General features: G+C 75.2%; 60 protein-coding genes (1 of these 60 running past the window's edge). 19 read left to right on the top strand and 41 right to left on the bottom strand.

Features of this window, described 5'->3' with window-relative positions:
* Positions 1–506: the 3' portion of a maleylpyruvate isomerase N-terminal domain-containing protein gene (locus tag ACI796_RS19075; protein WP_456942796.1), read on the top strand. The gene continues 154 nt to the left of window position 1, outside the view; the window shows 506 of its 660 coding nt (coding positions 155–660); the start codon falls outside the window, past its left edge; the stop codon is at positions 504–506.
* A gap of 31 nt (positions 507–537) precedes the next feature.
* Positions 538–1,788, top strand: coding sequence for a geranylgeranyl reductase family protein (locus ACI796_RS19070; protein ID WP_456942795.1), 1,251 nt, complete (start codon positions 538–540; stop codon positions 1,786–1,788).
* Between the two features lie 89 nt (positions 1,789–1,877).
* Here the strand turns inward: ACI796_RS19070 and trhA are convergent, their stop codons facing one another.
* Positions 1,878–2,690: a PAQR family membrane homeostasis protein TrhA gene (trhA, locus tag ACI796_RS19065; protein WP_456942794.1), complete on the bottom strand. Its 813-nt coding sequence runs from the start codon at positions 2,688–2,690 to the stop codon at positions 1,878–1,880.
* A 138-nt stretch (positions 2,691–2,828) separates the two neighbouring features.
* Between trhA and ACI796_RS19060 the strand changes: the two genes are divergently transcribed.
* The 4 genes from ACI796_RS19060 to ACI796_RS19045 all read left to right on the top strand — a co-directional run bounded on the left by ACI796_RS19060 (position 2,829) and on the right by ACI796_RS19045 (position 6,692).
* Entirely contained in the window at positions 2,829–3,608 is a 780-nt protein-coding gene (locus ACI796_RS19060; protein ID WP_387987873.1) for an isoprenyl transferase, read from the top strand.
* A gap of 13 nt (positions 3,609–3,621) precedes the next feature.
* On the top strand, positions 3,622–4,839 hold the full coding sequence (locus ACI796_RS19055) for a DUF885 domain-containing protein (RefSeq protein ID WP_456942793.1): 1,218 nt from the start codon (positions 3,622–3,624) through the stop codon (positions 4,837–4,839).
* Positions 4,840–4,842: 3 nt separating this feature from the next.
* Positions 4,843–5,130, top strand: a complete 288-nt coding sequence (locus ACI796_RS19050) for a hypothetical protein (protein ID WP_456942792.1) — start codon at positions 4,843–4,845, stop codon at positions 5,128–5,130.
* 266 nt (positions 5,131–5,396) lie between these two features.
* On the top strand, positions 5,397–6,692 hold the full coding sequence (locus tag ACI796_RS19045; RefSeq protein WP_456942791.1) for a PhoH family protein: 1,296 nt from the start codon (positions 5,397–5,399) through the stop codon (positions 6,690–6,692).
* 80 nt (positions 6,693–6,772) lie between these two features.
* On the opposite strand, the gene ACI796_RS19040 is transcribed toward ACI796_RS19045, so the two are convergent.
* From ACI796_RS19040 to ACI796_RS18885, 32 genes are all read right to left on the bottom strand, one after another.
* Positions 6,773–7,693, bottom strand: coding sequence for a hypothetical protein (locus tag ACI796_RS19040; protein WP_456942790.1), 921 nt, complete (start codon positions 7,691–7,693; stop codon positions 6,773–6,775).
* Positions 7,694–7,852: 159 nt separating this feature from the next.
* A complete protein-coding gene (locus tag ACI796_RS19035) occupies positions 7,853–8,098 on the bottom strand; it encodes a hypothetical protein (RefSeq protein ID WP_456942789.1) in 246 nt (81 codons plus the stop codon).
* Positions 8,095–10,899: a hypothetical protein gene (locus ACI796_RS19030; RefSeq protein WP_456942788.1), complete on the bottom strand. Its 2,805-nt coding sequence runs from the start codon at positions 10,897–10,899 to the stop codon at positions 8,095–8,097. The genes ACI796_RS19035 and ACI796_RS19030 overlap by 4 nt, the downstream gene beginning before the upstream one ends.
* Positions 10,886–12,916: a flagellar biosynthesis protein FlhA gene (gene flhA, locus ACI796_RS19025; RefSeq protein ID WP_456942787.1), complete on the bottom strand. Its 2,031-nt coding sequence runs from the start codon at positions 12,914–12,916 to the stop codon at positions 10,886–10,888. The genes ACI796_RS19030 and flhA overlap by 14 nt, the downstream gene beginning before the upstream one ends.
* 84 nt (positions 12,917–13,000) lie before the next feature.
* Positions 13,001–14,149, bottom strand: a complete 1,149-nt coding sequence (locus tag ACI796_RS19020; protein WP_456942786.1) for an EscU/YscU/HrcU family type III secretion system export apparatus switch protein — start codon at positions 14,147–14,149, stop codon at positions 13,001–13,003.
* Positions 14,150–14,155: 6 nt separating this feature from the next.
* Positions 14,156–14,920, bottom strand: coding sequence for a flagellar biosynthetic protein FliR (gene fliR / locus ACI796_RS19015; protein WP_456942785.1), 765 nt, complete (start codon positions 14,918–14,920; stop codon positions 14,156–14,158).
* Positions 14,921–14,925: 5 nt separating this feature from the next.
* Positions 14,926–15,201, bottom strand: coding sequence for a flagellar biosynthesis protein FliQ (gene fliQ / locus ACI796_RS19010; protein WP_387987863.1), 276 nt, complete (start codon positions 15,199–15,201; stop codon positions 14,926–14,928).
* A complete protein-coding gene (gene fliP, locus ACI796_RS19005) occupies positions 15,198–16,016 on the bottom strand; it encodes a flagellar type III secretion system pore protein FliP (RefSeq protein WP_456942784.1) in 819 nt (272 codons plus the stop codon). Before fliP ends, fliQ begins: the two co-directional genes overlap by 4 nt.
* A complete protein-coding gene (locus ACI796_RS19000; protein ID WP_456942783.1) occupies positions 16,016–16,423 on the bottom strand; it encodes a FliO/MopB family protein in 408 nt (135 codons plus the stop codon). The genes fliP and ACI796_RS19000 overlap by 1 nt, the downstream gene beginning before the upstream one ends.
* Positions 16,420–17,196 (bottom strand): flagellar motor switch protein FliN, encoded by a 777-nt coding sequence (fliN, locus tag ACI796_RS18995; protein ID WP_456942782.1) that lies wholly within the window; start codon positions 17,194–17,196, stop codon positions 16,420–16,422. The genes ACI796_RS19000 and fliN overlap by 4 nt, the downstream gene beginning before the upstream one ends.
* Positions 17,193–18,161 (bottom strand): flagellar motor switch protein FliM, encoded by a 969-nt coding sequence (locus tag ACI796_RS18990; RefSeq protein WP_456942781.1) that lies wholly within the window; start codon positions 18,159–18,161, stop codon positions 17,193–17,195. Before ACI796_RS18990 ends, fliN begins: the two co-directional genes overlap by 4 nt.
* A 94-nt stretch (positions 18,162–18,255) precedes the next feature.
* Positions 18,256–18,729, bottom strand: a complete 474-nt coding sequence (locus tag ACI796_RS18985; protein ID WP_456942780.1) for a flagellar basal body-associated FliL family protein — start codon at positions 18,727–18,729, stop codon at positions 18,256–18,258.
* Positions 18,726–19,646 (bottom strand): flagellar motor protein MotB, encoded by a 921-nt coding sequence (locus tag ACI796_RS18980; protein ID WP_456942779.1) that lies wholly within the window; start codon positions 19,644–19,646, stop codon positions 18,726–18,728. The genes ACI796_RS18985 and ACI796_RS18980 overlap by 4 nt, the downstream gene beginning before the upstream one ends.
* On the bottom strand, positions 19,643–20,413 hold the full coding sequence (locus ACI796_RS18975) for a motility protein A (RefSeq protein WP_456942778.1): 771 nt from the start codon (positions 20,411–20,413) through the stop codon (positions 19,643–19,645). Before ACI796_RS18975 ends, ACI796_RS18980 begins: the two co-directional genes overlap by 4 nt.
* A 3-nt stretch (positions 20,414–20,416) precedes the next feature.
* A complete protein-coding gene (locus tag ACI796_RS18970) occupies positions 20,417–20,707 on the bottom strand; it encodes a flagellar FlbD family protein (RefSeq protein ID WP_456942777.1) in 291 nt (96 codons plus the stop codon).
* A gap of 304 nt (positions 20,708–21,011) precedes the next feature.
* A complete protein-coding gene (locus tag ACI796_RS18965; protein ID WP_456942776.1) occupies positions 21,012–22,253 on the bottom strand; it encodes a flagellar hook protein FlgE in 1,242 nt (413 codons plus the stop codon).
* A gap of 31 nt (positions 22,254–22,284) precedes the next feature.
* On the bottom strand, positions 22,285–22,704 hold the full coding sequence (locus ACI796_RS18960) for a flagellar hook capping FlgD N-terminal domain-containing protein (RefSeq protein ID WP_456942775.1): 420 nt from the start codon (positions 22,702–22,704) through the stop codon (positions 22,285–22,287).
* A 12-nt stretch (positions 22,705–22,716) separates the two neighbouring features.
* Positions 22,717–24,051: a flagellar hook-length control protein FliK gene (locus ACI796_RS18955; protein WP_456942774.1), complete on the bottom strand. Its 1,335-nt coding sequence runs from the start codon at positions 24,049–24,051 to the stop codon at positions 22,717–22,719.
* Positions 24,048–25,031, bottom strand: a complete 984-nt coding sequence (locus ACI796_RS18950) for a transglycosylase SLT domain-containing protein (protein WP_456942773.1) — start codon at positions 25,029–25,031, stop codon at positions 24,048–24,050. The genes ACI796_RS18955 and ACI796_RS18950 overlap by 4 nt, the downstream gene beginning before the upstream one ends.
* On the bottom strand, positions 25,019–25,480 hold the full coding sequence (locus ACI796_RS18945; RefSeq protein WP_456942772.1) for a flagellar export protein FliJ: 462 nt from the start codon (positions 25,478–25,480) through the stop codon (positions 25,019–25,021). Before ACI796_RS18945 ends, ACI796_RS18950 begins: the two co-directional genes overlap by 13 nt.
* A 1-nt stretch (position 25,481) precedes the next feature.
* Complete coding sequence (locus tag ACI796_RS18940) at positions 25,482–26,789, bottom strand: FliI/YscN family ATPase (RefSeq protein ID WP_456942771.1); 1,308 nt, start codon at positions 26,787–26,789, stop codon at positions 25,482–25,484.
* Positions 26,786–27,655, bottom strand: coding sequence for a FliH/SctL family protein (locus ACI796_RS18935; protein ID WP_456942770.1), 870 nt, complete (start codon positions 27,653–27,655; stop codon positions 26,786–26,788). The genes ACI796_RS18940 and ACI796_RS18935 overlap by 4 nt, the downstream gene beginning before the upstream one ends.
* A gap of 82 nt (positions 27,656–27,737) precedes the next feature.
* Positions 27,738–28,817 (bottom strand): flagellar motor switch protein FliG, encoded by a 1,080-nt coding sequence (gene fliG, locus ACI796_RS18930; protein ID WP_456942769.1) that lies wholly within the window; start codon positions 28,815–28,817, stop codon positions 27,738–27,740.
* A 73-nt stretch (positions 28,818–28,890) separates the two neighbouring features.
* On the bottom strand, positions 28,891–30,489 hold the full coding sequence (fliF, locus tag ACI796_RS18925; RefSeq protein ID WP_456942768.1) for a flagellar basal-body MS-ring/collar protein FliF: 1,599 nt from the start codon (positions 30,487–30,489) through the stop codon (positions 28,891–28,893).
* The gene (gene fliE / locus ACI796_RS18920) at positions 30,489–30,815 is read right to left on the bottom strand and encodes a flagellar hook-basal body complex protein FliE (RefSeq protein WP_456942767.1); all 327 of its coding nucleotides are present in this window, start codon (positions 30,813–30,815) and stop codon (positions 30,489–30,491) included. The genes fliF and fliE overlap by 1 nt, the downstream gene beginning before the upstream one ends.
* Positions 30,816–30,817: 2 nt before the next feature.
* On the bottom strand, positions 30,818–31,216 hold the full coding sequence (gene flgC / locus ACI796_RS18915) for a flagellar basal body rod protein FlgC (RefSeq protein ID WP_456942766.1): 399 nt from the start codon (positions 31,214–31,216) through the stop codon (positions 30,818–30,820).
* Position 31,217: 1 nt separating this feature from the next.
* Positions 31,218–31,568 carry a flagellar basal body rod protein FlgB gene (locus tag ACI796_RS18910; RefSeq protein WP_456926415.1) on the bottom strand — a complete coding sequence of 117 codons (351 nt, stop codon included), beginning with the start codon at positions 31,566–31,568 and terminating at the stop codon, positions 31,218–31,220.
* Positions 31,569–31,920: 352 nt separating this feature from the next.
* Complete coding sequence (locus tag ACI796_RS18905) at positions 31,921–32,265, bottom strand: hypothetical protein (protein ID WP_456942765.1); 345 nt, start codon at positions 32,263–32,265, stop codon at positions 31,921–31,923.
* Complete coding sequence (gene fliS / locus ACI796_RS18900; protein WP_456942764.1) at positions 32,262–32,645, bottom strand: flagellar export chaperone FliS; 384 nt, start codon at positions 32,643–32,645, stop codon at positions 32,262–32,264. The genes ACI796_RS18905 and fliS overlap by 4 nt, the downstream gene beginning before the upstream one ends.
* Positions 32,646–32,697: 52 nt before the next feature.
* A complete protein-coding gene (gene fliD, locus ACI796_RS18895; RefSeq protein ID WP_456942763.1) occupies positions 32,698–34,008 on the bottom strand; it encodes a flagellar filament capping protein FliD in 1,311 nt (436 codons plus the stop codon).
* 134 nt (positions 34,009–34,142) lie between these two features.
* A complete protein-coding gene (locus ACI796_RS18890; protein WP_456942762.1) occupies positions 34,143–34,940 on the bottom strand; it encodes a flagellin N-terminal helical domain-containing protein in 798 nt (265 codons plus the stop codon).
* Between the two features lie 129 nt (positions 34,941–35,069).
* Complete coding sequence (locus ACI796_RS18885; RefSeq protein WP_456942761.1) at positions 35,070–35,999, bottom strand: sigma-70 family RNA polymerase sigma factor; 930 nt, start codon at positions 35,997–35,999, stop codon at positions 35,070–35,072.
* Between the two features lie 160 nt (positions 36,000–36,159).
* Between ACI796_RS18885 and ACI796_RS18880 the strand changes: the two genes are divergently transcribed.
* From ACI796_RS18880 to ACI796_RS18840, 9 genes are all read left to right on the top strand, one after another.
* Positions 36,160–36,654 carry a flagellar protein FlgN gene (locus tag ACI796_RS18880; RefSeq protein WP_456936949.1) on the top strand — a complete coding sequence of 165 codons (495 nt, stop codon included), beginning with the start codon at positions 36,160–36,162 and terminating at the stop codon, positions 36,652–36,654.
* Complete coding sequence (gene flgK, locus ACI796_RS18875) at positions 36,651–38,069, top strand: flagellar hook-associated protein FlgK (RefSeq protein ID WP_456942760.1); 1,419 nt, start codon at positions 36,651–36,653, stop codon at positions 38,067–38,069. The genes ACI796_RS18880 and flgK overlap by 4 nt, the downstream gene beginning before the upstream one ends.
* Positions 38,070–38,074: 5 nt before the next feature.
* A complete protein-coding gene (gene flgL / locus ACI796_RS18870; protein ID WP_456942759.1) occupies positions 38,075–38,968 on the top strand; it encodes a flagellar hook-associated protein FlgL in 894 nt (297 codons plus the stop codon).
* Positions 38,965–39,369 (top strand): flagellar assembly protein FliW, encoded by a 405-nt coding sequence (gene fliW / locus ACI796_RS18865; protein ID WP_456942758.1) that lies wholly within the window; start codon positions 38,965–38,967, stop codon positions 39,367–39,369. Before flgL ends, fliW begins: the two co-directional genes overlap by 4 nt.
* Positions 39,370–39,455: 86 nt before the next feature.
* On the top strand, positions 39,456–39,764 hold the full coding sequence (gene csrA / locus ACI796_RS18860; protein ID WP_456942757.1) for a carbon storage regulator CsrA: 309 nt from the start codon (positions 39,456–39,458) through the stop codon (positions 39,762–39,764).
* Between the two features lie 215 nt (positions 39,765–39,979).
* Positions 39,980–40,384, top strand: coding sequence for a hypothetical protein (locus tag ACI796_RS18855; RefSeq protein WP_456942756.1), 405 nt, complete (start codon positions 39,980–39,982; stop codon positions 40,382–40,384).
* Positions 40,385–40,433: 49 nt separating this feature from the next.
* Positions 40,434–41,540, top strand: coding sequence for a flagellar biosynthesis protein FliA (locus ACI796_RS18850; RefSeq protein WP_456942755.1), 1,107 nt, complete (start codon positions 40,434–40,436; stop codon positions 41,538–41,540).
* A gap of 139 nt (positions 41,541–41,679) precedes the next feature.
* On the top strand, positions 41,680–42,021 hold the full coding sequence (locus ACI796_RS18845; protein WP_456942754.1) for a hypothetical protein: 342 nt from the start codon (positions 41,680–41,682) through the stop codon (positions 42,019–42,021).
* Positions 42,018–42,782: a hypothetical protein gene (locus ACI796_RS18840; protein ID WP_456942753.1), complete on the top strand. Its 765-nt coding sequence runs from the start codon at positions 42,018–42,020 to the stop codon at positions 42,780–42,782. Before ACI796_RS18845 ends, ACI796_RS18840 begins: the two co-directional genes overlap by 4 nt.
* A 93-nt stretch (positions 42,783–42,875) precedes the next feature.
* Here the strand turns inward: ACI796_RS18840 and ACI796_RS18835 are convergent, their stop codons facing one another.
* From ACI796_RS18835 to ACI796_RS18820, 4 genes are all read right to left on the bottom strand, one after another.
* Positions 42,876–44,774 (bottom strand): NlpC/P60 family protein, encoded by a 1,899-nt coding sequence (locus ACI796_RS18835; protein WP_456942752.1) that lies wholly within the window; start codon positions 44,772–44,774, stop codon positions 42,876–42,878.
* Positions 44,775–44,964: 190 nt separating this feature from the next.
* Positions 44,965–45,162, bottom strand: coding sequence for a hypothetical protein (locus tag ACI796_RS18830; protein ID WP_387993914.1), 198 nt, complete (start codon positions 45,160–45,162; stop codon positions 44,965–44,967).
* 11 nt (positions 45,163–45,173) lie between these two features.
* The gene (locus ACI796_RS18825) at positions 45,174–46,475 is read right to left on the bottom strand and encodes a citrate synthase (RefSeq protein ID WP_456942751.1); all 1,302 of its coding nucleotides are present in this window, start codon (positions 46,473–46,475) and stop codon (positions 45,174–45,176) included.
* Positions 46,476–46,566: 91 nt separating this feature from the next.
* Positions 46,567–47,961 carry a class II fumarate hydratase gene (locus ACI796_RS18820; RefSeq protein WP_456942750.1) on the bottom strand — a complete coding sequence of 465 codons (1,395 nt, stop codon included), beginning with the start codon at positions 47,959–47,961 and terminating at the stop codon, positions 46,567–46,569.
* 155 nt (positions 47,962–48,116) lie between these two features.
* On the opposite strand from ACI796_RS18820, the gene ACI796_RS18815 reads away from it, so the two are divergent.
* Together ACI796_RS18815 and ACI796_RS18810 are read left to right on the top strand one after the other, a co-directional pair.
* Entirely contained in the window at positions 48,117–48,668 is a 552-nt protein-coding gene (locus ACI796_RS18815; protein ID WP_456942749.1) for a hypothetical protein, read from the top strand.
* An 88-nt stretch (positions 48,669–48,756) separates the two neighbouring features.
* Entirely contained in the window at positions 48,757–49,899 is a 1,143-nt protein-coding gene (locus ACI796_RS18810; RefSeq protein ID WP_456942748.1) for a hypothetical protein, read from the top strand.
* A 58-nt stretch (positions 49,900–49,957) separates the two neighbouring features.
* Here the strand turns inward: ACI796_RS18810 and glpX are convergent, their stop codons facing one another.
* Positions 49,958–50,992 (bottom strand): class II fructose-bisphosphatase, encoded by a 1,035-nt coding sequence (gene glpX, locus ACI796_RS18805; protein ID WP_456942747.1) that lies wholly within the window; start codon positions 50,990–50,992, stop codon positions 49,958–49,960.
* A 156-nt stretch (positions 50,993–51,148) separates the two neighbouring features.
* Between glpX and ACI796_RS18800 the strand changes: the two genes are divergently transcribed.
* Positions 51,149–51,760, top strand: coding sequence for a DUF4245 domain-containing protein (locus ACI796_RS18800; RefSeq protein ID WP_456942746.1), 612 nt, complete (start codon positions 51,149–51,151; stop codon positions 51,758–51,760).
* Between the two features lie 3 nt (positions 51,761–51,763).
* On the opposite strand, the gene ACI796_RS18795 is transcribed toward ACI796_RS18800, so the two are convergent.
* The 3 genes from ACI796_RS18795 to ACI796_RS18785 are packed head-to-tail and all read right to left on the bottom strand — an operon-like array spanning position 51,764 to position 54,681.
* A complete protein-coding gene (locus ACI796_RS18795; protein ID WP_456942745.1) occupies positions 51,764–51,982 on the bottom strand; it encodes an exodeoxyribonuclease VII small subunit in 219 nt (72 codons plus the stop codon).
* The gene (xseA, locus tag ACI796_RS18790; protein ID WP_456942744.1) at positions 51,979–53,202 is read right to left on the bottom strand and encodes an exodeoxyribonuclease VII large subunit; all 1,224 of its coding nucleotides are present in this window, start codon (positions 53,200–53,202) and stop codon (positions 51,979–51,981) included. The genes ACI796_RS18795 and xseA overlap by 4 nt, the downstream gene beginning before the upstream one ends.
* Before the next feature lie 51 nt (positions 53,203–53,253).
* Positions 53,254–54,681: a hypothetical protein gene (locus tag ACI796_RS18785; protein ID WP_456942743.1), complete on the bottom strand. Its 1,428-nt coding sequence runs from the start codon at positions 54,679–54,681 to the stop codon at positions 53,254–53,256.
* Between the two features lie 133 nt (positions 54,682–54,814).
* Between ACI796_RS18785 and ACI796_RS18780 the strand changes: the two genes are divergently transcribed.
* Positions 54,815–55,786, top strand: coding sequence for a 4-hydroxy-3-methylbut-2-enyl diphosphate reductase (locus tag ACI796_RS18780; protein ID WP_456942742.1), 972 nt, complete (start codon positions 54,815–54,817; stop codon positions 55,784–55,786).
* Positions 55,787–55,829 lie beyond the last annotated feature (43 nt).

The raw sequence follows: 55,829 nt of genomic DNA, 5'->3' as shown, positions 1-55,829 counted from the left end.
TGGTCGCGCTGGCCACCCCGGCGGGCGGCCCGGCGGACACGAGCGCGGTGGACTACTGGCGCTCGTGGCGCCCGCCGGCGCCCGACGACGAGGACGGCCTGTGGGCCACCCGCGCCGCGGCCAGCCTGCACGGCGGGTTCGCGGCGGTGCAGCGCAGCCACGCCGAGGCCGCGGCGGCCGTGCTCGTGGCCGCCGGGCGGGTGGCCGACGGCGACCTGGTGCGCACCCAGGGCGCCGTCATGACCGTGGCCGACCTGCTGTCCACGCTCACCGTCGAGGCCGCCGTCCACCACCTGGACCTGGTGGCCGCCCTCGACCGTCCCGGACCCGGGCCCGCGGCGCTGGCCGAGGTGCGCCGGGTGCTGGAGGGCCTGCTCGGCGGCCCGCTGCCGCCGGGGTGGGACGACGCCACCGCCGTCCGCCGGGGCACCGGCCGGGAGCCGCTGACCGACGCCGACCGCGCCGCGCTGGGAGGCGCGGCCGCCCGGTTCCCCCTGTTCGGCTAGCCCCCCGCGCAGGTCGGGGACACTGGAGGGCGTGCCAGCAGCTGCCGCCGTCCCCGCCGCGACCGACGTCCTCGTGGTGGGGGCCGGGCCGGCGGGCTCGGCCGCGGCCGCGTGGGCCGCGCGCACCGGCCGTGACGTGCTGCTCGCCGACGCCGCCGTCTTCCCGCGCGACAAGACCTGCGGCGACGGGCTGACCCCCCGCGCGGTCGCGGAGCTCGACCACCTCGGCCTCGGCGACTGGGCCCGCTCCCGCGCCCGCAACCGCGGCCTGCGCGCCGCCGGGTTCGGGCGGGTGTGGGAGCTGCCCTGGCCGGGCGGCGCCTTCCCGGACCACGGGAGCGCGGTGCCGCGCACCGAGCTCGACGCGCGCGTCCGCGACGTCGCGCTGGCCGGCGGCGCCACGCCGCTGGAGGGCGCGCGGGCGGTCGACGTCGAGCGCGAGGGCGACCGGGTGACCGGCGTGGTCCTCGACGTCGCCGGGGAGCGGACGGCGGTGCGCTGCGAGCGGCTGGTCGTCGCCGACGGCGCCCGCTCGCCGCTGGGCCGGGTGCTGGGCCGCCAGTGGCACCGCGACACCGCCTACGGCGTCGCCGCCCGCGGCTACGTCGCCTCCGGGCGCAGCGACGACGAGTGGATCTCCTCGCACCTGGAGCTGCGCGACGCCGACGGGGCGCTGCTGTCCGGCTACGGCTGGGTGTTCCCCCTGGGGGCGGCGTCCGGGCAGGTGAACATCGGCGTCGGCACGCTGGCCACCGCGCGCCGACCGGCCGGCGTGCAGCTCCGGGCGCTGCTCGACACGTACGCCACCGCCCGCCGCGAGGACTGGCAGCTGGACGGCCCGGTGCACGCGCCGGCCTCGGCGCTGCTGCCGATGGGCGGGGCGGTGTCCGGCGTCGCGGGGCGGAACTGGGCGCTGGTCGGCGACGCCGCCGGCTGCGTCAACCCGCTCAACGGCGAGGGCATCGACTACGGCCTGGAGACCGGGCGCACGCTGGCCGGCCTGCTGGAGGAGAAGGACTGGTCGGAGGCCTGGCCGGCCACCCTGCGCCGGCACTACGGCGAGGCGTTCTCCGTCGCCCGCCGCCTGGCCGGGCTGCTGACGCTGCCGCGGCTGCTGCCCGCGGCGGGGCCGGTCGGCATGCGCTCGCGGGCGCTGATGACCGTGGCGCTGCGGGTGATGGGCAACCTGGTCACCGACGCCGACCGCGACGTCGTCGCCCGGGCCTGGCGCGCGGCCGGCCGGGTCTCACGCCGCTTCGACGACCGCCCCCTGTTCGCCTGAGCGGGGGCCCGGAGGGGTCCCCGACGTCGGACGGGGAGGGGCTCAGCGCGACAGGGGCACGGCACCTGGCCGCGGTGTCTGACCGGAGGTCAGACGAACGGGGAGTTGTACATCGCGAAGTAGACGGCGATGTAGTGGCAGATGGCGGCCACGACGGTCATCGCGTGGAAGACCTCGTGGTACCCGAAGACGCCCGGCCACGGGTTCGGCTTCTTGATCGCGTAGGCCACGCCGCCGACGGTGTAGAGCACGCCGCCCACCGCCAGCAGCACCAGCGAGGTCACGCCCGCGATGTGCAGGATGTCGGTGAGGATGAAGACGGCCACCCAGCCCAGGCCCACGTAGAGCGGCACGCCCACCCAGCGCGGCGCCGTCGGCCAGGTGAGCTTGAGGCAGACGCCGGCCAGCGCACCTGCCCAGACGCCGCCGAGGACCCAGTAGCCCAGCGGCTGGTCGACGGCGAGCAGCGAGAACGGCGTGTACGTGCCCGCGATGAACAGGAAGATCATCGAGTGGTCGAGCCGCTTCATGACCTTCCAGCCGCGCGGTGACCAGCGGCGCCGGTGGTAGAGCGCGCTGATGCCGAACAGGCCGCAGATGGTCAGGCAGTAGACGGCGACCGAGAAGCCGGCGCGGGCGCCGAGCACCGAGCCCAGCGGCACGAGGACGGCGCCGGCGGCGATCGCGCCGAAGAAGGCGAACAGGTGCAGCCAGCCGCGCAGCCGCGGCCGGGTGTCGGGATGCTCCCAGTCCCCGTCGGCGAAGTCCGCGGCGGTCCAGGTGTGCTCGACCCGCTCGCCCTCCTCGAGGACGGTGGCGAGGGCAGGGCCGTGCGGGGCCTCGATCTCGGCTCCGTCGGCCTCTACCCGGACCGGCTCCAGTTCGTCGGCAGCAGAGGTCACGCACCGAGGTTACGGAGGCGTAGGTGCGCCTGCACCGCCAGAGACCCGTGAGTTCCCCGGGCAGCCTCCCGGAGGGGCGGCGCGCTGCCCGGGAGCCAGCGGAACGACGGTGTCCCGGGGCGCCTAGGGTGTGGCTCCGTGGGGGCGCGTCAGTGGGTCCGCGACGTCCTGACGCAGATGTACGAGCGTCGCCTGGCCCGGCAGCTGGTGGGCGCCGACGTCCCCCGGCACGTGGGCGCGATCATCGACGGCAACCGCCGCTGGGCGCGGGCCACCGGGCTGCTCGACCCGAACGCCGGGCACCGCCGCGGCGCCGACCGCATCGCCTCCTTCCTCGCCTGGTGCGACGAGGCCGGCGTCGAGGTGGTCACCCTCTTCCTGCTCTCCACCGACAACCTGTCCCGGCCCGAGCCGGAGCTGACGCCGCTGCTGCGGATCATCGAGGGCGTCGTCGAGGACCTGTCGGCGCCGGACCGCCGGTGGCAGCTGCACCCGGTCGGCGCCCTGGGCCTGCTGCCGCCCGAGACGGTCACCGTGCTCAAGGAGGCCGAGGAGACCACCCGCGACCGGCCGGGCGCGACGGTGAACCTCGCCGTCGGCTACGGCGGCCGCCGGGAGATCGCCGACGCCGTCCGCTCGCTGCTGGCCGAGCACGCGAGCCGCGGGACGTCGCTGGACGAGCTGGTCGAGGTGCTCGACGTCGAGCACATCGCCGAGCACCTCTACACCCGCGGCCAGCCCGACCCGGACCTGGTCATCCGCACCAGCGGCGAGCAGCGCCTGTCGGGTTTCCTGCTCTGGCAGACGGCGCACTCGGAGTTCTACTTCACCGACGTCTACTGGCCCGACTTCCGCCGGGTGGACTTCCTGCGCGCGCTGCGGGCCTACGCGGCGCGGCACCGCCGTTTCGGTGGGTGACAGACTCGGGCCCATGGCAGCCGGTGCGGTCGACGTCCCCCTCGAGTACGTGCGGCTGGGGCTGCGGTTCGACCGGCTGGAGTCCGGCTTCGTCGACGCCTACACCGGCGAGAAGCGGATCCGCGCCGGGGTGGAGAGCGAGCCGGCGCCGACGCCGCAGGGCCTGCGCGACCAGGCCCGGGCGCTGCTGCGGGAGCTGGACTCGACCGTGCTCCCGGCCGACCGCGCCGCGTTCCTCCGCGGCCAGCTCACCGGCCTGGAGTGCAGCGCCCGGAAGATGAGCGGCGAGCCGGTGGGCTTCCTCGACGAGGTGCGCAGCTACTTCCAGGTCGACCTCACCCTCGGCGACCCGGCCGCCTACGCCGCCGCGCACGCCGAGCTCGACGCCCTGCTGCCCGGCGAGGGGTCGCTGGCGGAGCGCTACGCCGCGCACCGCCGCCGCGAGGAGTGCCCGCCGCAGCGGCTGGAGGCCGCGGTGCACGCGCTGTCCAGCGCGCTGCGCGACCGGGTCCGCGGCCGGTACGGGCTGCCCGAGGCCGAGACGGTGCGCTACGAGGTGGTCACCGACAAGCCGTGGTCGGGCTTCAACTACTACGAGGGCGACTTCCGCTCGCGGGTGGCGATCAACGCCGACCTGCCGCACCGGCTCAGCCAGCTGGTGCACCTGGTGGCGCACGAGTCCTACCCCGGCCACCACACCGAGCACTGCCGCAAGGAGCGCGGGCTGGTCGAGCGGGCCGGCCACCTGGAGCACACGGTGTTCCTCGTCAACACCCCCGAGTGCCTGATGGCCGAGGGGCTGGCCGACCTCGGCGTCGACGCCGCCGTCGGCGACGGCTGGGGGCCGTGGTCGGCCGAGGTGCTCGGCGACCTGGGGCTGCGCTTCGACGGGCACCTCGCCGAGCGGATCGCCGCGGCCGCAGCCCCCCTGAACCGGGTGCGCCAGGACGCCGCCGTGCTGCTGCACGACCGCGGCACCGACGCCGACGAGGTCGCCGCCTACATCCAGCGCTGGTCGCTGGTCAGCTCCGACCGCGCCCGCCAGCAGCTGCGGTTCCTCACCCACCCGCTGTGGCGGGCCTACATCACCACCTACGTCGAGGGCTACGACCTGCTGCACCGCTGGCTCGGCGCCCGCCCGGCCGGCCAGGACGTCGCCGACCGCTTCGTGCGCCTGCTCGACGAGCCGCTGACCCCCGCCGTCGTCACCGCCGAGCTCTCGGACGCCTGACCGGTGCCCCGCCGCGACCCCCGGGAGGCCCGCGCCCTCGGCCTGTGGACGGCGGGTTGGCTGTTCGTGCTCCTGCTCGCCGGGCTGCTGTGGATCGGCGACCTCGCCGTCCAGTGGCCGGTGCTGCTGGTCCCGGTGCTGTGGGCGGGGGTGGCGGTCCGGCCGCGCCGGGGACGGCGGGAGGAGGCCTGGGACGTGCCCGGGCACGGCGGCCCGCCGCCCACGTGGGAGCTGCCGGTGTCGCGCCCGCTGCCCCGGCCCCCGGACGCGCGGGGGCGCGAGCCGTACTGAGCCGTGGGCCCGGTCGTCCCTGGGACGGGCGGTACGGGTGGGACCCCATCGGGTGAACAGTGCGTTTCGGCGTGCTGCGACCGCGCGCTCCTGTCGGTCCGGAGCTCTACCGTCCGGGGTGGACGACGGGCCCGCCTCGCCGTCCACGGGAGGCCCGGTTGGTGCTGACGTTCTCGTCGACCAGGGGGGCCGGTACCCGGCCCCTGTGCCGGGGCCCGGCCACCTTCGAGCCGGGGCGCGGTCTCGCGCCCCAGGGGAGACGACCCGTGACCACTCGCCGCACGTACGTCCTCGACACCTCCGTCCTCCTGTCCGACCCCCGCGCGCTGCTGCGCTTCGGCGATGCCGACGTGGTGCTCCCGCTGGTCGTCATCGGGGAGCTCGAGGACAAGCGGCACCACCCGGAGCTCGGCTGGTTCGCCCGCCAGGCGCTGCGGCTGCTCGACGACCTGCGGGTCACCCACGGCCGGCTCGACGCACCGGTCCCGGTGGGGGAGGACGGCGGCACGCTGCACGTCGAGCTCAACCACAGCGACGCCGCGGTGCTCCCGGCCGGCTTCCGCAACGACAGCAACGACAGCCGGATCATGGTGGTCGCGCTGAACCTGCGGGCCGAGGGCCGCGACGTCTGCCTGGTCACCAAGGACGTGCCGCTGCGGGTCAAGGCGGCGGCCGTCGGCCTGGAGACCGACGAGTACCGCGCGCTGGACGCCGTCGACGAGGGCTGGACCGGCATGGCCGAGCTGTCGCTGGACGACGCCGAGCTGTCGGGCCTCTACGACACCGGCGAGGTGTACGTGCCGGCCGCCGCGGAGCTGCCCGCGCACACCGGTCTGGTGCTGCTGAGCTCGCGCGGGTCGGCGCTGGGGCGGGTGACCCCGGACAAGCAGGTGCGGCTGGTGCGCGGCGACCGCGAGGCGTTCGGGCTGCACGGGCGCTCGGCCGAGCAGCGGGTGGCGCTGGACCTGCTGCTGGACCCCGAGATCGGGATCGTCTCGCTCGGCGGGCGGGCGGGCACCGGCAAGTCGGCGCTGGCGCTGTGCGCGGGGCTGGAGTCGGTGATGGAGCGGCGGGCGCACAAGAAGGTCGTGATCTTCCGGCCGCTGTACGCCGTCGGCGGGCAGGAGCTCGGGTACCTGCCCGGCAGCGAGGGCGAGAAGATGTCGCCCTGGGCGCAGGCGGTCTACGACACCCTCGGCGCGCTGGTGTCCACGGAGGTCCTTGACGAGATCGCCGCGCGCGACCTCATCGAGGTGCTGCCGCTGACCCACATCCGCGGCCGCTCGCTGCACGACTCGTTCGTGATCGTCGACGAGGCGCAGTCGCTGGAGCGCGGCGTGCTGCTGACCGTGCTGTCGCGGCTGGGCAGCGGGTCGCGGGTGGTGCTCACCCACGACGTCGCGCAGCGGGACAACCTGCGGGTCGGCCGGCACGACGGCGTCGCCGCGGTGGTCGAGCAGCTCAAGGGGCACCCGCTGTTCGCGCACGTGACGCTGACCCGGTCCGAGCGCTCGCCGATCGCCGCCCTGGTCACCGAGATGCTGGAGGACCTCGAGCTCTGACGGCGGGCCCCTGCTGGGTGTTCTCCGTCCTCCTGGGGTCCGGCAACACCCCTCGAGCACGGAGAACACCCCAGGAGGGCTCACCCTCCGCCGCGGACGAGTGCTCGCCGGATGCGTGCACCCAGCCGGGTCCGGTCCTGCACGTCCTCCCAGGTCCAGCGGACGACGCCCCAGCCCTCGTCGCGGATGGCGTCCTCGCGGCGTTTCTCCTCGAACACGGCGTCGCCCGGGTCCTGACCCGGCCGGAGCGGCCGCTCGAACTCGACCCGCCCGTCGAACTCCCCGAGCAGCCGTTCGGGCTCCCACGCGAAGTCGGTGCGGCCGAGGAGGACGCCTTCCGCCGTCCGCACCGGGAACTGCAGGCCGCTGGGGCCCGGACCGAGGGCGTGCAGCACCACCCTGCTGCGGCTGTCCCCGACGCTCTCGCTGCGGCCGTCGGCGAACCGGACGGCGCGGGCGGCCGGCCGGGCGCCCGGCCGGCCGCGGCACCGGCCCAGGGCGTCGGCCAGCGCGGCCGCGGTGCAGAGTCCGGTGTGCAACGCTGCGTCGAGCACGACGACGGCCGGCTCGAGAGGCAGCGTCCGGGCGAGGTCGACGGCGGTCCGGGCCGGCGAGGTGACGGGAACGCCGCGGACATCCACGACCTCGTCGTCGTCCAGGTGCCCGACGTGGACGAACAGGACGCGACCGGCGCCGTTCCACGCCGGCGGCCGCCGGGTGACGTGCACCCGGCTCAGCGGCACGCCCCGAAGCGGCATGCCGAGCAGGACCGCCGCCGACTGGTGGCTGACGACCGCCGGCCGCCGGAGCTGTCCGAGTGTCGCCGTCACCAGGAGACGGTGGCGGGTCGTCGCGGCATCCGGCGCGGCGCCGTCGAGGTAGGCGCCGCGCCGCAGGCGGGTCCACTCACGGCGCCGGGCCAGGCGGCCGAGTTCGTCGTCGGTGGAGCCCTCGTCGAGCGCGTCGCGGCGGAGGAGCAGGCGGGGCGGCACGTCGGTCATCGAGCGACCGTGGCGTCCTCACCCGTCCGGCAGGGTTCACCGCTCCCGGTGGTGGAGGACGCACTGGGTCGTGGACGGCCGCTCCTGGGGCGTTCCTCGCGGTGCCGGGGTGCTGCAGGACCCCGGGAGTCCGGACGACGCCCCAGGAGCAGGAGTGGGTCAGGCGGCGGAGGTGGGCCCCTCGTCGGGGAGCGCCGGCGTCCGGGACGCGCGCTGCCGGTCCGGGCGGGTCCGCGGCGTCGCGGCGTAGCGCAGCAGCGCCACGGCGCCCCAGCCGGCGAGCAGGCACCAGGGCAGCCGGGTGACGACGTCGTCGAGGGTGAAGTCGCCGCGCAGGTACAGCGCGAGCACCGGCAGGGCCAGCACGAGCCCCGCCGCGAGGACGTCCCAGCGCAGCGGGCTCATGCCTCAGCGGTCTCCAGCCGCTCGCACAGCAGCGAGGCCCAGCGGTGCGCGGTCGCCCGCACGCCGTCGAGGAGCGCCACGGGCACGGTCGTCCGACCCAGCACGGCCGCGGGGTCGGCGGTCAGGTCGGTGTCCTGGACGACGAGCGCGTCGACGCGGGGCAGCGCGTCCAGCCACGGACCCACGTCCTCGGGCTTGCGGGTCGCCTCGACGACGGCCCAGACCGCGACCGGCGAGAAGATCGCCATGACCTGCTCGAGCCACGTCCGGCCCCCGGCGCGCATCGGGGCGTCCACCGCGACGACGGTCGGCGTCCCCGCGGCGGCGGCCTCCTGCTTGCGTGCGATCGCGGTGTCGACCGAGGTGATCCGGCTGGACTGGGGCGCGAGCGCGGCGAGGTCGCCGCGGGTGGCCCACTGCAGCCGGTCGGCGTCGAGCCGCATGGTCGCGGCCAGCGAGCGCGCGGCGGCGAGCGTCTCGACGCCGGGCCCGACGACCAGCAGCACCTCGCCGGCACCGGCCGGGGCCGACGGCGCCGCGGGCAGCGCCGCGCCGAGCGCCCGGGTCAGCGCCGCGTAGGTGCCGGACTGCGCGACCTCGGCGGGGAAGCCCGCACCGAGCAGGTCCTCCGGCACGCCGAGCGCGCGCAGCCGGGCGACGGTGCCGGCGGCCTCGACCATCCGCGGGTCGACCCAGCCGCGGCCCGATGGCACCGCGCCGGCCTCGCGCACCGACGGCACGACGACACGGGTCGGCGTCCAGCCGCGGCCGGCGCGGGCGTCGACGGGCAGGCGGGTGACGGTCGCCAGGCCCGGCGCGGGGGCGGCCACGCGGGCGACGGCCTGACCGGGCACCGGCGGCAGGCGGCGCGCCGGCGGCACCGGCGGGCGCCCGAGCAGCCGCGGCACAGCCAGCTCGGCGCCGGGGGTGGGCGGCGGCAGCAGCGACAGCGGGGGCAGGACGGCGGTGGAGTCGAGCGGCAGCGGGGCGGGGTCGCTGGCGGTCGGCGCGAGCACCGCCTCCCCGGCCTCCCACTCGTCGGACTCGGCCGCGGCGTCGACCCAGCCCGGCTCCTGGTCCACGCGCTGCGACGGCGCCGGGACCGGCGGGCGGCCGCGGTGCACGCCGCCCTGGGTGGAGGCGCCGGCGAGCACGCCGCGGAGGATGTCGGTGAGCGCGTCGTCCGGGGTGTCGTGGGCGAGGGCCGCGCGCAGCACCTCGGCGATGGCCTCCTCGCGCCCGGTGACCGGGCCGGTGAGGTCCCGGTCGGCCCAGGCGGCCACCGGCTGGGGCGCCGGCACCTCGATCGGCTCGGCGACGACGGCCGGCAGCACGTCGGTGACCGGCTCGTCCTCCGCCGCGAGGGCGAGGGCGACGGGCGCCTCGACGGCGGCGTCCTCGACGGCGGCGTCCTCGGCGGCGCCCTCGTCGGCGGCGCTCTCGTCCAGATCCGGGCCGAGCAGCTCGGTGAGGAGGGAGTCCTCGTCCGCGGTCTCCGCAGGGTCCTCGGTGTCCGCAGGGTCCTCGGTGTCCGCAGGGTCCTCGGTGTCCGCAGGGTCCTCGGTGTCCGCAGGGTCCTCGGTGTCCCCGTCTGCCGCCGGGGGCTCCTCGACGGCGGGCTCCTCGACGGCGGCCGCCTCGGCGACGACCTCGGCGACGGGCTCGGCGACGGGCTCGGCGGCGGCGGCCGGGCGGGGGACGGGCACGGGATCGGCCCACATGTCCACGCCGGGACCGGGCTCGTCGGACAGCTCCGGGACCTTGGGAGCCTCGTGCTGCGGCTCCTCGACGACCGGCTCCTCGACCAGGGCCTCGACGGGCTCCTCGGCGACGGGCTCCTCGGCGACGGGGGCCTCGGCGACGGGCTCAGGAGCCACGGGCGCCGGAGCGGGGGCGGCGGCGCGGGCGGGCGCGGCCATCGCGGCGGCGAGGGCGGCGGCCAGCGGCATCGCGGGCGCGGCGGGAGCGGGCTCCGGGGTCCGCAGCACCGCCGGGGGCGCGAGCTCCTCGTCCGTGGCCTCGGCGGTCGCGGCGGCAACCGCCTGCACCGCCCGCAGCGCCTCGGCGGCGGACATGGCGGCGGCCGAGCGCACGGCGTCGTCGACCGCCTCGCGCACCTCCCGGTCCCCGGCGACGACCTGCGCCAGCGCGGCGGTGAAGAGCGAGGGACCGGCGGCCTCGACCGGCGGGCGCACCGCGGTCCGGCCGGGCCGCCGGGCGGCGGAGGCACCGGCGGCGGCGGCCGGCGCGGCGGCAGCAGCAGACGGCGCGGCGGCGGGCGAGGACGGGGCAGCCGTGCGGGGAGCGGCAGCGGGACGGAAGGCGGAGACCCCGGTGGCGGGCCGGCGGGAGGCGCCCACCGACGCCCGGGAGTACAGGCCGACCCCGGGGTCGCCGTCGCCGGACCCGAGCAGGCCGGCCAGCTCGGACACCGGGTCCGGCAGCTCGGTGGGGATCGTCGGGCGCTCGGTGGGGACGGTCGGGCGCGCGGTGGGCCGGGCCGCCGCGGGACGGCTGCGGTGCAGCTCGGTGGCGCGCAGGAACGCGCCGGTGTCGGCGAGCGGGCGGGGGTCGCGGCTGAGCGCGGCCTCGATCCGGCGGGCCGACTCGGACTTCGGGGCGGGGCCGCGCCGGGCCGGCTCGACGTCCTCCACCTCGGCGACGAACCGCTCGGTGGCGAAGAAGCCCAGCACGCCGCCGGACCGGACGCGGCGGACGCCGGTGATCCGCACCGCGTTGCCGTACCGCTCGCGGGCCGCGGCGACGGCGGCCTCGGGCGTGGGCGCCTCAACGGATGGCAACGGCACCGTTCACCACTCCCAGTGACTCGATCTGGGCCGTCCGGGAGACCTCCGAGTAGGAGATCACCGGCAGGCGGGGGAGGACCTGACGCATCAGGCGGGACAGCGCGGCCCGCACCTGGGGGGAGCAGACGAGGACGGGGGACAGGCCGTGCTGCTCGGCGTCCTCGAGCAGCCCGCTGCACCCGGTGACCAGCGCGTCGACCGAGCCGGCGTCCAGCGCCAGCACCTGGCCGCCGTCGCTCTGCCGCACCGCCTCCAGCAGCCGCTGCTCGAAGGCGGGCTCCAGCGTGAGCACGTGCAGCCGCTCGTCGGGGGTGACGTAGGGGTGGCTGATCGCCGCGCCGAGCGCCGCGCGCACCGCCTCGACCAGCCCGTCCAGGTCGGTGGAGGTCTTCGCGCGCAGCGACAGCGCCTCGAAGATGCGCACCAGGTCGCGGATGGAGACGTTCTCCGCCAGCAGCGCGTGCAGCACCCGCTGGATCTCGCCGAGGGTGAGCAGCCCCGGGGTGAGCTCCTCGACGACGACCGGGTGGGTCCGCTTGACCATCTCGACCAGCAGCCGCACGTCCTCGCGGCCGAGCAGCTCGGCGGCGTTCTGGCGGACCACCTCGGCCAGGTGGGTGGTGATGACCGAGGAGCGGTCGACGACGGTCGCGCCGGCCATCTCCGCCTGCCGCTGCAGCTCCACCGGCACCCACTTGGCGGGCAGGCCGAACACCGGCTCGCGGGTCGGCCGGCCCGGCAGCCCGTCGAGGGCGTCGCCGATGGCCAGCACGGTGCCGGCGGGGGAGGTGCCCTTGGCCGCCGGGACGCCGTTGAGCCAGATGACGTACTGCGACGAGGGCAGGTCGAGGTTGTCGCGGGTGCGGACCAGCGGGATGACCAGGCCGGTCTCCATCGCGACCTTCCGGCGCAGCGCCTTGACCCGGTCGAGCAGGTCGCCGCCGCGGGCGGAGTCGACGAGGTCGACCAGGTCGAAGGCCACCTCGAGCTCCAGCGGGTCGACCCGCATGCGCTCGGCGATCGCCTCGGGGGAGTCCGGCGCGGGCTCCTCGGCGGCGGCGAGCGCGGGCGTGTCGTCGTCCTCGGCCGGGGTCTCCTGCATCCGCGCGGCCATGACCAGGAACAGCCCGCCGATGACCAGGAACGGCAGCTTCGGCAGCCCCGGGATCAGGCACATCGCCAGCGCCGCGCCGCCGGCGATGCGCACCGGCTGGCGGAAGCGGCCGAGCTGGGCGAGCAGGTCGCTGCCCATGTCGCCGTCGCTGGCCGAGCGGGTGACGATGATGCCGGTCGCGGTGGACAGCAGCAGTGCCGGGATCTGCGAGACCAGGCCGTCGCCGACGGTCAGCAGCGAGAAGGTGGAGACGGCGTCGCCGGGCGCCATGCCGCGCTGCATGACCCCGACGGCGAAGCCGCCGATCAGGTTGATCAGCGTGATGATGATCGCGGCGATGGCATCGCCCTTGACGAACTTCGATGCCCCGTCCATCGAGCCGTAGAAGTCGGCCTCGGCGGTGACCTCGGTGCGCCGCTTGCGCGCCTGCTGCTCGTTGATCAGGCCGGCGTTGAGGTCGGCGTCGATGGCCATCTGCTTGCCGGGCATCGCGTCGAGGGTGAAGCGGGCGCCGACCTCGGCCACGCGGCCGGCACCGTTGGTGATGACGACGAACTGGATGATCGTGAGGATCACGAAGATCACCAGGCCGACGACGAGCGAGCCGCCGATCACGAAGTGCCCGAAGGCCTCGATGACCTTGCCGGCGTAGCCGTCGGTGAGCACCAGCCGCGTCGAGGAGACGTTGAGGGCGAGCCGGAACAGCGTCGCGATGAGGATCAGCGACGGGAAGACCGCGAAGTCCAGCGGCCGCTTGATCTGCATCGCGACCAGCAGGATCAGCAGCGACGCGGTGATGTTCAGGCCCAGCAGCAGGTCGAGCACCGCCGCGGGCAGCGGCACGACCAGCATGAGGACGATGGCCACCACGCCGATCGGCACGGCGGCCTTGGTCATCCCTCGCACGGGCACTCCATCGGCAGCCGGGGGTGCCCGGCCGACCGCTGACGGCGCACGAGTCACAGCCGTCCCAGGGTCGCGTCAGGAGGGGAGCGGGTTCCTCCGGCGGCCGGCCTTCGGCAGGTCCCGGACGTCGGGCGCCTCGAACCCGGGCCGGTGGAAGCCGCCGCGCACGCCGCGGGCGCCGAGCTGCATGACGAAGGCCAGCACCCGGGCGACGGCGGTGAACAGCTGCGGCGGCACCTCCTGGCCGAGCTCGCAGGAGGCGTGCAGCGCCCGGGCCAGCGGCACGTCCTGCACCATCGGCACCCGCGCCTCGGCGGCCCGCTCGCGCAGCTTGGCGGCGATCTCGTCGGCGCCCTTGGCCACCACCCGCGGCGCGCCCTCCTCCGGCTCGTACCGCAGCGCGACGGCGACGTGCGTCGGGTTGACCAGCAGGACGTCGGCGGTGGCGACCTCGGCCATCATCCGGTTGCGCGACATCGCCAGCTGCATCGAACGGCGCTGGCCCTTCACGTGCGGGTCGCCCTCGGACTGCTTGTGCTCCTGCTGGATCTCGTACTTGGTCATCTTGAGCTTGGTCATCGTCTGCTTGCGCACCACGACGTAGTCGGCGATCGCGATGACCAGGCCGGTGATCGCCACGACGCGGAACATGAGGACGGCGGAGGAGGCGAAGGTGGCCACCACCGCCGACAGCGGCAGCGCCCCGGACGCCGACACCAGCGCCTGCGCCCTGCCGCTGGTGACGACGACGACGGTGCCGAGCGCCGCCGTCTTGATGACCGCCTTGAGCGCCTCCCACAGGCCGTGGGTGCCGAACATCCGCTTCATCCCGGGGAACGGGTTGAGCTTCTTGAGCGTCGGCTTCATGCCCTTGGTGGCCAGGGCGACCCCGCCCTGCGCGGCCGAGGCGAGCACCCCGACGAGCATGAGCGCGAGCGCCATCGGCAGCACCGTCTCGAGGAAGGCCCTCAGCGCCTCCCCGAGCAGCGCGCCGACCGCGTCGGCCTCCGGGTGCTCGACCACCGACCCGAACCGCACGAACAGCCGGCCCACCGCGTCGAAGGCGTTCCCGACCAGCATCGGCAGGAAGACGCTCGCCGCCGCCACGCCTGCCCAGGTGCCGAGCTCCTGGGTCCGCGGGATCTGCCCCTCCTTGCGCGCCTCCTTGAGGCGCTTGGGAGTGGGCTTCTCGGTCTTCTCACCACCCTGACCGTCCTTGGCCACCCGGCCTCACCCGCTCCGGAAGCCGACGACCGCGCGGGTGGCCTGCTCCACCAGCGCGTCCAGCGCCGGCGGCAGCAGCGGGAAGGTCAGCCCGAGCAGCGCGAGGGTCAGCATGATCTTCACGGGGAAGCCGATGGCGAAGATGTTCAGCGCCGGGGCGGCCCGGGACAGCAGGGCGAGGGCGACGTCGGCCAGCAGCAGCACGGCCACCATCGGGCCGGCGATCTGCAGCGCGGCGAGGAACATCATCGAGAACGCCGTCAGCACGACCTCGCCGACGTCCCCGGCCGGGAAGCCGCCGCTGACCGGCAGCCCCTCGTAGGAGGTGGCGAACCCGCGCACGATCACCAGGTGGCCGCCGCTGGTGAACAGCAGCGTCGTCGCGAGCAGGTAGTGCAGCTTGCCGATGACCGAGTTGGTGGTCATGGCCAGCGGGTCGTAGGCCGGCTGCAGGGAGAAGCCGCCGGTGAGGTCGATGAGCTCCCCGGCGAACTGCACCGCGGTGAAGAACAGCTGGACGACGAAGCCCAGCGCCGCGCCGATGGCCACCTCGCTGACGGCGGTGACGACGAGGAAGCCGGTGGTCGGCTCGGGCAGGCCCGGCGCCACGCGGTCGACCAGGGCGACCGCGAGCGCCAGGGCCAGCGCGCCCTTGACCGGTGCCGGGATGGTGCGGGTGGTGAACGGCGGGGCGAGCAGGACGAAGCCGGCCGCCCGGGCGGTGGCCAGCAGCAGGGCCGCGAGGGTGACCGCCGGGACCTCGAGGTCCATGCCGGTCAGGTCCGCCCGAGCAGGCGCGGCAGCTGGTCGAAGAGGGTGTGGGTGAAGTCGACCAGCTCGGAGAGCACCCAGTTGCCGGTGACCAGCAGCGCGATGCTCACCGCGATCATCTTGGGGACGAACGACAGCGTCGGTTCCTGGATCTGGGTCGCCGCCTGGAACAGCGAGATGAGGAAGCCCACCAGCAGGGCCGTGAGCAGGACCGGGGCGGCGACCTTGGCGGCCACCATCATGGTCTGGACGGCGATGTCGGTGACGTCGGCGTCGGTCATCCGTACGACCCCACGAGAGACGTGGTGATCATCGCCCAGCCGTCGACGACCACGAAGAACAGCAGCTTGAACGGCAGCGACACGATCGAGGGCGGCACCATCATCATGCCCATCGACATGAGCGCGGCGCTGACCAGCATGTCCATCACCAGGAACGGGATGAACACGACCAGCCCGATGATGAAGGCGCTCTTGAGCTCGGAGAGGACGAACGCCGGGACCAGAGTCGTCATGCTCACCGCGGCGCGGTCCTCGGGCTGCTCCTCGCCGGACAGGCCGACCATGAGCTGCAGCTCGTCGTCGCGGGTGTTGTCGAGCAGGAACTCCTTGAGCGGCACGACGCCGGCGTCGTAGGCCGCGGAGACCGTCATCGCCCCGTCCACGTACGGCTGGACGGCGACGTCGTTGATGTCCGAGAGCACCGGCCCCATGACGAACAGCGTCAGGAACAGCGCGATGCCGGTGAGCACCGAGTTCGGCGGCGAGGACTGCAGGCCCAGCGCGTTCCGGGTCAGCGACAGGACGACGACGATCTTGGTGAACGACGTGCACAGCAGCAGCACCGCCGGCGCCACCGACAGCACGGTGATCGCGAGGATCAGCGTGATGGAGGTGCTCGGGCTGCCGTTGCCGACCGAGATGTCGACCCCGCCGTCGACCGCGGGCACGGTCGGGGCCGTGGGCGCGGTCGGCGCGGTGGGCGCCGCCGCGGCCGGACCCGCGAGCAGCACGCCGGCGAGCGCGCAGCCGAGCAGGGCCAGCAGGACGGTGGCGGCCCGGCGCGCGAGGACGTGCGCGGGGACGGTGGCGGTCATCAGCGGCGGACCGTCCGCTCGCGCAGCTGGCTGACGAAGCCCTGCCAGCCCGACCGGTCGAAGACCGAGCCGGCCAGCGCGCCGCCGACCCGGGGCGCCGGGACGGCCGGGCCGCCCGCGGCCGGCGGCGCGGCGGCGGCGCGCTCGGCGAGCGTGGCCTCCACGGCGTCGCCGTCGAGCTCGGCGAGCAGCGTGACCTGCTCCTCGGTGGCGCCGACGACGAGCACCCGGTCGGCGATGCGCAGCACGTTGACCGTGCTGGCGCGGCCCATCCGCTGGCGGGCCACGACCTCGACCAGGCCGCCGCTGGAGCCCAGGCCGCGCTTCTTCGCCAGGCGCGCGGCGAACCACAGCACGCCACCGACGAAGGCCAGCGAGAGCACCAGCCGGATCAGCATCCAGGTCATGCCTGCGCGGCCCCCAGCTCGGCGGCGGCGTCGCTGACGATCTCGCTGATCCGCAGGCCGAAGTCCTCGTCGACGACGACGACCTCGCCGCGCGCGATGAGGGTGCCGTTGACCAGCAGGTCGGCCGGGGCGCTGGCGGCACGGTCGAGCTCGACCACCTCGCCCGGGTGGAGCGAGAGCAGCTCGCCCACGGTCATCCGGGTGCGGCCGATCTCGACCGTGACCTCCATGGCCACGTGCCGCAGCAGGTCCAGGCTGTTGCGCGGGGTGCGCGGCGCCGTCGGCAGGGTCACCTGCAGCGCGAGCGTGGCGATGTGATCAGCGGAGGGGTGCCCCGCGCCGGCCACCAGCGGCACGGCGACGAACATGCCCTTGTCGCGCAGCCCGTCGAGCGCGGTCACCGGGTCCTCGGTGCGCTCGGCGTCCACCCGGACCCGGCCCAGGGTGGCCGCGGCGGCCTCGAGCGCGGGACGCAGCGCGGTGGCGACGTCCATCGGGCCGACGGGGGAGTTGTCGAGGGCCTCGACGACCTCCGCCGAGAGCACCAGGACGACGTCGCCGGTGATCTCGCCGGACAGCCGGGCGCCGACGGCGGCGGTCGCGGCCGGCGGGACCGGGACGGCGTCGGGGTCGGTGACCGCGGGCCCCGGGACCAGCTCGGCGCCGGAGGGGACGAGCGCGGCCGCGGCGCGGGCGGCGGCCACCACGACGGCGGTGATGGTCTCTGCAGCAGCGTGGGTGGCGGCCTGGGCGGTGTCGAGCGTGGCGGTCATGCGGGGTCCTTCACGGCGGACGGGGTGGGGACGATGGCGGCGGCCAGCCGGCGGCGGTGGTTGCTGGCGATGGCGTGGGCGAAGACGGCGTCGTTGGTGGTGACCTCGAGCGGCGCGTCCCGCGGGTGGCGCAGCAGCAGCACGTCGCCGACGGTCAGGGAGAGCAGGTCCTCCGAGGACACCTCGAGCGGGCTGAACCGGACGCTGACGTCGACCGGCACCAGCTCCAGGCGGGCGGCGAGCAGCTCCGCGGCGCGCTGCCGGGTGCGCTGGGCCGACTCCGACAGCTGCGGGGAGGCGGCGCTGTCGAGGGCCTGCTGGAAGGAGCTGAAGGGCAGCACCAGGGACGCGGCGCCCTCGCGGCTGCCGATCGACATCGTGTAGCGGGCCACCATCACGGTGTCCGAGCCCGCCGCGGCCTGGGCGAGGGCGGGGTTGTACTCGATGCCGTCGATGGCCGGCTGCAGCTCGGTGACGTGCGCGAAGGCGGCGGCGAACTCCTGCAGCAGGCGGGTGAGCAGCGAGGTGGTGATGGTGGTCTCCATCGCCGTCATCGGCCGCTCGGGCTGCTGCGCGGCGCCGGAGCCGCCGAGCAGGTGGTCGACGCCGGCCATCGCCATGTCCAGCGGGTAGGCCAGCAGGCCCTTGCCGCCCAGCGGCTCGATGGTGAACGTCGTCAGGAAGCAGGGGTCGGGCAGCGTGGCGAGGAAGTCGTCGTAGGAGTGCTGCTCGATGCCGTGCAGCTCCATCCGGGCGCCGGTGCGCAGCATCGTGGTGAGGACCGTCGTCGCCTGGCGGGCGAAGGCCTCCTGGGCGATCTGCAGCACGCGGACGTGCTCGCGGGAGAGCTTGGTGGGGCGGCGGAAGTCGTAGGTGCGGGGCGCACCGCGCCGGCTGCGGCCGCCACCGGCCGGCGCCTGCGGCCCGGGCCCAGCGGGCGCGGTCGCGGTGTCGGGGCGGGTCACGGTCCCCTCATCGGCGGGGCCGGAACGCGAACTGACCGGCGGCGCGGGGCGCCGCCGGTCAGCCGGGGAGTGTGGGACGGGTGGGACTACTGCGTCACTGGGTGACGTACTCGGTGAAGTAGATGCCCATGACCATCTCGACGCCGTCCTCGGTGTAGGCCTCGACGATCTGGTGCTCCAGCGACTCCTTGAGCGCCTCGCGGGCGCCGGCGACGTCGGCCGGCTGGGCCTGCGAGTAGGTGGAGATGATCAGGTCGAGGGCCTTCGAGCCGTCGACCCCGCCGCCCCCGTGACCGCCCGAGGCGGCGTCCTCGGTCGCCTGCAGGCTGATGCCGATCTTCAGGTAGCCGCCGCCGGCCAGGTTGACCGTGACCGGCTCGAGCGCCACGACCTCGCCGGCCACCGGTTCCTCGGCCTCGGCCTCGCCGGTGAACAGGAAGAAGTACGCGGCCGCGCCGGCCACGACCAGCAGGAGGGCCAGGAGGACGACCAGCTTCTTCCGGCCGCCCTCGGCCTCCTCGCCCTCGGCCGGGGCGTCCTTCTCCTTCGCCTTGCTCTTGGTGCTCACTCGTGGGTGCCTTCCTGTGCGGGGGCCGCGTGTACTGGTGCGTCGAGGCCGGGCAGGAGCTCCCGGGCCTCGGCGGAGGCGTCGGACAGCACGACGACGTCGACGCGGCGGTTGAGGGACAGGGCGTTGGGGTCGCTCGCCGGCACCACCGGGCGGGTGTCGGAGTAGCCGGTCCCGGACATCCGGTCCTGCGGGACGCCGGCGGCGGCGAGGTAGCGCACCACCGTGGTGGCCCGGTAGGCCGACAGCTCCCAGTTCGACGGCCACGGCCCGCCCGGCGTGACCGGCAGCGAGTTGGCGTGCCCCTCGATCGCGAGGTCGTTGGGCAGCGTGGCCAGTGTGCCGGCGACCGCGTCGAGGATGGTGCGGCCCTGCGGCTGCAGCGTGGCCTCCTCCGGGCCGAACAGCACCGGGTCGGACACGATGTGCACGGTCAGGCCGCGCTCGTCGATCTCGTACTGCGCCGTCCCGGCGTGACCGGCCGCCGCGAGGGCGGCGTCGATGGCGTCGCGGGCGGCGGCGAGCTGGTCGTACTCGGCCCGCGCCTCCGCCGCGACGTTCGCGGCCTCCTGGGCGGCGGCCCGGGCGGCCGCGGCGTCGACGTCGGCCTCCGCGGCGGGAGCCGGTGGGATCTGCACGTCGACGGCCGCGTCGAGGGAGTCGAGGACCGACGCGTCGGAGTTGGTGCCCGCGCTGCTCAGGGCGCTCACCGGGGCGCCGAACGCCTCGGACAGGCCGCTGGCCAGCGCGGCGAACTTCTCCTTGTCCACCTGGCTCATCGCGAAGAGGACCACGAAGAGCACCAGGAGCAGCGTCATCATGTCCGCGTAGGACACCAGCCACCGCTCGTGGTTCTCGTGCTCCTCCTCCTCGTGCTTCCTGCCGCGGCGGCGGCCGCCGTGGCCGCCGGAGCTCACGCCGCCTCCTTGGCGACCTCACTGGGCGGGATCAGGGAGTTGAGCTTCAGCCGCACCGCGCGGGGGCTGGTGCCGGCCTGGATCTCGGCGATGCCCTCGACCAGCAGCTCCATCTGCGCGGCCTGCAGCTCGCTGACCCGCAGGATCTTGGCGCCCATCGGGAGGAACCAGAAGTTGGCGGCCATGACGCCCCACAGCGTGGCGACGAACGCCGAGGCGATCATGGGTCCCAGCGCCTCCGGGTTGCTGAGGTTCCCCATCACGTTCATCAGGCCGACGATGCAGCCGACGATGCCGATGGTCGGGGCGTAGCCGCCCATGGCGTTCATGAACTTGGCGGCGACCTTGTCCTCCGCCTTCTTCGCGGCGATCTCGCTCTCCAGGACCGCCCGCAGCTCCTCGGGGTCGGTGCCGTCGATGCCCATCTGCAGGCCGCGCTTGAGGAACGGGTCCTCGATCTGCTTGACCTGCGCCTCGAGCGCGAGCAGGCCCTCCTTGCGGGCCTTCTCGGCGAGGGACACCAGGGTCTGGATCTGTGCGCTGGCCGGCGGGACCTTGGCCGGCACCACGGCCATCTTGAACCAGCCGGGCAGCTTCTTGAGGTCGTCCATCGTCTGGCTGGACATCGCCGCGCCGAAGGTGGCGACGATGACCAGGACGATGGCCGGGAGGAAGATCAGGGTCGTCGGGTCCGAGCCCTCGAGGACCATGAAGACGAGGAGGGCGACCAGCGAGACGACGAACCCGATCAGGGTGGCGGGGTCCACGGGTCAGCGCTCCTCGCGGGCCGGGAAGGGCACGACCGCGGCGTGGGTGGCGCTGCCGCCGTCGGGGGCCGGCGTCGTCGGGCGGTAGGTGCCGCGGTCCATGGCGTAGGCGGTCGCGAGGATGCTGGCCCGGTACTCGCGGATCGCGTCGAGCACCTCGTCGACGTCCTCGCTGACGACGTACTTGGTGCCGTCGACGAGGAAGACGACGGTGTCGGGGTGGCCCTCGACCCGCTCGATCAGGTCGGGGTTGAGCGCGAAGTGCTCCCCGTTCAGGCGCGTCACTCGGATCACGGGTGGGTCCTCTGGCTCGTACGGGAAGGGGGAGGGCCGCGACGGCGCGGCGCCGGCTACAGGGACCATCGGTCCCGCGCGGGGACTGCTTGAGCCGAACCCGGCCCGCCGCATCACCCCCGGGGGTGAGCCCGGCACCGCGTTCCCGCACGTCACACGCGTACCGGGAGGCGACCGGGGGACGACGCGGCGCGGCCCGGCACCCCGGGGAAACGGGTGCCGGGCCGCGGCCTCGCACCGTGCGGGAACGGCCCCCTCGCAGGGGCCCGCGCCGAGCGGAGCGAGGTGTGGGGGCGAGGGGTCCTCAACGCTTGAGGTTGACCAGGTCCTGCAGGATCTCGTCGGAGCTGGTGATCACCCGGCTGTTCGCCTGGAAGCCGCGCTGGGCGACGATCAGGCCGGTGAACTCCTCGGCGAGGTCGACGTTCGACATCTCCAGCGCGCCGGCGGTCAGCGAGCCGCGCCCGCCGGTGCCGGCCTCGCCGATGACGGCCTGGCCGGAGTTGTCGCCCACCCGGTAGCTGGAGTTGCCGGCCTTGGACAGGCCGCCGGGGTTGGCGAAGGTGGCCAGCGCCAGCTTGCCGATCGGCTCGCGCAGGCTGTTGGAGTAGACGCCCATGATCGTGCCGTCGTTGCTCAGCGAGATCGACTGCAGCGTGCCCATGGCGTTGCCGTCGACGCCGCTCGGGGTCAGCGCCGTCTTGCCGCCGAACTCGGTCATGCCGGTGAGGTCGACCGGGATGGTGCCCGGCCAGTTGGCGCCGGTGACGCCGAGGGTGAAGGTGCTGCCACCGGAGGGCCGGCCGGTGGCCGGGTCGAAGGTGAGCGTCTGCGCCGCGCCGATCGGGGTGCCGTTCTCGCCGGCGGCCACCGACCAGGTGTTGGTGCCGGTCTTGGTGAACGTCAGCGCGATCTGGTGCGCGGTGCCGATCGAGTCGTAGGCGGTGATCTGCGTCTGCACCTGGGTGGCCGCGACCGGCGGGGTGGCCAGCGGGTCGGCCGCCACGGACGCCGTCGACAGGTTGCCGGCCAGCGCGCCCGTCGTCGTCGCGGTCGGGGACATGACCTGGCCGAACGGGATGGTCAGCGGGCCGATCGGGCCGTTGGCGTTGACGGTGCCGTCCGCGCCGGCCGTCCAGCCCTGCAGCTGGGCGCCGTCGGGGGTGACGAGGTTGCCGGCGCCGTCGTAGTCGAAGGACCCGGCGCGGGTGAACAGGTTCTCGTTGCCGGCGCGGGTCACGAAGAAGCCGTCGCCGCTGATCATGAAGTCGGTGGCGCGGCCGGTGTTCTGGGTGGAGCCCTGGCCGAAGTTGGTGGTGACGCCGGCGACCCGGACGCCGAGGCCGACCTGGGCGGGGTTGGTGCCGCCGGTCTCCGCCGTCGGCGCGGAGCCGTTGCGGATGACCTGGGACAGGGTGTCCTCGAAGACGGTCTGGCTGCTCTTGAAGCCGACGGTGTTGACGTTGGCGATGTTGTTGCCGGTCACGTCGAGCTTGGTCTGGTGCGCGCGCAGGCCGGAGATGGCCGAGAACATCGAACGGAGCACGGGGAGGTCCTCTCAGGAGGGAGAGCGGGGGTCAGGCGGGGAGGGAGATCTCGCTGAGGCGGCCGAGGGGCACCTCGGTGCCCCCGACGACGGCGGTCGGCTCGTCCCCGCCGAAGCGGACCGAGGACACCGTCCCGGTCTGCGTGGTGCCGTCCTCGGCGGTCCAGCTGACGCTGTGGCCGACCAGTGCGCCGGCCGAGAGCGAGCGCTGCAGGGCCAGCAGCTCGGCGTTCTGCGCGGCGATCTCCTCGAGCTTCTCGACCTGGGTGAACGTCGCCGTCTGCGACATGAACTCGGTCGTGCTCGTCGGGCTGTTCGGGTCCTGGTAGCGCATCTGCGCGACCAGCAGCTGCAGGAACGTGTCCTTGCCCATCTGGTCGCTGCGGTCGACCGCGGTGGTGGCCGTGTACGTGGCCGGGCTGCCGCCCACGCCGCCCACGGGCTCGGTCATCGTCGGCTCCTCTCAGGCCCGGACGTCGAGGACGCTCGACGCGGGGTGGTCGGCGGCGGCAGCCGGGCGGCTCCCGTCGGGGTCGGTGGTGCGCAGCCACGGCCGGCTGCGGTCGTCGGCGGCGCCGCGGCCCTGGGCATGGCCCTGCGCGGACCCGCGGCCGTGCTCGCCCGCCTGCTGCTGGGCCTGCTGCCAGCCGGCCTGCGCCTGCGACGAGCCGGAGCCCGCCGGGTCGCGGTCCACCTGCACCCGCGAGCAGGTCAGGCCCGAGGTCTCCAGGTCGCGGCGCAGGTCGGGCAGCGCGTCGAGGAGCGCGGCGCGGCCGGCGTCGGAGGCGCCGCGCAGGCTCAGCTCGACCGTGCCGTGGTGGACGGTCACCCGGACCTCGACCGGGCCGAGCGTCTCGGGGGTGAGCACCAGCGTCATGGTGTGCGTGCCGTCGGGGCCGGCGGCCAGCGTGGCGATGGTGGGGGCGACCTGGGCGGCCACCGGCGGCTGGGGCACGTCGGGCCGGGCCGGGGCCGCGGCCGGGGCCGCCGCGGTGGGAGCCGGTGCCGGGGCGGGCACCGGGACCGCCGACGGCAGGGTCCCGCCGGAGGTGCCGGGGTCGCGCTCCTGCGCACCGGGGTCCGCGGCAGCAGGGGGGACCGGTGCGGCGGCCGGCGCCTCGGCGGGGACGGGCACGGCGGCCACGGAGGGGACCGGTGCCGGCTGCGGGTCCGCCGCGACGACGACGATCCCCGCGGGCAGCGCTGCCGCTCCGGGAGCCGTGGGCGCAGCGGTCGCGGGGGCCGGGACGGCGGTGCCGGGCAGTGCGGCGGGCGCAGCGGTCGCGCCGGCCGGCACGCCGGCGTCGGCGGGGACCGGTGCCGGGACGGTCCGGGGGAGACCGGCGGCGACGCCCGGAACCGCGACGGCTCCGGCCGGGACGGCGCCGTGCGCGGCGGCCGAGCCGGGAGCGGTGCTGCCGGAGGTGGCCGGGCCGGGTGCGCCGCCGCCGGGGACGGCGGTGCCGAGGGCGAGGGCCAGCGCCCAGCCGGCCGGGAGCGCGCCGGGCGGGACCGCGGTGTCGCCCGCGGGCCGCCCGTCGGCGGGGGCGGCGTCCTCCGGGCCGGCGGCGGTGGTGCCGGGGTCGCCGTCGCGCCCGACGGCGTGGCCGGGCCGGTCGCCGTCGCGGCCGGCGCCGCGGTCGGCACGGGGGCGCCCGGCGACGGCATCGTCGAGGGCGTCGTCGAGGGCGTCGTCGAGGGCGGACGCGAACCCGGCGGCCGAGCCGGGGTCGGAGCCGCCGGCCGGGGAGGCCGGGGCGGGCGCGGCCGCGGCGGCGGTCAGGACGGGAGCTGTCACGAGTAGGCCTCCGCGGCGCTGGTGACCCTGCGGACGTAGGACTGGGTCTCGCCGTACGGCGGGACGCCGCCGTAGCGGGCGACCGTGCCGGGACCGGCGTTGTAGGCGGCCAGCGCCAGGTCGGTCGAGCCGAACCGGTCGGTGAGCTGGCGCAGGTAGCGGGCGGCGCCGTCGATCGACGACGCCGGGTCGGTGGCGTCGACGCCGAGGCCCCGGGCGGTGGCCGGCATGAACTGCATGAGGCCGGTGGCGCCCGCCGACGAGACGGCGGAGGAGTCGAAGCCGGACTCGACCTCCGCCACCGCGGCGAGCAGCGCCGGGTCGACGCCGTGCCGCGCCCCGGCGGCGGTGAACAGGTCGGCGTAGGGGACGCCCGCCGGGCCGGCGCCGGGAGAGGTCACCGGCGCTGACGCGGCGGCGGAGGCGGGCAGCACCCGGCGGATGACGGTCGGGGTGCCGACGTCCTGCACGCGGACGACGTCACCCTCCTGCGGCGCGGCGATCATCCTCCCGTCGCCGACGTAGATGCCGACGTGGTCGATGCCCGGGCGCGACGGGGAGTTGTCGAAGAACACGAGGTCGCCAGGCCGGGCCTCGGCCAGGCTCGCGACCGGCGTGCCCGCGGTGGCCTGCTGGGAGCTGGTGCGGGGCAGGTCGATGCCCAGGTCGGCGAAGACCCGCTGCACCAGGCCGGAGCAGTCCAGGCCGACCGAGGGGTCGGTGCCGCCCCAGGCGTAGGGCACGCCGAGATAGCGCTGCGCCGCGGCGACCGCCTGCCCCTCCGGGCCGCTGCCGGCGGCCGCCGTCGCGCTGGACGCCGTCGCGCTGGACGCCGTCGTGCCCGCGGTGCCGGTGAGCCCGGCGGCGGACGCCGCGCCGGCCCAGGCGGCCGACGTCGAGGTGGCCGACGCCGAGGCGAAGGTGAGGATCCGGTTCTGGATCTCGGCGATGCGGCTGTGCACCGCGGTCAGTCCCTCCACGGCTCCTCCTCTCCTGCCTCGGGTCCGGTCCGGGCGTGCCGGGCGGTGACCAGGTCGTCGACCGCGCGCTCCTCGGCGCCGAGCTCGGCGGTCCGCAGCGCGAGGAGGTGCCGCTCGCGCAGCTTCTCCAGCGCCTTCGTCTGCTGGGCGGCGGCGGTCCACCGCGCGCGCAGCAGCCCGGCCTGCTCGGCCGAGGCCTGCGCCGTCGCCCGTGCAGCTGTCACATCGGCAGCCGCGGCGGCCGATGCGACCATCGCGGCGACGAAGACGTGCGCGGGCGCGGACGCGGGCGGGACCCGGGCGGCCAGCGCGGCGGCCTGCGCCTCGGCGCGGCGCTCCGCCTCGCGGGCCGCGGCGGCGGCCTCGGCGGCGGCCCGCTCGGCGGCCTGCTCGGCGGCGCGGCGGACCCGCAGCACCGGCTCGAGGCGGAAGGCGGCCGGCCGGGCCACCTCAGCCCGCCGTCACGAGCCGGTGCAGCATCGCCCAGGCGTCGTCGGGGGAGGTGGTGTCCTCCAGCGGCTGGCGCAGGAAGGCGTCGATGGCGGGGGAGAGCGCGCGGGCGCGGTCGACCAGCGGGTCGCTGCCGGCCTGGTAGGCGCCGATCTCCACCAGCTCCTTGACGTCGCGCAGCGCGCCCATCAGCCGCCGCATCTCGCGGGCGTCGGCCATCCGCGCGGGCGCGGTGACCGCGCCGGCGACCCGGGAGATCGACTCCAGGACGTCGACGGCGGGGAAGTGGCCGGTGGTGGCCAGCTTCCGGGTGAGCACGACGTGCCCGTCGAGGATCGAGCGGGCGGTGTCGGCGATCGGCTCGTTGTGGTCGTCGCCCTCGACGAGCACGGTGTACAGGCCGGTGATCGAGCCGGTCGCGCCCGGTCCGGCCTTCTCCAGCAGCCGCGGCATCATCGCGAAGACGCTCGGCGGGTAGCCGCGGGTGGCCGGGGGCTCGCCGGCGGACAGGCCGACCTCGCGCTGGGCCATCGCGGTGCGGGTGATCGAGTCCATGAGCAGCAGCACGTCGCGGCCCTGGTCGCGGAAGCCCTCGGCGATGCGGGTGGCCACGAACGCGGCCTTGAGCCGCACCAGCGGCGGCTCGTCGGAGGTGGCGACGACGACGACCGTGCGCGCCATGCCCTCCGCCCCGAGGTTCTCCTCGAGGAACTCCTTCACCTCGCGGCCGCGCTCGCCGATCAGCCCGATGACCCGGACGTCGGCCTCGGTGCCGCGGGTGATCTGCGCGAGCAGCGTGGACTTGCCGACGCCGGAGCCGGCGAAGATGCCCAGCCGCTGGCCCTTGCCGACCGGCACGAGGGTGTCCAGCGCGCGGACGCCGACCGGCAGCGGCTCCTCCACCCGGCGGCGGGACAGCGCGTGCGGCGTCTCGCTGGCCAGGTCGACCCAGTCGACGCCGGGGCCGAGCGGGCCGTGCCCGTCGACCGGGCGGCCCAGGCCGTCGAGCACCCGGCCGAGCAGCGCCTCGCCGACCGGCACCTGCAGCGGCATGCCGGTGTTCCGGACCGGCGCGCCGGCGTGCACGCCGCCGAGCTCGCCCAGCGGCATGCAGGTGAGTCGGTCCCGGGAGACGGCGACCACCTCGGCCATGAGCCCCCGCGGGCCCGGGCCGACCTCGACGAGGTCCCCGACGGCGGCGACGACGCCCTCGACGGTGAGGGTGAGCCCCATGGCGCCGACGACCGAGCCGGTGAGCTGCGGGCGGGCGGCCAGGCGGGCGCGCTGCAGCAGCGCGGCGGTGCTCACGACGACAGCACCGCCCGCACCCGCGCCAGCGCCGCCGACAGCTGGGCGTCGACCCGGCGCGGGCCGCACTCGGCGACCGCGCCGGCCCGCTCCACGGCGTCGTCGCCGACGACGGTGACCGACCGCGGCAGCGCGGCCAGGGCGGCCGGCGGGACCTCGGCGAGGTCGTCGGGGTGCAGCCGGACGACGGCGGGCGCGTCGGCGGGGACGAGGGTCAGCGCGCGGCGGATCGCGTCGACGCCGGCGGTGGTCGAGGCCGACAGCTCGCGGCCGAGCAGGTCCTCGACCAGCGTCAGGACGCCGTCGAGCACCGTGTCGCGGACGTCCTCGGCTGTGGGCACCGCGGCGGTCTCGAGGGCGACGACGGCGGCGCCGAGCGCAGCCGTGGCCGTGGCCATCCGGCGCTCCCAGCGGGCCTGCACGTCGGCCAGCCGGGCGGCCGCCTGTGCCTCGGCCTCCGCCACGACCCGGCCGGCCTCGGCCATGCCCTCGGCGTAGCCGGCGCCGTGCCCCTCGGCGCGGGCGAACTCGCGCAGCCGGGCGAGCTCCTCGGCGTAGACGTCGCCGAGCCGCAGCACGCCGCGGCCGTTGGGCACCGGGACGTCGGCGGCGCGGCGGACCGCCGACCGCCGCTCCACGACCACCTCGGGGGCGCCGTCCACGACGGGCAGCGTCAGGGGCCGGGTCAGCTGCTCGGTCGGCGGCGGGGGCTGCGGAGGGGTCGGCGGGAGGTCCAGGGGCCGGGTCAGCTGCTGGGTCGGCGGATGGGTCACCGCCTGCGGTGTCGGGCGCGGCTCCGGCACCGTCGTCCCCGGCACCTGCCGGTAGGGGGCCGCCGCGCTGGCCGAGGCCCCGCGCAGCAGCACCGACTCCCGTGCCGTGCTCCGGTGGGCGGCCCCGTCCAGGGTCCCGACCCGAGCGTGCGAGGGACGGGGGGCACGGGGTCCTTCAGGCGACGAACTCATCGTCCCCACCGCGCGAGATGGTCAGGACGCCCTGCTCCTCGAGCGTGCGGATGACCGCGACGATCTTGCCCTGCGCCTCCTCGACCGTGCGGGCGCGGACCGGGCCGAGCAGCTCGATCTCCTCGGCGAGGTTCTCGGCGGCGCGCTCGGAGAGGTTCCGGACCACCTTGTCGCGGACGTCGGGGCGCACGCCCTTGAGCGCGGTGGCCAGGTCGTTGGCCTCGACCTCGCGCAGCACCAGCTGCATCGAGCGGTCGTCGATGGTGGTGATGTCCTCGAAGACGAACATCTGCGCGCGCACCTGCTCGGCCAGCTCCGGGTCGGAGGTGTCCAGCCACTCGAGGATCGAACGCTCGGTCGGCCGCGGCGAGCGGTTGATGATCTCCACGAGGGTCTCGACGCCGCCCACGGTGGACATGTCCTGGTGGGCGAGCAGCGACCCCATGCGGCGGCCGAGCTCCTCCTCCACCAGCCGGACCATCTCCGGGGAGGTGCGGTCCATCGTGGCGATCCGGTGGGCCACCTCGGCCTGCTGCTCCGGGGAGAAGCCCGAGAGCACCTCGGCCGACTGCGCGGCCGACAGGTGGGCCAGCACCAGGGCGATGACCTGCGGGTGCTCGTCCTTGAGGAAGGTGACCAGCTGGCGGACGTCGGCGTTGCGCAGCGAGGCGAACGGCACCTCGGTGTAGACGACGTTGAGCCGGGCGAGGATGCCCTCGGCCTTGTCCTCCCCGAGGCCGGCGGCCAGGATCTCGCGGGCGAAGTCGACGCCGCCGCGGCCCACGTACCGCTGCGCGGCCATCATCTGCGAGAACTCGGTGAGGACGCCGTCGACGTCGTCGGGCTCGACCGCGCCGAGCTTCATGATCTCGCGGGTGAGGGCCTCGACCTCGCGCGGGCGCAGCTTGGACAGCAGCAGCCCGGCCTCCTCCTTGCTCATCTGGGCGAGGAAGACGGCGGCCTTGCGCAGGCCGGGCATCTCGGGACGCGGGGGAGCCGGCGGCAGCGCGGGCAGGTTGGTCCCGCCCGCGCCCACCAGCTGCTCGACCGGTGCGAGCGTCACAGTTCCTCCTCGCCGGCGCTCGTCGGTACTGCGACGCGCGTCGCTCCGTCCATGAGTGATCTCGCGAGCTCGGTCACTTCACGTCACTCAGCCAGCCGCGCAGCATCTGCGCCACCTCGTCCGGACGTTCGCTGACCATCGTCGCGATCTCCCCCCGCACCCGCTGCCGCTCCGCGGCCTCCAGTTCCAGCGCCCGGTTGTCCAGGACGGCGGTGTCGTCCCGCGAGCTGGACACCCGCAGCCGCTCGAGCTCGGCGATCAGGCCCTCGTCGAGCTCCAGCGGCTCGTCGTCCTCGTCGTCCTCGTCGTCGCCACGGCGGCGCGAGCGCAGCCACACGACGAGGACCAGCAGCGCGATGCCGAGGGCGATGCCGCCGTTCTTGACCAGCGACCACATCTGCGCCTGCTGCTCGGCCTCGCGGGCCGCGGTCATCTCCGCGGCGGCGGCGTCGGCGGCGGTGGTGTCGAAGGCGAGCGAGGCGACGCTGATGTCGTCGCCGCGCGCCGTGTCCAGGCCGACGGCGTTGCCGATGAGGTCCTGCACCTGGGCCTGGTTGAGGTTGCCGGCCACCGTGTCGTTGAGGACCACCGCGACGGTGAGCCGGTTGACCTCCCCGGGCGCGGTGACGGTGTTGGTGACCGTCTGGTCCACGGAGTTGTTCGCCGTCGTCGACTCGGTCGAGTAGGTGGAGGTGCCGCCGCCGGTGCCGTTCGCGGCGTCGGCGGTGTTCTCGGGGCCGAGCACGCCGCCGACGGCCGTGCCGTCGCCGGTGTACTGCTCGGTCGAGGTCTGCTCGGAGACCGGCGGGGTGCCCTCGGTGTAGCCGTAGGTCGTCGCGGTGCTGTCGCTCTGCGACATGTCCAGGTCGGCGCGCACGGCGACGCGGGCGTTGCCGGGGCCGAGGACGGTGTCGAGGATGGCCTGGGCGTTGGACGCCAGGCGGCCCTCGTAGTCGGTCTCCATCTGCGAGCGGGCGTCGCCGGAGGCGGCGCTCACACCCTGGCCGGCGGCCGAGAGCAGCTGGCCGGTCGAGTCGGAGACGGTGACCTGCGCCGGGTCCATGCCCTCGACGCTGGAGGAGACCAGGTTGGTGATCGACTGGATCTGCTCGCCGGAGAGCTCGGTGCCCGGCGCGAGGTCCAGGAGCACCGAGGCGGTCGGCTCGCCCTCGTCGGAGGCGAAGACCTCGTCCTCGGGCAGCGCGACGTGGACCACCGCGGTCTGCACGCCGTCGAGCGCCTCCAGGGTGTTGGCCAGCTCGCCCTCGATGGCGCGCTGGTACTGCACCTGCTGCTGGAACTCACTGGTGGTGATGCCCTGCTCGTCGAGCAGCGCGTACCCGGTGTCCGAGCCGGCCGGCAGGCCCTTGCCGCTCATCTGCAGCCGCAGGTCGTAGACCTGCTCGTTGGGCACGAGGATGGTGCCGCCGCCGTCGGAGAGCTCGTAGGAGACGCCGGCGGCGTTGAGCTCGTCGACGATCGCCGAGGCGTCGGTCGAGGCCAGGTTGGAGAACAGCGGCGCCATGGTCGGCGTCGTGATCCAGCGGTAGAAGAAGAAGCCGCCCAGAGCCAGCCCGACGACCAGCAGGCCGATGACGACCTTCTGGCCCAGGCTGATGGTGGCGAGCGTGCTCCGCAGCTTCGCCAGCGGCCCAGCGAGTGCGGCAGGCATCAGACGGGCATCCTCATGATCTCGGTGAAGGCCTCGACCGCCTTGTTCTTGATGGTCACGACCATCTCGGTGGCCACGGAGGCCTCCTGCGCGGCGATCATGTAGTCGTGCACGTCACGCAGGTCGCCGGTGGCGCCCTGGACGGCGAGGGCGTCCTTGGCCGACTGCAGGCTGCCCAGCCGGTCGAGCGCGCCGGTCAGCGCGGCCGCGAAGCCCTCGCCCGACGTGGAGGCCGCCGGGGCCGCGGCCGCCGTGCCGGCGGTCCCGCCGAGGGCACCGATCGTCGGGATGCCGGGCAGCGAGATGCCGTCGATGGGGGAGCTCACGGTCAGCCCTTCCCGAGCTGGAGGGCGGCCTGGTAGGCGGTGGTCGCCCGGTCCAGGGACGCCAGGTTCGCCTGGTAGCCGCGCTGGGCCATGATCAGCTGGGTCATCTGGTCGCCGAGGTCGATGTCCGGGTACCGGACGTAGCCCTCGGCGTCGGCCAGCGGGTGGTCGGGCTCGTACACGAGCCGGCCCTCGCCGCTGCCGAACTCGGCCCGGGCGATGCGCACGCCGCCCTCGCCGGAGCCGTAGTCCACGGCCTGCGCGACGACCATGCGCTCCCGGAACGCCTCGCCGTCGGTCGAGCTGACCGTGTTGATGTTGGAGATGTTGTCCGAGACGGCGTCCATCCAGCGACGGTGGACGGAGAGTCCGGACCCGGAGATGTCGAGGCTGTCGAACACGTCAGGACGTCCTCAGGGCCGTGCGCAGACCGCTGTACTTGCCGTCGAGCGCGGTGAGCGCGAACTGGTAGCGCAGGCCGGTCTCGGTGGCGATGACCGTCTCGCTGTCGAGGTTGACGTTGTTGCCGTCCTCGCGGGTCGGCTCGAACGAGCGCGCGATCGAGCCGCCGGAGACCGTGGGCGTCCTGCCCTGGCGCAGCTCGGTGCGCAGCGAGGACTCGAAGTCGGTGCGGCCGGCGAGGAAGCCCGGGGTCTGGACGTTGGCGATGTTGTCCGCCGTCACGCGCTGGCGCTGGGCCAGACCGCTCAGCGCCGCGTGCAGCGTCGTCATCGTGACGTCGCTGATCGTCATCGGGTGGACCGCCGGCGGGCAGGACGGCAGGACACGACTGGCCTCCGGGTACGTCGGGGACCCCGGCGCGCGAGCGCAGGGGAGGGGCCGCCGATCCGTGGCGAGAGTGGTGCTGTCCGTGCAGGACCGTTCTCGGCAGCGGTCCGTCACACCTTGACCACGTTCCGTGACTCGCGTGACGGGTGTGACGGATGGCCAGGACGGGCCGGGTGCGCACTCACGGGGCCGGTGGCGCCTCCCGAGCCGCCATCCGCGTGCAGGAGGCGGTCCCGGCCCGGGGACGACGACGGCCGGGCCCGCCGTGAGGCGGACCCGGCCGGGTCGGGACGTTGTGGAGTCGTGCCAGTCGGGGTCAGAGCGCCCTGTCGATGAAGGCGGCCACCGGGCGGGGCCGGTAGGCCATCCGCGCGGCGACGTCGCGCTGGCGCTGGGACTGGGTGATCCGCTCGACGAGCTCCTCGGCGACGGCGAGCTGGTGCTGCAGCAACCGGGCGGCCCGCTCGCGCAGGTCGGTCGGCACCGGGCCCAGCACGGTCGGCGGGGTCCAGTCCTCCATGCGCCGGCCCCAGGCGGCGATCTCCTCGGCGCGGTTGCCGCGGATGGCCCGCTCGGCGTCGAGGACCTCGACCTCCATCTCCTCGAGGACGCTGGCCCACTCCGCGCGGCGCTGCGCGTCCGCGGAGTGCGCCGCGGTCATGCGGTGCCCGCCAGGCCGGCGGCGGCCTGGCGCCAGGCGTCCCGCAGCGGCTCGACGACCTGCAGGCACGAGCGCACCCGGTTGGCGTCCTGCTTGACGATCGCCTGGTTGAGCTCGGCGATCAGCCAGTTGTAGAGCGCGGCGAGGCGGGGGCCGCCCTCCCAGGCGTCGACCCGCAGGCTGCCGAGCAGCTCGAAGACGATGTCCTGGGCGTGGCGCACCTGCTCGCGCGCGTCGGCGCGCCGGCCCTCGGCCAGCGCCGTCCGGGCGCGCTCGAGGTCCAGGGCCAGGCGGTCGTAGAGCATCACCAGCACCTGCTGCGGCGAGGCGGTGCTCACGGCGTCGCCGAGGTAGCGGGAGCGGAGGGAGGCGGCGGTCATCGGGGGAGCTCCTGGATCGGGGACGGGGGAGCGGGGATCAGGAGAGATCGGGTCAGGCCAGGCTGGAGAGCTGGCCGGCCAGCCAGGACGACTGCGACTTCAGCGAGCTGAGGGCGGTCTCCATGGCGGTGAACTGCCTGGTCAGGGTCTCCTTGCGGGCCGCCAGGCGCAGGTCCCAGTCGGCGATCCGCACCTGGATGTCCTTCGCGAGGTCGTCCCGACCCCTGGCGAGCAGGGTGAGCGTTCCGGTGGTCGCATCCGTGGTCCGCTTGGCCAGTTCCTGCATGCGAGTCGCCACGCCCGGGGCGCCCGTGGCCGTGCCGGCGAACGCGGTCCTGGTCGTGGCCGGGTCGGCCTGCAGCGCGCCTAGGAACGTGTCCTTGCTGAACTGGACCTTCCCGTCACGGGTGAGCTGGATGCCGTAGGTGCCGGGGGAGCCGAGACCCGCGACGACGTCGGAGACCGCCCTGAGGACCTGGCCGGTGAGCTGGCGCAGGCTGCTGTCGCCCGCCAGCGCGGCGGCGGAGTCCTTCCCGTTGGCCGACTGGGTGGCGATCTCGGAGAGCGCGGCGTTGACAGCGTCCACGAACGCCTGCACCTTCGCGGCGACGGCATCGGGGTCGGCGCTGACGTCCACGGTGACCTGGGCGGCGTCCTCGCGGGTGACCGTGACGGTCCCGCCGGGGACCACACCGGTGAAGGTGTTCGTGGCAGAGGTGATCTCGAGGCCGCCGCTGTCCCCGAGGGCGATCTTCGCGTCCTTGCCCTGGCGCAGCTCGGTGAAGCCGCTGCCGAGGGAGAACTCGCCGGCCGCGCCGGTGCTCCTGGCGCTGACCTGCAGCTTGTACTGGCCGGGGGAGACCTGCAGCACGGTCGCCTGCAGCCCGAAGCTGCTGGCGTTGATGGCGGCTGCGGTGTCGTCGAGCGAGCCGGTGCCGACGGTGATGGTGCCCTTGACCGTCGTACCGTCGGGGCCGTAGACGGTGAGGCCCGAGTAGACACCGGCCGTCGTGGTCGACGGCTGCGCCGTGGAGCCGACGACGGCGTGCGCGGCGGCGACCGACTTGACGGTGAAGGTGATCGAGCCGGTCTGCGGCGTGCCGGTGACGGCCACGGCGACGGCACTGCTCGAGCTGGTCGCCTTGGCGGCGGTCCAGGTGGCGTCCTTGCCCAGGGCCTCCGCGGCGGTGCGCACCGCGTCGACCTTGGTGTTGATCTTGCGGTAGGCCTCGGCCGCCTTCTGCGTCTCGGTCAGCCGGGTCTTGAGCCGTGTCTGAGCGGTTCCCTCGGCGGCCACGAGCTGGGCGATGAGGCTCGTGGTGTCGAGACCCGAGATCAGGCCGTCGACGCTCAGGCTCGCCATCGCTCGCCTCCAGGGGACGGGTCCGGTGGGACGGGTGTGGTTCGGTCCAGGTGTGCAGTGAGGGGGGAGGCGTACGCCTCCCCCCTCACCGGGTGGTGCTGGTCCTGCTGCCTGTCAGGCGCTCAGGCCCCGCGTCAGCGGAGGAGCTGCAGGACGCCCTGCGAGCTCTGGTTCGCCTGCGCCAGCATCGCGGTGCCGGCCTGCGACAGGATCTGCGAGCGGGTGAAGGACACCATCTCCTGGGCCATGTCGGTGTCGCGGATGCGGCTCTCCGACGCGGTCAGGTTCTCGACGGCGACGTTCACGTTGTTGAGGGTGTGCTCGAACCGGTTCTGGATCGCACCGAGCTCCGCACGCTGGGTCGAGACCTCGGTGATCGCGGCCTGCAGCGTGTTGCTGTTGGCGATGTCGATCGCAGCCATCGCCGTCCCCGCCGTGAAGTCCGCGGCTGCGGTGGTGGAGATGGCGATGACGTCACCGTTGTCGAAGCCGACCTGGAAGGTCTTGGCGGCGCCGTTGAACACCAGGTTGCCGTTGAACTTGGTGTTGTCCTGGATGCGGCCGATCTCGGTCTCCAGGGCGTCGAACTCCGCCTGCAGGGCAGCCTTCGACTGGGTGCTCTGCGTGCCGTTGTTGTACTGCACGGAGAGGTCGTTCATCCGCTGGAGCATGGAGTGGACCTCGGTCAGCGCACCCTCAGCGGTCTGGGCGAGGGAGACGCCGTCCTGGGCGTTGCGGGCACCGACCTTCAGGCCACCGATCTGGGCGCGCAGCCCCTCGGAGATGGCCAGGCCGGCCGCGTCGTCGGCAGCCCGGTTGATGCGCAGACCGCTGGACAGCTTCTCCAGCGACTTGCCCATCGCCGTGTCGGTGGACGACAGGTTCCGGTAGGCGTTGAACGCGGCGATGTTGTTGTTGACGCGCAGACCCATGGTGTTCCTCCTTGGAATGGGGTCTTCCTGGTTCCCGCTGCATCCGTGCTGCGGGCCTTGCAGGTGGTGTTACGGCTGGGGCCGGCCGGCTCTTGAGGCGAACCCGCGACTTTTTCCGGCCGGTCTCACTCAGGCGGGGCGGGCGGTTCCGTAGGCCGCCTGCCAGCCGGTCCGCGGGCGGGGGATCGGCGGCACGGCACGGTCCGCCGGGACGCGGCCGGCCACCCGGTCGACGTAGAGCCGCTGCTGGTTGCGCGCCCGGACCCCGCCGTCGGCGGGCACCGTCCGGCCCTCCCAGACCTCGCTCATCGCCGCGTGCAGCAGGGTCAGCGCGCGGGCGCGCATCTGCGAGACGCGGGAGAGCGTGACGCCGAGGTCGGCGGCGATGTCGGTGAGCGACTCCCCGCCGAAGAAGTTGCGCTCCACGACCTCGTCGAGCCGGTCGGGCAGCGCGCGGATGGCGTCCTGCAGGTAGCGGGCACGCTCGCCGCGCAGCACCGCCCGCTCGGGGGACTCGCCGGGGTCGGGCAGGTCCAGCGTGCCGCCCTCCGCGCCGGTCTCGGCGTCGATGCTCACCATGACGGCGCGGTGGACGTCGACCTGCAGCGCGTCGAGGTCCTCGCGGCGCACGCCGAGAGCCGCGGCGAGCTCCTCGCGCGTCGGCGGCCGGCCCAGCCGGATGGTCAGCGCGTCGGACGCGGCGTCGGTGCGGCGGGCGGCGGCCCGGACCGAGCGGCTGGCCCAGTCGCCCGAGCGCAGCTCGTCGAGGACGGCGCCCTGCAGGCGGGGGAGGGCGTAGGTGGCGAACGTCGCGCCGGCCGACGGGTCGAACCGGCGGGCCACCTCGACCAGCGCCACCTTCGCGCAGGACAGGAGGTCCTCCCGGCTGACGTGGCCGGGCAGCGAGATGCGCGAGGCCACCGCGTTGACCGCGAACGAGCACAGGGGCAGGTGCTCGGTGACGAGCGCCTCGACCTCCGACGCCGGACGCACGGCGTCGGGCGCGGCGGCGGTCTGCTGCGGGGGAGCGGTGCGCGCGGTGGCCGTGCGGTCGGTCACCGGGGAGCGGGCTGCTGGCACGGTCCCTCTCTCGGCAGGGACCGCACCGTCCCGGACGCACAACTCCTGCCAATCCCGGGAACTCGGCTTGAGGGCCGCTTGCCCGCTGCCGACCGTCTGTCCGCGAAGGCGGGGACACCGCCGGGAGACGAGGGAGGCGGTGGCGGACGTGGACTTCCAGCACCTGTCGACGCTGCTGTGGCGCGAGCAGGAGCTGCTCGACCTGCTGCTGTTCAAGGCGGAGGAGAAGCAGTACCTGATCCTGTCCGGCAAGACCCGCTGGCTGGCCCGGATCGCCCACGAGATCGAGGTCGTCCTCGACCAGCTGCGCGTCCTCGAGGTCGAGCGGGCCGCCGCCACCGAGGCGATCGCCGTCCGGCTGGGCACCGGGGTCAACCCGTCGCTGCGCCAGCTGGCCGAGGCCGCGCCCGCGCCGTGGAACGACCTGCTGGCCAAGCACCACGAGGCCCTGCTCGTCCTGGTCACCGACCTGCGCAGCCTCTCCGACGCCAACCGCGAGCTCATCGAGGGCGGCCTGTCCGCGATCGGCGACGCGCTGCTGTCGGTCCGCCACCCCACGGCCGGCACCTACGGCGCCACCGGCCGCTCCGAGCACGGGTCCTCCCGCGCGGTCACCCTGGACGGAGCCCTGTGAGCACCTTCTCCGGCCTCAACACGGCGTCGACGGCGCTGTGGGCCGCCCAGCGCGGCCTCGACGTCACCGGCCAGAACATCGCCAACGTCAACACCGCCGGCTACTCCCGCCAGCGCGTGGACCAGACCGCCATGGGCGGCACCGCCGTCCCGGCGATCCACTCGGTCAGCACCGGCGTGGACGGCGGCGTCGACTCCGACAGGGTCCGCCGCGTCCGCGACGCCTTCCTCGAGGCCCGCGCGCAGCTCGAGACCTCGGCGAGCGCGCAGCTCACCGCGGAGGCCGACGCGCTCTCGCAGATCGAGGACGCGTTCCGCGAGCCCGGCGACACCGGCCTGCAGAGCATGCTGTCCGACGTCTGGGCCGGCTTCTCCGACCTGGCCGACAGCCCCCTCACCCTCGCCTCGCGCAGCCAGGTGCTCGAGCGGCTCGACGTCCTCGCCGACGGCATCCGCACCACCCGCGCCGCGCTGGACCAGCAGTGGGGGCAGACCCGCGACGGCCTGCAGGCCCTGGTCGCCGACGTGAACACCGCGGCCGCCTCGGTCGCCGAGCTCAACGGCGCCATCCGGCAGGCCACCCTGTCCGGCCTGCCGGTCAACGAGCTGTCCGACCGGCGCGACGCGCTGGTCCTGCAGCTGTCGCAGAGCATCGGCGCCACCGCCGTGCCGCGGGCCGACGGCGTCGTCGACGTGACCGTCGGCGGCACCAGCCTGGTCGCCGGCAGCACCGCCACCGCCGTCCGGCTGGCCGGCTCGGACGACGCCGACGGCGTCGGCGCCGACGCGCCGCGGCTGGAGACCCGGCCCGGCGGCTCGACGCTGCGCGTGGGCGGCACCGCGGCCGGCCGGCTCACCGCCCTGACGCAGACGGTCCCGGCCTACCGCACGCAGCTCGACGGGTTCGCCCGCTCGGTCGCGGCGACGTTCAACGCCGCGCACACCGGCGGGTACGACCTGACCGGGGCGCCCGGGCAGGCGCTGTTCGACACCGGCGGGTCCGGCACCGTGGTCACCGCCGCCAACCTCACCCTGCGCCCGCTCACCCCGCAGCAGGTCGCCGCGGCGACGACGCCGCCGTCTGGTGCCGGCAACGCGCCGTCGGCCGACGGCGACAACGCCGACGCCTTCTTCCAGCTGAGCCTGGACCCCGCCGGCCTGGACGCGGCCTACCGCAAGCTCGTGGTGGCCCTGGGCGTCGAGTCCTCCGTGGCCACGCGCAACGCCGAGGTCCAGTCCGTGGTGTCCGCGCAGGTCGACGCCGCCCGGGAGTCGACCTCCGGCGTCAACCTCGACGAGGAGATGACCAACATGCTGTCGTTCCAGCACGCCTACAGCGCCGCCGCGCGGATGGTGAGCGCGATCGACGAGGCGCTGGACACCCTCATCAACCGCACCGGCGTCGTGGGCCGGTGACCGGGATGCGCATCACGCAGCGGGCCGTCGCGCAGACCGCCCTGCAGGGCCTCAACCGCAACCTCGCCGACCTGGGCAAGCTGCAGGAGCAGCTCACCTCCGGCAAGGTCGTCAGCCGGCCCTCGGACTCGCCGACCGCCGTCAACCGGTCCCTGCAGATCCGCAAGGACCAGGCCGCGACCGAGCAGTACGCGCGGGGCATCTCCGACGCGCAGAGCTGGATGGAGATCACCGACACGGCCCTGACGTCCGTGATCACGCAGGTGCGCCGGGTCCGGGACCTCACCGTGCAGGCGACCAACGGCACGATGACGGAGAGCAGCCGCACCGCGATCGCCACCGAGGTGGCCGCGCTCCGGGAGAGCCTGCTCGGCCTGGCGAACGAGAACGTCGACGGGCGCCCGGTCTTCGGCGGCGTCACCAGCGGCAAGCAGGCGTACCGGGACGACGGCACCTGGGTCGGAGTGGGCAGCGCCGACGGGACCGGCGTCGTCCCCATCACGCGGCGGATCTCCAACGACGAGCGCGTCCGCATCGACGTCACCGGCGTCGAGGCCTTCGGCCCGCCCGGGAGCGACCTGTTCGCCGTCGTGGGGAAGATCGCCACCGACGTCCGGGCCGGGGCCTCGGTCCAGGACGACCTCGCCGCCCTCGACGCGGCGACGGACCGGCTGCTCACCGCGCTCTCGACGATCGGTGCCCGCGCCGCCCGCATCGACAACGCCGCGCAGGTCAACTCCGACCGGTCGCTGGCGCTGCAGAAACAGCTCGCCAACGTCGAGGACGTCGACCTGCCGAAGACGATCATGCAGCTGCAGTTCCAGCAGACCGGCTACCAGGCCGCGCTGCAGGCGACCGCCCAGGTCATCCAGCCCTCGCTCGCGGACTTCCTGCGGTGACCCTCGCGCCGGTCGTCACCCTGCCACTGCTGGGCATGGTGTCCTCGCTGCCCGGCTTCCCCGACTTCCGCGACTACGTGCTCGTCACGGCCGACGGGGACGGGTTGCTGTTCTGGCTGCAGTCCCTGGACGCCGACGGTCCGCGGTTCCTGGCCGTCCCCCCGGCCCGGTGGTTCCCGGACTACGCGCCCGTGCTGCCGGCCCCGGTGCTGGCCGACCTGGACCTCGCGGACCCGGCCGACGCCTCGCTGTTCTGCCTGGTCACCGTGCCGGCCGAGGGCCCGGCGGCGGCGACGGTGAACCTGCGCGCCCCCGTCGTGCTCAACCCGGCGAACTGGCGGGCCACCCAGGTCGTGCTCCCCGACGGCAGTCATCCGATCCGGCGTCCCCTGCGCCGATAGAGGAGGGGAGCGGGTCCGCCCGCTCGACCCCCGCTCCCGGGCGGGGATGCCAGGAGGCCGTCACACACACCCATGGAGGGGTACCCGTGCTCACACTGACCCGCAGCGTCGGCGAGACCATCCGCATCGGCGACGACATCGAGGTGCACGTCGTCGAGGTCCGCGGCGGCACCGTCCGGCTCGGCTTCAAGGCCCCGCGCGAGGTGACCATCCACCGCGAGGAGGTCTACCGGCAGATCGCCGAGGCCAACCTGCTCGCCGCGCAGGTCACCGCGGACACGCTCGGCGCGCTCGCGGCCTTCGCGCCGCAGGCCGCCGGCTCCGCCGCCTCCGCCCCGGCAGCTCCCACCCGGGTCGGGGAGCGGCCCGCCCCGCCGGAGTCGCCGGCGCGCTGACGACACGCCACCGACGGCGGGTCCGCGGCTCGGCAACAGTCGCCGATGCGCGGGCCCGCCGGACCGGCCACGACACCGGGACGGGCAAGACCTGACGAAGGTCGGCCCGCAGATTGCACAGGGCACGGCGAGTTGTGTGCCGGTCACTGTCCGCTCATGCGCCAGAGTTGCCCCCGAGCACGACACAGGGGGCGATGAGGATGCAGCACAGCGTGATGGCAGGGACCCAGCAGGCCGACGAGACCGTCGTCGTCCACGTCCAGCTGCGGCCGCGCCGCGGGTCCACCCGGCGCTGCCTGGCCGAGCTGACCGCGCTCGCCGCCGCGCACCCGTCGGTCGCCTTCTCGGTCAGCGGGCTCGGCAAGGACGACCGCGTCGTCCGCGTCACCGTCGGCGTGGAGCTCGGCCCCCGCGAGGCGATCGCCCGCTTCTCGCCGCAGGCGCAGGCCGCCTACGCCTTCGTCAGCGACCTGTTCACGGTCCTGTACGACCACATGCCGGTGTACGCCGCCGAGCCCTCCGCCGCCGAGCGCGCCGCCGCCGAGGTCCTCCTCCGGGCCGACGACGCCGACCTCGAGGCCCCGGCCGGCGCGTTCCCCCTCGAGGGCGTCCCCGCCTGACGCCCCACCCCTCGCCGACGCCTTCCCCGCGATCGACCAGGAGCCCCCGGTGACCAGCACCTCCCAGACCGCCGTCCCCGCCGCCGACCAGCCGGCCGACGCCGGCACCCGCGCGCCGCTCGTCTTCGGCGGCGTCCCCGAGGCCGAGGGCTTCGCGCGGGTCCCGATCACCGCCCGCGACCGGGTGCACTTCCGGGTCGACCGCGACCTGCCGCTGGCCGCGTTCCGCGCCGACCTGCCCGACGGCGTCACGGTCAGCCACGACGAGGGCGAGGGGCTCTACCGCGTCGACGGCCCGTGCGGCCAGGGCCAGGTGCTCGCCGACTGGATCCGCGCCTGGTGCGCGGCCCGCGACGTCGCCACCGTGGGCCTGCGCGCCGAGGCCGGCGTCCGCCGCCGGGCGCCGCGCGACCTGCCGCCGGCCTTCCTCGAGGACCTGTGCCGGCACTACCAGCCGGTCAGCCTCAAGCGGCTGCAGCGCAACACGAGCACCCTGCGGCTCCACGTGCCGGATCCGGACGACCTGCACCAGCAGGTCGCCGAGTGGATCCTCAAGGCGGTCGGCCAGTACGACGAGACCAAGGGCGTCCCGTTCGGCGCCTTCCTCGCCACCCAGCTGTCCAAGTGGGTGCACGACCTGGGCCGCAACGCACACGGTCGCACCGCCGCCGACACCGAGAACCGGCAGCAGAAGGCGATCGCCGCCTTCCAGGCCGAGCACAACCGCCGGCCCACCGAGCGGGAGCTCGCCGCCTACATGGGGCAGAGCGTGGCCACGCTGCGGCGCAACTCGCAGACGGTGGCCACCCTCAACGGCCTGCGCAACCTGCAGTCCCTCGACGGCGGCCCGGACGCAGCCGAGGTGCTGCTGCCCGACTCCAGCGAGGCGCCCGACCAGATCATGGACGAGGCGGAGCAGACGCTGCTGTCGCACGCGCTGACCGCGGCCTGCGCCCCCGACCCGACGGCCGCGCGCGGTCAGCGGGCCGCGCAGCCGAACGTCCTGGGCTGGGCCACCTGGTACCTGACCACCTGGGGCGGGCAGACCAAGACCCAGGTGTCGGCGGACCTCGGGACCTCGGTGCGCAACATGAACGTGCACGCCGACCGCGTCGAGCGGGCCCTCAAGGACCGGCTCGCCGAGCTGTCCGAGTGACGCGCGGGTAAACGGCCCGAAGACGTCCGGTCCACCGGGGTCCAACCCGGCCCCGGACTGCCGATATCGAGGACGTGACCGCGAGTCCCCGCTGCACCGCCGCCCGGGGCGCGCAGACGCCGACGGGGGGAGGTGTGCGGTGAGCGTGCTCCCTGCGGGCGACCCCGCTGTCGTGCTGCTCCCGCACTGGCTCTCCGGTGCCGACCGCGAGCTGCTGGCCGGCGTCGTGCGCGCCGCCGTCGAGCGGCCCGGCGTCCACCCGGTCGCCGCCGTCCACCTCGCCGACGTCCTCACCGAGCTGCACGTGGCCGCCGCCCGCGACGCCGTCTGGCCCGGTCCCGCCGCGCGCGTCCGCCGGGTCACCGGCTGGGCCGAGGACGTCCTGCCGGTGCGGCTGTCGGCCGCCGAGCTCGACAGCGTCCTCGGCCTGGCCGAGCTGCCGACCGGCCTGCGCGCGGCCCTCGGGGGTCGCCGCCCGTGACGCCCGGGCGCCCCGGTCGCTCCGCGTCGGGCCTGCTGCAGCGGCTGCGCCCGGCGCCGGTCGCCGTCGACGACGTCCGCGCCGCCGCCGACGCGGTGCTGCCGGGCCTGGCCACCGGCGGCCTGCGCGCCGCCGTGCTCGCCGACCCCGCCCGCGGGCCGGTGCTGGTCCTGGCCGAGGACGAGCGCCGCGTGCGGGTGCCCCTGCACGATCTCGCCGAGGACATGACCGACGCCGGCGTGGCCCCGACCGCCGACGGCGTCGCCGCCGCGCTCACCGCCTTCGTCGCCGACCGCCCGGTCAGCGACGCCGCGGCCGCCGGCGCCGGCGTCGCCGTCCTCGACTGGACCGGCCCGGGGTGCACCGACGTCGGCTGGCGGGTCGTCGTCCGCCGCGGGGACCGCGCCGTCGCCTGGACGCCGTCGGACCGCGCCGACGCCGCCGTGGTGGCCCGCACCCGCACCGCCGCCACCGCGCGCGCCGCCGAGGCCGGGGGCGTGCTCCGCGTCGAGGGGCCGGTGGCGCTGTGGTCGCACCCCGGCGCGCCGGTGCTCGCCACGGCCGCGCTGGCCGATCCCGAGCGGCTGCTCGGGCGGATCGCCGACGCCGGGCTGCGGCTGGCCGAGCCGCACGTCGTCGTCACGCCCCTGCGGCCGCTGGCGTGCGCCTCCCCGGGCGTGACCGACCGCCTGGCCGGGCTGACCGGCGAGGCGTGCGTGCGCCTGCCCTGGGCCGCCCTGTCCGACCTCGGCTGGCTCTAGCGCTCCCCGGCCCGCCGAGATCACGTGATCTCGGCGTCGCAGGGCCCTCCACATGCCGAGATCACGTGATCTCGGCACAGCGGGAGCGGTCCGCTAGGCCAGGTGACCGAACTCCCAGTGCCAGGGCTCGGGCTTCTCGCCGCCGGGCCGCGCCCAGTCGGGGTTGACGAAGCCGAACTGCCCGGCGTGCTCGGTCATCCACGTCCACTGCGGCGTGCCGGCGACGTTCACCCCGCCGCACAGGTCCACCGCCAGCGCCCAGCCGTGGTTCGACGTCCCCGGCACCGCGGCCAGCGCCGGCTTGCGGCGGAAGGCGTCCACCTGCGCGGCCATCGACCGGTAGGAGTCGGTGGTGCACAGGGGGCTGCCGAACGCCGCCTCGTAGGCCCGGGCCAGCGCGGCGTAGCCGGCCGCGGCGTCGCAGCGCAGCGCGTGGCCGCGGGCGATGGGGCACAGCGCCTCGGCGGGGATCCGGCCGTTGGACCAGCCTCCCCACGCGGGGCTCACCGGCCCGACCGGGGCCGGGGGCGCGCCGCAGGCCCCGCGGCCGGACGCCGACGCCGGCAGCGGCGCGTTCGGCGCCGCGGGCGCGGGCAGGGTGACCCGCACGGCGCGGGCGTCCTCGGGCATCGCGCGGACGCCGACCTGGTAGGTGGCCGCCGAGGCGCCGAGCACCTCGCCGTCGCCGAGGTGGACGGCGACGTCCGCGCCGCCGTCGGAGACGACCAGGTCGCCCACCTGCAGCTGCGAGGCGGGCACGACGGTCGCCGCGGCCCACTGCTCCGCGGCGGCGGCCGGCAGGTCGTAGCCGGCGAGCAGCCAGGCGGAGGCGGTGAGCCCGCCGCAGTCGAAGGCGTCCGGGCCGGTGGCGCCGGCGGCGTACGGCCGGCCCAGCCGGGACAGCGCGCTGCTCACCGCGGCGACGGTCTCGGCCGGCAGCACGGTCACCGGCCGGTTGCCGACGACCGCCCACGCCACGCCGGGGACGGCCTGGCCGGCGGCGTCCAGCGCGGGGGAGAAGCCGTCGGGCAGCGTCGCCGGATCGGCGAGCTCGGCCGCGGACGGCGGCTCGACGCCCGCCGACGCCAGGCCGGCGAGGTAGGCCTGCCAGCGCTGCAGCGCGGCGGTGTTGCGCTCCTGCTGCGCGCCGGCGGCCGGGACGGTGCCCAGCGCGGCCAGCTGCGCGGAGACGTCGAGGCCGAGGTCGTCCACGGTCGCGCGGACGCCGGCCAGCACGGTGCGGGCCTGCGCCGCGGCGGTGTCGACGGCGTCCTGCGCGGCGGCCACCCGTCCTGCGGCGTCCCGCGCGGCGGCCGCGGCGCGCTCGGCGCGGACGACGGCGCTCTCCCGCTGCTGCGCGGCGCGGTCCGCCAGGGCCTGGCGGTAGAGGACGTCGCCGGTGGTCGCGGGTGCGGCGGCGGACAGGCCGAGGACCGGCATGCGGGTCCGCGCGGAGGCGCGGTACAGGTCGGCCGCGGCGGAGCCGACGGTGACCTGCTCGGCGGCGACGGCGGCGCGGGCGGCCTGCTCGGCCGCGACGGCGGCCTGCAGCTCGGCCCGCCGGGTGGCGACCTCGGCCTGCAGCCGGCGGTAGGCGTCGGCGTCCTGCAGCAGGGTGCTGCGGGCGGCGAGGGCCAGGCCCGCCGGGTCGGCAGCCACGGTGGCCGAGCCGGGCGCGGAGGTGGCCGGGGCGAGCAGGACGGTGAGGACCGGCACGAGCAGCGTGGCCAGGCCGACGACCAGCAGCCGGGTGCGCCAGGGACCGCGCTCGCGCGGCGCCCGGGCGGCGGGCCGGCGGCGGGCGGGCTGCTTCCGGCGCTTCTTCGTCGCGGTGCCGGTGCCGGCGCGGCGGGCGGGACCCGGGGCGCCGGTGGCGGCGCGGGCGGCGAGCAGGGCGCGCAGCGCCTCGGCCTCGCGGGCGGTGAGCTCGCGGCGCGGAGCGGTGCGGGGAGGAGCCGTGCGCGCGGGGGCGGGCGTGCGTGGTGCGGGCACGGCGGCGTCCCCCGGGCGGTCTCGATCGGCTGGCCGCGCTCCGGCGTGGAGCGCTCGCCGTCAGATCGACCGCCCGGGGGACCCGGAGGAGGGACGGGAGGGGAGGTCTCACCCCGACGGGGGAGGGGATGCGCCCGCCCGGGGGACCGGGCGGGCGCGCCGTGCACCTCCGCGGAACCGCACCGAGGGATCAGCGGTCGGGCGGCCACCAGGCACCGTGCCGCGCCACCAGCGGGATGCGGTGCTCCGCACCGTCCTCGGTGACCACGACCAGCTCCACGGCGGTGATCGGCACCGGCCGGTCGTCGTCGTCGCGCAGCAGCCGCCCGGTGGCCAGCGGGATCGGGGGCAGGACCAGCAGGTCCTCGCCGGGCGGCTCGCTGCCCATCGACGACGTCGTCAGCGCTCGGCCAGCGGGACGAACGCCCGCTCGGTCTCACCGGTGTAGACCTGCCGCGGGCGGCCGATCTTCGTCGTCGGGTCGGCGATCATCTCCCGCCACTGCGCGATCCACCCGGGCAGCCGGCCCAGCGCGAACAGCACGGTGAACATCCGGGTCGGGAAGCCCATCGCCCGGTAGATCAGCCCGGTGTAGAAGTCGACGTTCGGGTAGAGCTTGCGCTCGACGAAGTAGTCGTCGGACAGCGCGATCTCCTCGAGCTGGCGGGCGAGGTCGAGCAGCTGGTTGTCCCCGCCGAGCTTGTCGAGCACGGCGTCGGCGGTCTGCTTCACGATCGCCGCGCGCGGGTCGTAGTTCTTGTAGACCCGGTGCCCGAAGCCCATGAGCTTGACGCCGGGCTCCTTCTTCTTCACCCGCTCGACGAACCGGTCGATGTCCCCACCGTCGCGCTGGATCGCCTCGAGCATCTCCAGCACCGACTGGTTGGCCCCACCGTGCAGCGGCCCGAACAGCGCGTTGATGCCGGCCGACACCGAGGCGAAGAGGTTGGCGTGCGAGGAGCCGACCAGCCGCACCGTCGACGTCGAGCAGTTCTGCTCGTGGTCGGCGTGCAGCACGAAGAGCATGTCGAGGGCGGCGGCGAGGTCGGGGTCGACCTCGTAGGGCTCGGCGGGGAAGCCGAAGGTCATCCGCAGGAAGTTCTCGACCAGGCCCAGCGAGTTGTCCGGGTAGAGGAACGGCTGGCCGACCGACTTCTTGTACGCGTAGGCCGCGATCGTGGGCAGCTTGGCCAGCAGCCGGACGGTGGAGATCTCCACGTGCTGCGGGTCGAAGGGGTCCAGCGAGTCCTGGTAGAAGGTCGACAGGGCGCTGACCGCCGAGGACAGCACCGGCATCGGGTGCGCGTCGCGCGGGAAGCCCTGGAAGAACTGCTTGAGGTCCTCGTGCAGCAGGGTGTGCCGGCGCAGCTTGTCGTCGAAGGCGGCCAGCTGGTCGGCCGTGGGCAGCTCGCCGTAGATCAGCAGGTAGGTGACCTCGAGGAAGCTGGCCTTCCCGGCGAGCTGGTCGATCGGGTAGCCGCGGTAGCGCAGGACGCCCGCGTCGCCGTCGATGTAGGTGATCTCCGACGTGCACGAGGCGGTGTTCACGAAGCCGACGTCCAGGGCCACCTGCCCCGTGGTCGTCAGGAGCTTGGAGACGTCGAGCCCGGAGGGGCCCTCCGACGCCGGGACCGTGCGCAGCGGGAGGTCACCTCCCCGGTGCCGGAGGGATACCTCGGGGGTGCTGGCTGTCTCGGTCATGGTGGTCCGACGCTACTGGCGTCGGGCCCCGAGGACGACAGGGACCGTCCCCCCGACGGGGTGGGCCGGGTCCCCGGCCCACCCCGGACGGTCAGGGGTGGGTCATCGAGAGGACGTCGAGGGCCTCGTCGAGCTGGGCCTCGGTGAGCTCGCCCTGCTCGACGTAGCCGCGCTCGAGCACCACCTGGCGGATCGTCTTCTGCTCGGCCAGCGACTGCTTGGCGACCTTCGCGGCCTCCTCGTAGCCGATGTACTTGTTCAGCGGCGTCACGATGGACGGCGAGGACTCGGCGTAGGTCCGGCACTGCTCGACGTTGGCGACGATCCCGTCGACGCAGCGGTCGGCCAGGATCCGGCTGACGTTGGCCAGCAGGCGGATCGACTCGAGCACGTTGCGGGCCATGAGCGGCAGCGTCACGTTGAGCTCGAAGACGCCGGTGGTGCCGGCGTAGGTGACCGCCGCGTCGTTGCCGATCACCTGGGCGGCGACCTGGATGACCGCCTCGGGGATCACCGGGTTCACCTTGCCGGGCATGATCGAGCTGCCCGGCTGCAGGTCGGGCAGCTGGATCTCGCCGAGGCCGGTGCGCGGGCCCGAGCCCATCCACCGCAGGTCGTTGGCGATCTTCACCAGGCCGACGGCGATCGTCTTGAGCTGGCCGGAGGCCTCGACGAGCGAGTCCCGCGAGCTCTGCGCCTCGAAGTGGTTGCGCGCCTCGGACAACGGCAGGTCCAGCTCCGCGGCGAGCGTGTCGATGATGGCCGCCGCGAACCCGGGCGGGGTGTTGATGCCGGTGCCGACGGCGGTGCCGCCCAGCGGCAGCTCGCCGATGCGCGGCAGCGAGGCCTCGAGCCGCTCGACGCCGTACCGGACGGCCGCGGCGTAGCCGCCGAACTCCTGGCCGAGGGTGACCGGGGTGGCGTCCATGAGGTGGGTGCGGCCGCTCTTCACGACCTCGGCGAACTCCGACTCCTTGCGGGTGAGGGAGGACTCGAGGTGGCGCAGGGCCGGGACGAGGTCGCGCACGATCGCCCGGGTGGCGGCCACGTGGATGGCCGAGGGGAAGACGTCGTTGGACGACTGCGAGGCGTTGACGTGGTCGTTCGGGTGCACCGGAGTGCCGGCGGCCTCGGTGGCGAGGGTCGCGATGACCTCGTTGGTGTTCATGTTGCTCGACGTCCCCGAGCCGGTCTGGAAGACGTCGATGGGGAAGTGCTCGTCCCACGTCCCGGAGGCCACCTCGGCGGCGGCCGCGGCGATCGCCCGCGCGACCTCGCCGTCGAGCACGCCGAGGTCGGCGTTGACGCGGGCGGCGGCGCCCTTGATGGCGGCCAGCGCGGCGATGAGCTCGCGCTCGATGGGGGTGCCGGAGATGGGGAAGTTCTCCACGGCGCGCTGCGTCTGGGCCCGCCACTTGGCCCACGCGGGGACACGGACCTCCCCCATGGAGTCGTGCTCGACGCGGTAGTCCTGCTCGGTGGCCACGCTGGCTCCCGTGTGGTGTCGGTGGGATCGGTGCTGCACGCGTGACCCTAGAAGGGCCCCGTCGACCCCACTGCCCGCAGGCCCGGAGTGGGACCCGGAACGGGACCGCCCCAGGTCCTACCGTGCGGCGACCGCCGACGGCCCGAGGAGGCCCCGTGACCCACCCGCATCCCCCGGACGCGCCCGGCACCGTCCCCGTGGGCGGCTGGACGCCGTGGGGCACCTGGGACCCCACCGCCGGCCGGGCACCCGTCGTCCCGCCGCCGGCGCCGGTCGCGGGACCCGCGCCGGCCTCGCGCGTGCTCCCCGCCGCCCTGCTCGCGGGCGGCCTCCCCCTCGGGCTGGTGCTCGCCGCCGTCCTCGGCGCGCTGGTGCTCCGCGGCGCCGCGGACGACGCCGGCCGCGCGGCCGGCGCGGCGATGGGCGAGGCGGTCGGGGAGGTCCTCTACGGCGGCGTGCCCCCCGGGTCCTCCTGGACCGGGAGCGTGCTCGGCGAGGTCGAGCAGTCCGAGCCGGTGCCGCCCGGCGTCCTCGGGTCCGACCCCGTCCTCGACGCCCACGCCCAGGGCTGCTTCGACGGCGACCTGCAGGCCTGCGACGACCTGTTCGCCGAGTCGCCGCCGCTGTCGGAGTACGAGGAGTACGCGCTCACCTGCGGCGGCCGCGTGAAGGCGTGGTCGGTGCCGCTGTGCACCGACCTCGACTGACGGCGACCGTCACCTGCCGGTGCTGGTCGCCGCCACCCGGTCCCCCTAGCCTGACCAGCGCATCTACCTGAACCGAGGAGTCCGCACCATGTCCCAGCCGCCGTACCCGCCGCCGGGCGGCAACGACCCCCGGGGCGAGCAGCCCGGCCGGCAGGGGTGGGGGCAGTCCGACGACCCGACGAGGCAGTCCGGTCAGCCGGCGCCCCCCACGTCCCAGTTCCAGCCGGGCCAGTACGGCCAGCCGGGCGGGCGCGACCAGACCTGGCCCTTCGCCCAGCCCGGTCAGCAGCCCCACGGCCAGCCGGGCCAGGACCCGACGCAGCAGTTCGGGCAGCAGCCCTACGGCCAGCAGCCGTACGGCCAGCCCGGCTACGACCCGGGCCAGCAGTACGGGCAGCAGGCCTACGACCCGAACCAGCAGTACGGCCAGCAGCCCTACGGCCAGTACGGGCAGCCCGGCTACGAGCCGAACCAGCAGTACGGCCAGCAGCCCTACGGGCAGCCGGGCTACGGCCGGCCGCAGCAGAAGGGGGGCAAGAAGAACGTCGTCATCGCGTCGGTGATCGCCGGCGTGCTGCTGCTCGCGGCCGCGGCCGTCGGGCTGTTCTTCCTGCTCCGCGACGACGACGGCTCGACCGTCGCCGACCCGACGCGCACCAGCACCTCCTCGTCCGCGTCCGGCTCGTCGTCCTCGGGCCCGTCCTCGTCGTCGGGCTCGTCGAGCAGTTCCTCGTCGTCCCCGCCGTCCTCGTCGTCCTCGACGTCGTCCGGCGGAGGGGGCGGCGGTGCGGGGTCGACCTCGGCGCCGGTGCCGCCGCAGGGCCTCGGGGAGGACCCGGACGGCGAGTTCCAGCCGCTGGCCGAGGCCTGCTTCGCCGGTGACTTCGCCGCCTGCGACGACCTGTGGATCGGCACGCCGGTCGACTCGGCGTACGAGGAGTACGCGGGCACCTGCGCCGGCCGGGTGGGCTACCAGGCCGGCACCTGCGAGTCGCGGCTCGGTGCGGGCACGCCGGAGCCGCAGAGCGACCCGGTCCCGCCGCAGGGCCTCGGGGAGGACCCGGACGGCGAGTTCCAGCCGCTGGCCGACGGCTGCTTCGCCGGTGACTGGGCGGCCTGCGACGACCTGTGGGGCGCCTCCCCGTCGGACTCGCAGTGGGAGCAGTACGCCGGCACCTGCGCCGGCCGGGTGACCTACGAGGTCGCCAACTGCCAGGGCCGGCTCGGCTGACCCCGGTCCCGTGGACGCACGACGGCCCCGGGGCGAGCGCCCCGGGGCCGTCGTGCGTCTACTCCTCGTCGGAGCGGTCGAAGGGCACGGCCGAGTAGGCCCGCAGCTTCTCCAGCGAGTGCAGGCTGTCGATCGAGCGGATGGTGCCCGAGCGCGAGCGCATGACCAGCGACTGCGTGGTGCAGCCGCCGGCGCGGTACTGGACGCCGCGCAGCAGCTCGCCGTCGGTGATGCCGGTGGCGACGAAGAAGACGTCGCCGCGCACCAGGTCGTCGATGGTGAGCACGCGGTCGAGGTCGTGGCCGGCGTCGACCGCCTTCTGCCGCTCCTCGTCGTCCTTGGGCCACAGCCGGCCCTGCAGCGCACCGCCCATGCACTTGAGCGCGCAGGCGGCGATGATCCCCTCCGGCGTGCCGCCGATGCCCATGAGCAGGTCGACGCCGGTGCCCTCGCGGGCGGCGGCGATCGCGCCGGCGACGTCGCCGTCGGTGATGAACCTGATGCGGGCGCCGGCCTCGCGGACCTCGTGCACAAGCTGGTCGTGCCGCGGCCGGTCGAGGATGCAGACGGTGACGTCCTCCACCCGACCGTGCTTGGCCCTGGCCACCCGCCGGACGTTCTCGGCGACCGGCGCGGTGATGTCGACGACGTCGGCGGCGGCCGGACCGGTGGCGATCTTCTCCATGTAGAAGACGGCCGACGGGTCGTACATGGCGCCGCGGTCGGCCACCGCCATGACGGCGATGGCGTTGGGCATGCCCTTGGCCATGAGGGTGGTGCCGTCGATGGGGTCGACGGCCACGTCGCACTCGGGGCCGTAGCCGTCGCCGACCTGCTCGCCGTTGTAGAGCATCGGCGCCTGGTCCTTCTCGCCCTCGCCGATGACGACGACGCCGCGCATGCTCACCGTGCCGATGAGCGCCCGCATGGCGTCGACGGCGGCGCCGTCGCCGCCGTTCTTGTCGCCGCGGCCGACCCAGCGGCCCGCGGCCATCGCGGCGGCCTCGGTGACGCGCACCAGCTCGAGCGCGAGGTTGCGGTCGGGCGCCGGGCGGTCGGTGCGGAAGGTGCTCTGGCGGGGGGCGGGTGGCACGGGTCCGTCGGGTACGGGCAGGGTCACGGGACCTCCTGAGTCCGGCACCGTTGCCGGTGCCCACCGCCCGCGACCCGTCCCCGAGCCGGTCGGGCGCGCGGGGCCGTCCGGAAGCGGGGCGGCGGGGTTGTGGATCGGTGCTGCGATCCTAGGGGCATGACCAGTTCCGGCCCGTCGGGTCAGCAGGCCCCCGAGGAGCAGCCGCCCCCGGCGCCGACCGCCGCGGAGCGCGCGAACCGGATGAGCGCGGCCAACATGCTCCGGTCGCTGCTGCCGCTGGTGGTCATCGTCCTGCTCGTCGCCGGCTGGGTCGCCTTCCGGCAGGGCGGCACCGACCCGGTCCGCCCGATCGACCCGACCAGCAGCGTCCGGCTCGCCGCCGAGCGGGCGTCCTACACCGTCGAGGTGCCCGCCCAGCTGCCCGACGGCTACCGGCCGACCAGCGCGCGCACCGACGCCGCGGACGCCGGCGACGGGGAGCCGGTGACCCTGGAGATCGGCTACGTCACCCCGTCGGACGAGTACGCGGGCTTCCTCACCACCGACGACCCCGACGCCGACCGGCTGACCACCGTCCTCGACGGCGCGGAGGACGACGGCAGCGTCGACCTGGCCGGGCGCAGCTGGACCCGGCTGACCAACGGGCGCGGGGAGACCGTGCTGTCCCTGGAGACCGGGGACGTGACCACCGTGGTCACCGGCTCGGCCGGCGACGACGAGCTGGAGACCGTCGCCGCCGCCGTCGCGCCGGTCAGCGTCCCCAGCTGAGGCTCAGCCCTCCTGCTCGGCGGGCGCCGCGGCGGCCAGCCGCTCGCGGGCGCGGTCGAGCCAGTGCTGGCACAGCTGCGCGAGCTGCTCGCCGCGCTCCCACAGGCCGAGGGACTCCTCGAGGGTGAGGCCCCCGGCCTCGAGCCGGCGGACCACCTCGGCCAGCTCCTCGCGGGCCTGCTCGTAGGTCTGCGTCGGCTGCTCGGTCGTCGGCTCGCTCACGGCTCCCCATCCTGCCCGTCCACCCGGACGGCCAGCCGCCCGCCCGCCACGCGCACCGCCAGCCGCTCGCCGTCGGCCACCTCGGCGGGGTCGCGGACCAGGGCGCCGTCGGCCCGCTGCACCAGCGCGTAGCCGCGCTGCAGCGTCGCCTGCGGGGACAGCGCGGCCACCCGCGCGCGGGCGTGGTCGAGGTCGCGCTCGGCGGACTCGACGCGGTGGGTGAGCGTGCGGCGGGCCCGGTCGCGCAGCGCCGCGACGTCGTCGGCCCGGCCGTGCAGCAGCCGCTCGGGGTCGGCGAGCACCGGCCGGCTGCGGACGCTCTCCAGCCACCGCTCGGACTGCTCCAGGCGCACGGTGAGCAGGTGCCGGGCGCGGGCGCGCAGCCCGTCGACCAGCCGCCGCTGCTCGCCGATCTCGGGCACGACGCGGTGCGCGGCGTCGGTGGGGGTGGCCGCGCGGACGTCCGCGACGTGGTCGACCAGGGTGGTGTCGGTCTCGTGCCCGACGGCGGTGACCACCGGGGTGCGGCAGGCGGCGATGGCGCGGACCAGGCCCTCGTCGGAGAAGGGCAGCAGGTCCTCGACCGAGCCGCCGCCGCGGGCGATGACGATCACCTCGACCTCGGGGTCGCGGTCCAGCCGCTGCAGCCCGTCGATCACCGAGGCGGCGGCGTTCACGCCCTGCACCAGGCTGTGGTGGACGGCGAAGCGCACCGCGGGCCAGCGACGGCGGGCGGTGACCAGCACGTCCCGCTCGGCGGCGGAGTCCTTGCCGGTGACCAGCCCGACGACGGCGGGGGCGAAGGGCAGCGGGCGCTTGCGGGCGGGGTCGAACAGGCCCTCGGCGGTCAGCAGCCGGCGGATCCGCTCGATGCGGGCGAGCAGCTCACCGAGCCCGACGGCGCGGATCTCGGTGGCGCGCAGCGAGAACGAGCCGCGTGCGATGTAGTAGTCCGGCCGCGCGCGGACGATGACGCGGGCACCCTCGGTGAGCTCCAGGCCGGGCCGGTCGGCGACGTCGCGGGCGCAGGTGACCGGCACCGAGAGGTCGGCGGCGGGGTCGCGCAGGGTGAGGAACACGGTCGCGGCGCCGCTGCGCCGGTTGAGCTGGGCGACCTGCCCCTCGACCCAGACCTCGCCGAGGCGGCCGATCCACTCGGCGACCTTGCGGGCCACCGTCCGCACCGGCCAGGGCGACTCGGGGGACGAGGGCGCACTCACGGTCCCGAGGGTGCCAGGCGGGCCCGACGGCCCCGCCCGGCACCCCGGGGTTCACCCCCGCGGCTGCAGGGGGCTGGTCTCGACGGCCTGCTGCTCGAGCTTCTCCAGCCGGTTGCGCAGCATCGTCAGGAACGGCGCCCGCGCGCGGGTGGCCTCCTCGTAGGCGAGCAGGTCCGACACCGTGGCCAGCTGGTAGCCGCGCAGCCGGCCGCGCAGCTGGGCAACGGTGAAGGAGTCGTAGCCCTCGATCGGGGCGGCCCCGGCGGCCTGCGAGCCGGACAGCTCGCTGCCGCCCTGGGCGTCGTCGGTGGGGGCGGCGGAGTCCCCGCCGACGGCGTCGACGGCCGCGCCCTCCGCGATCGCCGCGTCCTCCTCGGCGGTGTCGGCGCCGCCGACGTCGGTGCGCACCCCGGTGGCGGCGGCGACGGTCGTGCCGCCCTCGTCGGTGGCCTCGGCCGGCTCGGGCTCGACCGTGTCGGTGGCCGCGCCGCTGTCCTCGCCGGGCGCGGGCTCGCCGCCGTCCTCGGGGGCGACGACGCCCTCCTCGGTGACGGTGCCCTCGACCGTGGTGACCTGCCCGTCGGGCGTGATGACGTCGACCTCGGTCGCGACGTCCGCGGCCGCGGCCGCGTCGGCCTCCGTGTCCTCCCCCAGCACGCCGGCGTCGGCGCCCCCGGCGGTGTCGTCGGCGAGGCCGATGTCGGTGTCGGCCACGCCGGAGTCCGCGGCGTCGGGCAGCACCGTGTCGTCGGTGCCCACGTCCGGGGCGCCGGCCAGCTCACCGACCGGGGAGCCGCCCGGGTCGCTGGCGGCCGGGGTGTCCGCCGGGGCGGCCGCGGTGCCGGCGGGGGAGTCGGTGCCGGCGGGGGAGTCGGTGCCCTCGGCCTCGAGCAGCGCGCTCTCCAGGGCGTCCTCGGCGGTCAGCGCGGAGTCGGCGGCGTCGAGCGCGGACGCGGCCTCCTCGGCGCCCAGCACCTCGTCGTTGACGTCCTCGACGGCGGCGACGACCGCGGCGGGGGACGGCTCCGGGGGCAGCCCGGCGAGCTCGTCGTCGACCAGGCCGGCCGCGTCCGTGTCGACGTCGACCTCCATGACGTCGACCTCCACGACGTCGACCTCCACGACGTCGGTGTCCGCGTCGCCGACGGTGTCGACGTCGGGGGCGCGGTCGAACGCGGAGTCGCGCAGCACGTCGATCGGCTGCGCCACGAGGGGAGCGCCGCCGGCGGCGGCCTCCTCGTCCTCGTCGAAGGTGGCCAGGCCCGGCTCGCGGTCGCCGCGCAGCCCGGTGAGGACCTCGTCGCCGCGGGCGACCAGCCCCGACCACTGCTGCTGCAGCTTCATCGCCGCCTGCAGCGCGATGCCGACGATGCGCACCGGCAGGCCCGGCAGCGTCTGCGGGAGGCTGCGGACGTCGTCGAGGACGGTGGCGGCCAGACCGACGGTGGCGCGGATCGGCTCCGGGATCTCACGGGACATGCGCCCAGCCTGCCGCAGCGCGCGTCGAACGGCACAGCGGCCGGTCCCCGGCCCACCCGGTCGGGCGGCGTGCGGCTCGTCACGCTCCCCGCGACGGCCGGGCCGGGGGCCCGGCGCCACCTACCATGGGGTCATGGCTGATCAGCGCGGACGGGTCCTGCTGGCCGATCCCCGGGGCTACTGTGCCGGTGTCGACCGGGCGGTGGTGGCCGTCGAGCGGGCCCTGGAGATCCACGGCGCCCCGGTGTACGTCCGCAAGCAGATCGTCCACAACAAGCACGTGGTGGCCACCCTCGAGCGACGCGGCGCCGTGTTCGTCGACGAGACCGACGAGGTGCCCGAGGGCGCCGTCGTCGTCTTCAGCGCCCACGGCGTCTCGCCGGCCGTGCACGAGGAGGCGAAGGCACGCTCGCTGCGCACCATCGACGCCACCTGCCCGCTGGTGAGCAAGGTCCACCAGGAGGCGAAGCGGTTCGCCAAGGAGGACTACGACATCCTCCTCATAGGCCACCGCGGGCACGAGGAGGTCGAGGGCACCTCCGGCGAGGCCCCCGAGCACATCCAGCTCGTCGACGGCCCCGACGACGTCGCGAACGTGCAGGTCCGCGACCCCGAGCGGGTCGTGTGGCTCTCGCAGACGACGCTGTCGGTCGACGAGACGCTCGCGACCGTCGACCAGCTGAGGACCCGGTTCCCCGGGCTGCAGTCCCCGCCGAGCGACGACATCTGCTACGCCACGCAGAACCGGCAGCAGGCGGTCAAGCAGATGGCCGGCGAGTGCGACCTGGTGATCGTCGTCGGCTCGACCAACTCGTCGAACTCGGTGCGGCTGGTCGAGGTGGCCCTGGAGGCCGGCGCCCGCGCCGCGTACCTGGTCGACTACGCCGCCGAGATCGACCCCGCGTGGCTGGAGGGCGTCGGCACCGTCGGCGTCACCAGCGGCGCGTCGGTGCCCGAGGTGCTGGTCGGCGAGGTGCTCGACCTCCTGGCCGAGCGCGGCTACCCCGACGTCGAGACGGTCAAGGCAGCCGAGGAGCGGCTGGTGTTCGCGCTGCCGCACGAGCTGCGTCCCAAGCGCGGCGAGACCGCCCGGCCCGTCCGCTAGCGCCCGAGACGCGGCGAGCCCCCTCCCGGCCGGGAGGGGGCTC

Source organism: Geodermatophilus sp. SYSU D00525, assembly GCF_054050475.1.
The sequence above is the reverse complement of the archived record's forward strand: the minus strand, read 5'-3'. Positions and strand labels throughout refer to the sequence as shown.

Excerpts from the sequence above, each read along its gene's own strand:
- ACI796_RS19055 (WP_456942793.1), top strand. The coding sequence starts at position 3,622 with ATGGCAGCCGGTGCGGTCGACGTCCCCCTCGAGTACGTGCGGCTGGGG.
- ACI796_RS19040 (WP_456942790.1), bottom strand. The coding sequence starts at position 7,693 with ATGACCGACGTGCCGCCCCGCCTGCTCCTCCGCCGCGACGCGCTCGAC.
- ACI796_RS19035 (WP_456942789.1), bottom strand. The coding sequence starts at position 8,098 with ATGAGCCCGCTGCGCTGGGACGTCCTCGCGGCGGGGCTCGTGCTGGCC.
- flhA (WP_456942787.1), bottom strand. The coding sequence starts at position 12,916 with ATGACCAAGGCCGCCGTGCCGATCGGCGTGGTGGCCATCGTCCTCATG.
- fliR (WP_456942785.1), bottom strand. The coding sequence starts at position 14,920 with ATGGACCTCGAGGTCCCGGCGGTCACCCTCGCGGCCCTGCTGCTGGCC.
- fliQ (WP_387987863.1), bottom strand. The coding sequence starts at position 15,201 with ATGACCGACGCCGACGTCACCGACATCGCCGTCCAGACCATGATGGTG.
- fliP (WP_456942784.1), bottom strand. The coding sequence starts at position 16,016 with ATGACCGCCACCGTCCCCGCGCACGTCCTCGCGCGCCGGGCCGCCACC.
- ACI796_RS19000 (WP_456942783.1), bottom strand. The coding sequence starts at position 16,423 with ATGACCTGGATGCTGATCCGGCTGGTGCTCTCGCTGGCCTTCGTCGGT.
- fliN (WP_456942782.1), bottom strand. The coding sequence starts at position 17,196 with ATGACCGCCACGCTCGACACCGCCCAGGCCGCCACCCACGCTGCTGCA.
- ACI796_RS18960 (WP_456942775.1), bottom strand. The coding sequence starts at position 22,704 with ATGACCGAGCCCGTGGGCGGCGTGGGCGGCAGCCCGGCCACGTACACG.
- fliF (WP_456942768.1), bottom strand. The coding sequence starts at position 30,489 with ATGCCTGCCGCACTCGCTGGGCCGCTGGCGAAGCTGCGGAGCACGCTC.
- ACI796_RS18910 (WP_456926415.1), bottom strand. The coding sequence starts at position 31,568 with ATGACGATCAGCGACGTCACGATGACGACGCTGCACGCGGCGCTGAGC.
- ACI796_RS18905 (WP_456942765.1), bottom strand. The coding sequence starts at position 32,265 with ATGACCGCGGCGCACTCCGCGGACGCGCAGCGCCGCGCGGAGTGGGCC.
- fliS (WP_456942764.1), bottom strand. The coding sequence starts at position 32,645 with ATGACCGCCGCCTCCCTCCGCTCCCGCTACCTCGGCGACGCCGTGAGC.
- fliD (WP_456942763.1), bottom strand. The coding sequence starts at position 34,008 with ATGGCGAGCCTGAGCGTCGACGGCCTGATCTCGGGTCTCGACACCACG.
- ACI796_RS18890 (WP_456942762.1), bottom strand. The coding sequence starts at position 34,940 with ATGGGTCTGCGCGTCAACAACAACATCGCCGCGTTCAACGCCTACCGG.
- flgL (WP_456942759.1), top strand. The coding sequence starts at position 38,075 with ATGCGCATCACGCAGCGGGCCGTCGCGCAGACCGCCCTGCAGGGCCTC.
- ACI796_RS18855 (WP_456942756.1), top strand. The coding sequence starts at position 39,980 with ATGGCAGGGACCCAGCAGGCCGACGAGACCGTCGTCGTCCACGTCCAG.
- ACI796_RS18830 (WP_387993914.1), bottom strand. The coding sequence starts at position 45,162 with ATGGGCAGCGAGCCGCCCGGCGAGGACCTGCTGGTCCTGCCCCCGATC.
- ACI796_RS18825 (WP_456942751.1), bottom strand. The coding sequence starts at position 46,475 with ATGACCGAGACAGCCAGCACCCCCGAGGTATCCCTCCGGCACCGGGGA.
- ACI796_RS18810 (WP_456942748.1), top strand. The coding sequence starts at position 48,757 with ATGTCCCAGCCGCCGTACCCGCCGCCGGGCGGCAACGACCCCCGGGGC.
- ACI796_RS18800 (WP_456942746.1), top strand. The coding sequence starts at position 51,149 with ATGACCAGTTCCGGCCCGTCGGGTCAGCAGGCCCCCGAGGAGCAGCCG.
- ACI796_RS18785 (WP_456942743.1), bottom strand. The coding sequence starts at position 54,681 with ATGTCCCGTGAGATCCCGGAGCCGATCCGCGCCACCGTCGGTCTGGCC.
- ACI796_RS18780 (WP_456942742.1), top strand. The coding sequence starts at position 54,815 with ATGGCTGATCAGCGCGGACGGGTCCTGCTGGCCGATCCCCGGGGCTAC.